Consider the following 57671-nt stretch of genomic DNA (forward strand, 5'->3'; position numbering starts at 1 on the left):
AATTCCTCCACTTCTTTAAGTGGAACAGGGCATAGTGGTGAGTCTAATTCTCCCACTATGCCAGTTACCTTCTGCCTTCTGCCTTCATTCTTCTGCCTTCGATTTAATAAAATATTAATTTCTGCGACGATTACGATGAGAGTTTCTGTTGGATTGCTCGTTGGCTTTATTGACCTTGAGAGTGCGACCCATCCATTCGGCTCCATCTAGGGCAGCGATCGCTGCCTCTTCTTGAGTTAGTGTCTCCAATCGCACAAAACCAAAACCTCGCATTCGTCCGGTATCACGGTCAGTAATCAGCTTGACTTCTTGTACTGAACCATATTCAGCAAAAACTACTATGAGGTCTTGTTCGCTAGCCTCATAAGATAAATTACCTATAAAAATCGACATCTTTCTCATTATCTCCTCAATCAAAAGTATGTAGAGATCGGATTGTGGAGAAAAGCTTCTTAATATCAGCTATAGAAGTTATTGGTACTGAATCATTAACTTAAATCTACATTCTTCATTCCTGATCATCAGCGTAACGTAGTTTAGGTAAATTGGAGCCAAAACTTTGCCGGATTCTCTGCAAATTAGGACTTTTAACTTCCCTGTCAAGAGCTTTTGACTCTAATACCTATACAAAATTAATTATGAATTTTTGAGTACCGAAGCGTCATTAACAAATACAAACAAGGAACAAAATAAAGTGCCAAAAGTGTTGCTCCACCGACTCCTCCGGCAACACAAATAGCTAAAGGACTCCAAAATTTACTTCCCAAGATTAATAAAGGAATAAAACCTACTATTGTAGTAATTGTCGTTGTCAAAACATGACGAGTAGCGCGAAAGATCACTTCTACTATTGCTTGGCGGTTTCCCGAAGAAGCTTGAGGATGATTGCTTAAAGAGGCTAAAACTACAATAGAATCATTGATTGCAACCCCAATCAAGCCTACAATGCCTAAAATTGCCATAAATCCTAAAGGATAGTTAAACCACCATAAAGAGAATAATCCCAAACCAATAGAGCCAATGCCGACTAAGATAATGATCCCGGCAGCGCGAAAAGAATTAAAAGAAAGAACCAGAATTGCCATCATCAAAACCAACAAGACACTCACGAGAGACATTAGATTGCCGACTGTCTGATCTCTTTCTTGGGCTTCACCGCCAATTTCGAGGGAATAGCCCGCAGGAAATTGGATATTACTCGCTTCCATTTTTTCCTTAAACTCAGCCAAAACCGTTGAAGGTAATAACCCCGCAGTGACAAAACCATGAATAGTATTCACCCTTTTCCCATTACGTCTGCTTATGCTGGCGAGTTCTGGCACTAGTTCAATTTTGCTGACCGTGGATAAAGGAATCGGCGCTAAATTACCTGTAGAATTTAAGTTATTAGGTAATAATTCTAAGGTAGTAATCTGATCTAAATCAGCGCGATCGCGATTAGTAAGACGAACTCGAACCGGTATTTCTTCTGTATCCTCGATCATAGAGCCGCCTAGGGTGCCTTCAAGATGAGCATTAAGTTGTTGGGCAATCATCGTATTATCCAGCCCAGTAAGCTTAGCCTCTTCCTCATCTAAATTGAAAGCTAATTTGGGTAAAGCATCAGATATGCTAGCACGGGTAGAGGTAATACCTTTAACTTGAGCTAAAACTAAACGAACTTTTTTCCCCAGTTCTCTGAGAATATTTAAATCAGAACCATAAAGCCGTAGCTCAATAGGCGCTGGCAGATAAGGCCCCTGTTCCAATTGTCTGACCAATACTTGAACAGAGGGAAATTTGTGGTTAAGTTCTATTTGCAAACGAGAAATTAAGGCTGCTACTTTCTGTTGTGAATTAAGCTGGACAATACCATGAGCAAAATTAGGACGATTTGAGGTTCTTCTGGGCAAATTATAGTAAAAAGATGGGGCCTCGGTGCCTAAAAACCAATGTACATCAGTAATTTCTGGATGCCTAAGTATAATAGTACGAGCTTTTTCTGCCAAAAACTGAGTTTTTTCTAGAGAAGCCGAAGCAGGTAATTCAAACTCAATATGAAACTGATCTCTCTCCGTGGGGGGGAAAAATTGTTCGGCAAGAGTCGCAGCCTTCAGAAATCCTGTTACTGGCAAAATAAGAGCTAATACAATTCCCAAAATAGGTTTCCTCAAGATAAAATTGAGGGAAAAGCGATAAATTTTGCTCAGATAGGCATTAGAAAAACCTTGATTCCAAAATTGAGAGTAATTTTTTCTAGCTTTTTTATTATTTAACTTAGCGAAAAAGCTTGTTTTCTCAAGTTGATTGATTCTTCCTGCCAGAGCTGGAATAATAGTTAGAGAAAGAAATAAAGAACTCAGCAGAGAAATAATTACCCCCAAACCAATAGTGCTGACAAATTCGCCTGTACTTCCTGGTAATAAGGCAATGGGAAGAAAGGTTAAAATAGTGGTGAAATTAGAAGCAAGTAAGGGAATTGCTAAATAAGTGACAGTTTGAGAAATAGCCTTTTGGGGTTTAAGTCCTTGTTTGAGTAAATGTTCTACTTCATCAACAACCACGATCGCATTATCAATTAATAAACCTAAAGCAATTACTAATCCTGTTACCGATACCTGATGTAGAGGAATAGAACATGCACTCATCGCGCCAAAAACCATCAGTAATGATAAAGGTAAAGCAGAGCTTACTACTAGCGCCGATTGCCATCCCATCATGAAGAAAGTGCTAGCAAAAACGAGTAATGCTCCTAACGCCAGATTTTGAAATAAGGTATTGAGGCGATTGGTGACATAAATATTTTGATCGGAAATAATATCTAAACTAATTCCTTGGGGAAGCTGTTGTCGAAATTGTTCTAAGTTTTGATGAGCTCTAATTGCCCATTGATCTATGCGTTGCGTGGTATCAATGCGAGCTGCTAGGCTAACCCCCATTTTTCCATTGATAATCGCGAGTTCTGGTGGTGGTTCTCTAATGCCTTTGGTTACTAGGGCAATATCACCTAAGCGAGCTATTTGCCCTGAATTACCGAAGCTGATGGGAATATTTCTAATCCTGTCTAAAGAATCTAATTCGGTTTCAACTTCAATGAGTAAGTCATTATTTTTGTTATAAAGTTGACCAGTGGTAATTTTGGCATCACTAAGACGAATTTGTTGTGATAATTCTTGGGGTTTGATGTTGAGAGCGGCAAGATTTTCGGGATTAATTGCTACGATAATTTCTTCTAGGGGTTCGGCAAATAAATTTACTTCCTCAGTACCAGGTATGCTACGAATTTGTTCTTGAAATTTTAGGGCTAGGCGTCTGAGAATGGCATAGTTAGCTGGGGAATCTAAGTTCCAAGTTATCCCGACAATTAAGCTATAAGCTTTGATATCTATTTCTTTATATTCTGATTCTAAAGCATCTGAGGGTAATTGGGATGTGACATCTGCTAAAAGATCTCTCACTTCACTCCAAACCTGGTCAAAATTGCTTACAGTGTCTTTTAATTCAATGCTAATAAAAGAGCTACCAAGTTTGGAGATAGAATCAAGGGTTTTGATTTCTTCAATTTCTAATAATTCTTGTTCTATTTTTTCTGTCACTAAAGATTCAACTCTTTGAGCGCTAGCCCCAGGGAAAGGAATGACAATATAGGAGCTGAGACCACTCAACTCGGGGTCTTCCATGCGCGGCAGCAATTGAAATGAAGAAATGCCCCAGACTAAGATCAGAAAAATTGTGAGGATTAGTAGTCTAAAATTACGATAAAAAAGATGACCCATAAGTACCTAGGCAAAATTCATTGTATATTTTGGGGTTTTGGGGGATTAGGGGATTTGGGAATTGCGGTGCGGCCCCGGTGCCCTAAAGGATACACCTTCGGATAATTTTTAATCACCTAGGGAACGCGCATCGTTGGGGAAAAGAAGATAGCTAATTTCAAATTTACACAAATAATTTTGCTCACCTACATAATTTAATTTTCAAATGTTACCAATTGTCCCGGGACTAGACGATGAATGCCATCGGTGATTACTTGATCCTGGGGTTGGAGAGTGCCCCGAACTAAAATGCGATCGCTTTGGATCTGGAGAATTTCTACTGCTTTTTGCTCAACTTTAAACACAGATTGTTGTTCGGTGCGAATATCCTCTTGCTTCCCTAAAACGTAACAAGTCCACAAACCTCTTTCTCCTTCTACTAAGGCAGTTATCGGTAACCAATAGCCGGTCGTCTGAATCTTTTCGGTTAATTGGAGGGTGGCAATTTGTCCGGAGAAAAGCTCGATTTCTGCTCCTGGTTGGATTTTTAGAATAATGGTTAAGGTCCGAGTGCTAGGATCAAGTTCTGGCAAAATTGAGCTGACTTGAGCTTGATAGGTTCGATTGTCAATTTTTAAGGGAAAAATGTCACCTAGATCTATCTGAGCCGCATTTTGGGCAGGAACCCCGATATGGGCTTCTAATTGGCTATCTTCTACTAGTTTTAAAATAGTTTGACCCGTTTGTACGATAGTTCCTTCGTCAACTAAACGAGCTGAGATTATTCCAGTGAAAGGAGCTTTTAAAACTGCTTTTTGAATCTCTAGTTCTAAATTAGCAATTTTTAAATCTTGCAGTTCAATTAAGGCTTTTTGCCCCTCTATTTGTTCAAAACGTGTTCCTGCTAATAATTCATCTAATTGACTTCGGTATTGATCTAAACGAGCTTGGATGGTAGCTACTTCATTGCTCGCCTCGTCTAGTTGCTCTTGAGCAATTGCTCCTTGGGCATGTAAATTTTTGCGGCGATCGCTCTTCTCTTGGGCTAGTTTTAATTCTGTTTTTAATTGTCTGACCTGGGCTTGAGCCGTGGCAATAGTTTCTACTCTGGAGCCATTTTCCATTTCCTGGAGCTGCGAAACCATTTGTTTGCGTTGAGCTAATAATTCCTGTTGCGTAATTTTTAGACTACGAGTATCCAATAAAGCCAGAGGCATTCCTTTGGTCACTCTATTGCCTTGATCAACATTAATTACTGTCAATTTTCCCGGAATTTCAAAACCAAGTTCACTATTTCTTTGAGGTACGATTGTCCCTGTATAATTACGAAATACCCTGGCATAATTTACAGGAGTAATGGTTTTTGCTACAACAGGAATCAGACTAATAGATGGTGATGATTCTCTTGCTGATTTCTCGTTATTTTGCGATTGAGCAGCTAGATCAGATAAAAAAAATCTTCTTATCGGAGTAATGAGAAAAAAACAAAAAATGAAGGAACAAATAATGATAATACTCCACAATAATCTATTTTGCCTTAACTTTCCTTGGCTCATATTTCGCCCTATTCATACTTTGAATCTTACCCACTATAGCAATAGTATTTGAAATGAGATAACAAGTTCAGAAACTCACAATTAAAATTTCTTCCTCATCTTCCTTAAATCCCGATACCCTTAAGTGAGTTAACTAGCTTAAATCTAGTCTGTGACGCATAAGTTAGGTGGAATTAAGGAAGACAATAGTAGTTTTATAAAGTTATTATATTTTGTAGCACAACCACTTAAGTATATTACGAGAGTTTCTAGTTGTTTCTCTTAGTAAAATTTTATTAGGCTAATGAAATTTGAGTGAATTTTTGTCAAGATAATAGCGAGCTATTTATTGCAATTTTAAGATATGAATCCTGTACCTGACTTAAAGAAAGATTCTGGGGTTTCTCTGGGACAAACGGAACAAGAGCAATTAAAATTTCTGGAGCTTTTAAAATTTCTGGAGCTTTATCAAATCATGTTTACTGCCAGAGAAATTGACCTGCTGGAGGAGCAATATACAACTAGAGGAGAGGCTTTTTTTCACGTATCAGGAGCAGGACATGAAGCTGTTGCAACTATTAATCCTTATCTAATTCCCGAAGACTATTTGCATTGTCATTATCGAGATAAGGCTTTGATGCTGGCTCGGGGGATCTCGGTGGAAATGTTTTTCCATAGTCTTTTTTGCAAAGATGCGTCTCATTCTCGGGGGCGGCAGATGAGCGCACATATGAGCGATCCTACGACCAATATTTTGAGTTTAGTTGGGCCTGTGGGCAATAATGCCTTACAAGCTGTGGGCGTTGCTGCTGAAATTAAAGATCAACCGCAAAACCCTCTGGTGTTTTGTTCCTTGGGTGATGGTACTAGTCAACAGGGAGAAGTTTTAGAGGCGATCGCAGAGGCCGTACGTTGGCAATTACCTGTTTTATTTCTCATTGAGGATAATCGTTTTTCGATTTCTACTCGCACAGAGAAAAAGACTTTCTATAATTTGCTAGATGGCATAGTAGATAATTTCTATGGTTTGCCGATTCACCATTTAGAGGGTAAAAATCCCCTTCTTTGTGACCAAGTTTTCCAAAAAATTGTTTCTGAGATCAGGGAAACTCGCAAACCAGCCTTAGCCTTAATGAAGCTGGAGCGACTAACTAGTCATACCAATACGGATGATCAATCGATCTATCGTGATCGTCAAGAGATCGAACAAGTTAGACAAGAATATGATCCGATTAAAATTCTAAGATTTGAGCTAGAAAAATTGGGCTGTGACGCTCAAGAATTAGTGTCTATTGAGGGAAATATTCGCTCAATAGTTAAACAAGCAGCAAAAGATGCTCAATTCAGTAATGAACCCCAGGCTTATTTTGCGGCTAAAGCTCCTCTCCCTCAGCATTTGTCGAAAACCGCAACAGAATATGTAGGAAACTCCGATTCTAGGCGTGTAACCATGCTGAATGCCATGAATAAAGTTTTAGGCGATCGCCTAGAGCAAGATTCTCGGGTTTTTTTGTATGGGGAGGATATTGAAGATCCCAAAGGCGATGTCTTCGGCGTTACCAAAGGATTAAGCCGTAAATTTCCTGGTCGAGTTGTTAATTCTCCCTTAAGTGAATCTACTATTGTAGGGACTGCTGTCGGCAGAGCCTTGGCTGGCGGTCGCCCTGTCGCCTTTCTCCAATTTGCTGATTTTTTACCTTTGGCTTTTAATCAGATTGTCTCCGAATTAGGCAGTATGTATTGGCGAAGCGATGGTGGTTGGCAATGTCCTGTCATTATTCTGATTACTTGTGGTGGCTATCGTCCTGGTTTAGGGCCTTTTCATGCTCAATCCTTAGAAGCGATCGCAGTTCATACTCCTGGTCTTGATGTGGCAATGCCTTCGACCGCTGGAGATGCAGCAGGAATGCTAAACGCTGCCTTTGATTCGGGAAGACCAACCCTATTTTTCTATCCCAAAAGTTGCTTAAATCTAGTCGATTTAGCTGCTACGACTTCCGATGATCCCCAGCGCCATTGCGTTCCGGTGGGTAAAGCCAAAATAGTTCGTGCTGGCAGTGATATTACCTTCGTCGGTTATGGCAACGCGATCGCTAGATGTTTACAAGCAGCAGATGCTCTGGATATCGAGGGCATTAAATCAGAAGTTATAGATCTGCGCTGGCTGGCTCCTTGGGACGAAGAAACAGTTCTCAAATCTGTTAATAAAACTGGAAAATTAATTGTTGTTCATGAAGATAATCAAAGTTGCGGCATGGGTGCCGAAATATTAGCGGTAGTAGCCGAAAAATCCTCAACTCCCGTGACAGCAAGACGAGTAACCAGAGCAGATACCTATGTTCCTTGTAATTTTGGTAATCAACTAGAGATCTTGCCTTCCTATAAACGCATTTTAGAAACAGCGGCAGACTTATTAGATTTAGATCTAGATTGGATAACTCCCCCAGCTACAGAAGAAGGAATCTTTATGGTGGATGCGATCGGCGTTGGACCTTCCGATGAGACGGTAATTGTTCTGGAATTGGATATCTCAGAGGGAGCAGAAGTTGCCGAAGGTCAATGTTTAGGGGTTTTAGAAGCTTCCAAGGCCGCTTTTGATTTAGAAGCCCCAGTTCAAGGTGTCGTTGAGAAAATTTATGTCACAGAGGATCAAGAAGTTGCTGTAGGTCAGCCTTTATTTAAAATTCGGATTGACAAGGATCATATTCCTGCTCCGAAACCCATTACCCGAGAAGATCCTGGTCAACCAGTTATCAAAAGAAGACAAGCTGTTACTACTGCGACCCAATTGATGAGCCGGGCAACTAAATTAAAGATTGGGATTCAAGGGATTGCCTGTGTCTTAGGCTCCAAAAATATTACTAATGAAGAAGTTGTGCAATCAATTGCCGGGAAAGAAGCGAATGATGTTTTAAAACTCACCGGAATTGCCAGCCGTCATTGGATTGAGCCAGGAGAAACGGTGTTAACTCTGGCAAAAGACGCAGCTCAAAAAGTTTTAGCGGCGCAACAAGTTCAGATTCATGATATTGACCTCATTATTTGCACTACTGGGACACCTTCTCAGATAACGCCATCCCTAGCTTGTCAATTATTGTATGAGTTGGCAGGAAGTGATTATGAATGCCCAGCTTATGATCTCAATGCTGCTTGTAGTGGCTATTTATATGCTCTGCAAAATGCCTATTTATATTTACGAAAGCATCCTTCTTCCAAGGTTTTACTAGTTACTTCAGAAATATTATCACCTCTTTTAGATCCGCAAAATTTCGATACCCAGATTATTTTTTCCGATGGTGCAACCGCAACTATATTATGCGGGGAAGCTCATTTGGATTCTTGTTCTTTTGTGGTTAACGAACCTATCTTGAGTGGCAGTGGGGAACCGTTGGATTCTTTATATGTTCCTACGGTTAATAGCAGTCAGAACATTTCGATGAAAGGCAGAAAAGTTTTTACTAAAGCTGTCAAGAAAATGACAAGTGTTTTAAATCAAGCTTGTACGAAAGAAAATATCAAAGTTACTGAGCTTGATTTAGTGATACCCCACCAAGCTAATCAACGAATTATTGACGCGATCGCCAAAAAAATTGGTTTTCCAGAGAAAGTTGCCTCCAACATCAAACATCACGGCAATACATCTTCAAGTTCTATTCCTATTTATCTGGCGGAAAACTGGAGCACTCTCCAAAGCAAAAAGACCCTGGCCTTAACCGCATTTGGGGGTGGATTTACCTATGCTGCTGCTATTTTAAATAGCTTAAGAAGATAAGTCATCCCAATGAGGCAAAAGATGAATTAGTAATACTAAAGGTTAATCAAGCTGTAAATCAAAAATTATCAACAAAATCAAAAAACAAATGACAAAAACACAAATTAACAAAAAAACTCTGTTAGAAATTCAGGCATGGTTAGTTAATTATTTAGCTAAATCTTTGGAAGTAGAAACAACAGAAATTGATATTAAGGCATCTTTTGATGAATATTCTTTAAATTCCCATGATGCTATTTACTTAACTGGGGAATTGGAAGAATGGTTGGGATTTGAATTAGAAGCTACTTTGCTCTATGAATATACTAACATCAAAGAACTTTCTGAACATTTAGATTCGCAAGATTTGTAATGATTACTCTTCAGTTTTAGTCGCTTATATAGCAATTCTTTTTCTCGTGAGGTACAGCAAATCTAAGCTTTCGGGAACAGGGAACAGGGAACGGGGAATAGGGAATAGAAAGTACGTGTACCTCATAAATCTGAGAAACGCCATAGTTAAATTATTATGATAATGAAAAAATCAAGTTTTTTTAAAAACAAGTTGGTTTGGATCACAGGAGCATCTTCTGGAATTGGAGAGCATCTTACTTATCAACTCGCAAATCTTGAAGCTAATTTGGTTATTTCAGCTCGTACAGAAAGTGAATTGCAGCGAGTAAAAGCTAATTGCAATAATAACGCCAATATTATGGTTTTGCCCCTTGATTTATCTGATATTAATTCAATTAAAGATAAGGTTAAAAAAGTAAAAGAAGTATTTGGCAAAATTGATATTTTAATAAATAATGCTGGAATTGGTCAAAATGGATTTGTAGCCGATACCCAAATTAATATTTATCAGAAAGTTCTAGATATTAATTTAATAGGTACAATTACTTTGACTAAAGCTGTAGCTCCTATTCTACAAGCACAAGGACATGGTCAAATAACTATTGTTAGCAGTATTTTAGGACATGTAGTTTTGCCTAAGTATTCAGCTTATAGTATGTCTAAACATGCTTTAAATGCCTTTGCTCACACCATTAGATTAGAACTAAAAAAAGATAATATTCAAGTCCTACTTGTTTGTCCAGGGGCAACTCAAACCAATATGGAAGAGAAAGCAATTAATGGTTCTGGGAAAGTTATGGGAATAAAACCTAAAGAATATGAAACTTGGCTGCTTCCTGAAAAAGTTGCCCAAAAAATTATCATTGGTATCCAATCAGGAAAACGAGAAGTTATAATTGGTCATTGCTATGAAAAATTGGCGGTATTCATCAATCGCTATTTTCCTTCAATCTATTTCAAATTAGCAGTTGACTTTGAATAAAAGATTTTAAGCTTTACATTATTTTTTCTGTTAAAGATACAGCTTTAAAATGACAAAGAATATCATTAAAAATTAATATTAAGCAATAAAATATTTATAAATTTGTTAAACAAAAAAGAGCCTTAAGCAGAAAAATGAGATATGTTTCAGGCATAATGCCACTATTTATGACAATAATTTCCTTGGCTATTGTAGTTATTGAATGGATTACACTGACAATCACTAAGAAAATTGAAAGCCATAAGGAAGGAATTGTCAATATTTCTAGTGCGGCTTTAACTTATATCCCAATTTTTATCACCAATAAATTGATAACTATTTCCTTAATGTTCTGGATTTATCAATATAGATTATTCGATCTAAAATTTGATTGGTATGTCTGGATATTAGCCTATATAGGATATGATTTTATGTCCTATGCCATTCATTATTTATCTCATAAAGTCCGTCTTTTTTGGTGTATTCATACAGTGCATCATTCTCCAAAGGAAATGAAAGCATCTGTTGCTTTTAGAGGTTCTTTTGCCGAATTCATCCTGGCTCCTCATCTAACTCTGTGGCTTCCTATTTTAGGATTTCATCCTCTTTTGATCATAATAATTGATGGAATTGGTCAACTTTATGGTGTCCCGCTTCACCTCAACCAACATATATTCCCAGATTCAAAATATTCCGGAATACAAAAATTCTTGATTACACCATCAGTACATAGACTTCACCATGCCAAGAATGATATTTATCTAGATAGAAATTATGGTCTAACATTTAGGATTTGGGACTATCTATTCCAAACCTCTCAGGTAGAATTACAGCAAGAAAAACCCATTTATGGCATAAGCAAAAACATTAACAGCGAAAACCTATTAGTTTCCCAAACTGATGAGTTTATTGAACTATGGCAAGATATCAAAAATGCTCCTAGTTGGCTTGACAAAATTAAATATTTGGTGATGCCTCCTGGCTGGAATTATATTAATGGAGGATATACAGCTGAAAATATAAGAAACAATGCCTTATTGAAACTATAGTTTCATTTTTTACGAAAAAAAATAGCTCCTAAAAAACAAAAAACATGCCTAAAAATCTTCATGCTCATTGGGTAAAAACTATCGATAAACTTGTTGAAAATGGCATCAAGCAAGGTTTAAATCAACATTTTACTGATAATGAATTTCTGAATGGAAGAATTATAACTCTTCAAGATCGCAATTATGTTAACTTTGGCTCCTGTAGCTATTTGGGCCTAGAACAACATCATAAATTAATTGATGGAGTTACAGACGCAGTAAGAAAATATGGCACACAATTTTCTTCTTCTAGGGCTTATGTCGCCGTCGGACTGTATCAAGAATTAGAAACTTTATTACAAGAGATTTTTGATAAACCTGTTGTCGTTACAGCCAGTACAACTTTAGGGCATTTATCAGCTTTACCAATTTTGATAGGAGATAATGATTGTATTCTTCTCGACTATCAAGTTCATTCCAGTGTGCAAATGGCCGCGCAAGTGCCTAAAGCTCGTGGAGTTGATGTGGAAATTCTGCGTCACAATTCCATGACGCAACTAGAAGAAACCATCAAAAAAATTAAACATAAATACGATAAAATCTGGTACTTGGCTGATGGTATTTACTCTATGTATGGAGATGTAGCACCTTTACCAGAGTTAGTCCGTTTATTGGATACTTATCCACAGCTTTATGCCTATATTGATGATGCTCATGGTATGAGTTGGACGGGGAAAAATGGTAGAGGCTATGTTCGCAGTCAAATCGACCATCATTCTAAAATGGTATTAGCAGTTTCGTTGAATAAATCCTTTGCTAGTGCGGGGGGAGCCTTAGTCTTTCCTAATGAAACTTTCACTAGCCAAGTTAAAAATTGTGGCAATACCATGATTTTTTCTGGGCCAATTCAACCACCAATGCTCGGGGGTGGCGTGGCTTCGGCTAAACTCCATTTATCAGAGGAAATTGTAGATTATCAGAATGAATTAAAGGAGCTCATTAAATATACAAATCAATGTATTACTGAGCTAAATATCCCTCAAGTTGAAATTAATGATAATCCGATCTTTTTTATTCCTGTTGGCCTAGTTAAACCTATTCAATCTTTTGTCTCTCGAATAATTAAAGATGGATTTTTTGTTAACCCTGCGGCCTTTCCGGCAACGCCAATGAAACAAGGTGGGATACGTTTTTCTCTGACTCGTCACATATTGAAACGTGATATAGAACAACTTCTTGAGCGGATTGCTTTTCACTATCCTGTAGTCTTACAAGAACATAATTTTACGGAACAAGATGTAGCCAAGAATTTCCAGATTCCTGAGTTTCAAATTCAATCAAGTCAGGAAAAATTTGGCTTTGTTTCGCTGAAAAATCATTCATCTTCTAAGCTTGATATTCAATTTACTCGTCGCTTAAAGGACATTAATGCTCAAGAATGGGATAATCTATTTGCGACCAAAGGTAACTTTACTTACTCTAGTATTGAATTACTGGAAAAGGTTTTTACATCACAAGATAATGAGCCAGAAAATCAGTGGGATTTTTTCTATTTTATAGTCAAAGATGAAGCTGATAAAATTGTTTTAGCGACATTTTATACCTGTGCCAAAATAAAAGAAGATATGTTCTCTTCTCAAGAAGTATCAAAAAAAGTAGAAGCGATGCGTCTTGATGATCCAGATTATCTTACTGGCAAAGCAGTGATGTTAGGATGTCTGATGTCTAAAGGAGAACATCTTTATCTTAATCGTCAGCATTCTCGATGGAAACAGGCACTTCGTTTATTGGTTGAGCAAATTTCTCTTACGGTACAAGAATATCAAGCATCTCAGGTGTTATTAAGAGATTTTCCCTTGAATGACGATGAAGAATTAAAAAATACAATGTTTGACCTTGGTTTTGTGCAATTACCTTTACTAGATATATGTATTATGCAGGATTTGTCTTGGTCAACTCACCAAGAATATATGACTAGGTTAGGACGTAAGTATCGTTACAATGTCAAAAAAGAAATATTGGCCTATGAATCTCAATTTGAAGTAATTATTGATTCTGAGATGTCACCAAGGGAAATTCGCCACAGTTATGAACTATATCGTCAAGTTCAACAAAGAGCTTATGAGTTGAATGTTTATCCGCTTCCCTATGCCTTTTTTGAAGCAATTTGTCATCATCCTGACTATGATATTATGCGGCTTTATCTCAAGGATGATCCAGCATCTAGAGCTGAGGAGAAACCAGTGGCAGTTATGTTTAGCTTTGTGAATGCCGGTGTTTATTCGGCTTTAATTGTTGGTTTGGACTATCAATATTTAAGAACTCACAATATCTATAAACAAATTCTTTATCAAACTGTACAAAGATCTAGGGAGTTAGAATGTCAAACTTTAGACTTGGCTTACACCGCAGTTTTAGAAAAGAAAAAAGTTGGAGCTAGACCTCATCCGATGTGTGCCTATGTTCAATCTTTGGATCGTTATAGCCAGGCAGTACTTGATGCGATGGTAGTTTGATTTTTTCGAAAAAAGTAATAAATTTTTATCTCTATTTATCAATATGATCAATCAAAAATTTAAGTTTTTGCCTCAACATCAATTAAATTCTATGGCTGATATTCTTAGTTATCAGGCGGCAACTAAACCCAATGCAACAGCATATATTTTTCTGCAAAATGGGGAGAGAGAAACGGCTAGAATAACTTATCAAGAATTGGAGAAAAAAGCCAAAGAAATAGCTGTTTATCTTCAGGCATGGCAAGGAGAAAGAGCCTTATTACTTTATCCGCCTGGATTGGAATTTGTTACCGCATTTTTTGGTTGTTTATATGCAGGAGTTATTGCCATTCCTGTTTATCCCCCACGGCGTAATCAAAAGTTATCTCGCTTACTGATGATTGTTAATGATGCTGAAGCAAACTTAGCATTCACAACTACGGCAATTTATGATGATATTCAAAAAAGATGGACTGAAGAAACCAAGTTAGCCAATCTAAAATTGATTGCTACAGATACGATTGAAGCTAATAGTCAAGATTTTATTGTTAAATCCATTGCTCCTGAAAGTTTAGCTTTTTTACAATATACTTCTGGGACAACAGGAAAGCCCAAAGGGGTCATGGTTAGTCATGGCAATATTGTTCACAATCAACAGGTAATTCATCGTGCTAGTCTGCTAAACGAGGAGAGTATTATTGTCAGTTGGTTGCCGATGTTTCATGATTTAGGATTAATTGGCAACGTTTTATATTCAGTTTATTTGGGATCTTCTATTATTTTGATGCCTCCGGTGGCCTTTCTCCAAAAACCGATACGTTGGTTAAGAGCGATCGCGAAATATCAAGGGAATGCTAGTGGTGGGCCTAATTTTGCTTACAATGCTTGCATTGAAAAAATTAAGCCAGAACAGTTAGAAGATCTCGATCTTAGTAGTTGGCAGATCGCTTTTAATTGTGGGGAAAATGTTTTAGCGAAAACTATAGAACAATTTAGTACCAAATTTGCTCTCTATGGTTTTAGTAAAAATTCTTTTTATCCTTATTATGGATTAGCAGAAGGAACTTTATTTGTTACGGGAAGACAAAAAAATACGGAGCTGATTATTAAAGATTTTGAGGCTACGGCTTTGGAGCAAAATCAGGTGCTTGAAAGTGCAGCAAATAAATTATCTTCTCGTCGGTTAGTTAGTTGTGGTCATTGTTGTTTGGATGATCAAGTAGTAATTGCTAATCCTCAAACTTTAACTTCTTGCCCTGAGGGGGAAGTAGGGGAAATTTGGGTTTCAGGAAAAACTGTTGCTCTAGGATATTGGCAACAAAATGACAATGCTACATTTAAAGCTTTTCTTAAAGATAGAGTGGAAGGTCCATTTTTACGTACTGGGGATTTAGGTTTTGTATGGCAAGGTGAGCTGTATATTACGGGTCGTCTCAAAGAAGTTATTATTATCAGAGGGCAAAATCATTATCCTCAAGATCTAGAATTTACAGTACAACAAACTCATCAAGCTTTAAGAAAGAATCACGGAGCAGCTTTTACTGTAGATATTGATGGTCAAGAGAAATTAATTATCGTTCAAGAAATAGAACGTCAGTACCGAAAAACCTTCAATAAACAGGAGCTCACTCGTCTGATCAATAAAAATGTTACAGCTCAACATGGATTGGATATTCATACTATTCTCTTTGTCAAACCTGGTGCGATCGCTAAAACTTCTAGTGGCAAAATTCAACGTCTGATTTGTCGAGAAATATTTCTTCGAGGAGAATTTATTAGTTTAGGTGAGACCAAACAATTAGCAAAGCTCTCTATGTAAAACAAATAATACTGCTACATTAAAAGGCGATTACCCATAAAAAAATAATCGCCGAGACCTCTTGCTAGGTTTCAGCGATCGCATTGGACTATGAATTATTGGACTATGAATTAATGATTGGTCGATTAGGCTTACTAGGTCGTTCTCTCGAACCTCTTCTGCGGTCGGAATCTCGCGACCCTTTGCGTCCTTCCCGACCACGAGGTGCATCACCGTTAAATGACTTTTCTTTAGAGGAAAGATCTTCGTTGCCGTAGATATCTAAATGTATGTGCTGATTGACATTAGCCGCAGCAGTCTTCAAAACAGTTCTAATTGCTTTAATATTACGACCACCACGCCCGAACACCTTACCCTTATCATTGGTGTCGAAAGCAACTCTTAGCCAAAGTTTCTTGGTACTGGCCACCTGTTCGCAATGAATAGACAGGGTTTGGGGATCTTCCAAAAAAGGCTCTAAAAGAAATGACACCAGCCCCGCGTAATCAGGACTGGCATTGTTCTGACTAGCAGATAATGCTGGGTCGTTAGGCATGAACTTGCTCAAAAACTTTAGCTCTAGTTAAAATGTTTTTTACGGTATCAGAAGGTTGTGCTCCTTGTTGCAGACGTTTCACGATCGCAGGAACATTTAGTCTAGTCTCATCAGTTCTAGGATTATAAAAACCCAATTCTTCAATGGGGCGACCATTCCGGCGTCTTTTACTTTCGATCGCGACTATCCGATAGCTAGCCTCTCTCTTTTTTCCAAATTTCTTTAAACGGATTTTTACCATATTACCTCAAAAGTCTTGTTTGCTGATTGTAAGCGATTGACTGTAGATTCCCAATATTGAGCCTCAGAACTAATTATTATATCATTGGAAATCTACAATCTAACTAGATATTTCAATAATGACCTCAAACCAGTCTTTGAGAATAAATAGATCACCGAGTCATGAAAGCATTGGTCGCTCGACAAGAATCAACATTTAACAATACTTCTGCGGGCAATTGAGAAAACCATTGATTGCTAAATTGCTCTAGGTTTTTGCTTTTTAAAAAACCGTTGATCATATCTTGCCATTGACGATCATTATCGGGAAGTAAAATCCCATAATAATCACAAGTTAGAGGTTGCTGAGGGAAGAGTAGATAATCACCACTGGTTAAGCCTTGGCGTTCGATTTCCTGGCTAGACAAAATGCTGCTACTGGCAAAGGCATCAATGGACTTATTTTGTAGAGCTCCTACTGCTCTGGCGATCGCATTTTCCCCTTCAAAATACATTTTTTCCGCTGTGGGATATTTTGCTTCAATGAACTTTTCTGTCGTGGTATTTCTAACTACACCAATAGTGAAATCTGCCAAATCTGCAATTTTCCCGACCTGCTCAGCCCAGTCACTAGAGACCAGAAACTTAGTTCCCGTGGCAAAGAAGGGTTGAGAGAAAGTGAGATCCTCAATATCATTCCTAATGGAATTGGGACCGCATTCGAGATGGACTTGGTCCTGTTGTACTAGTTGATAGCGATTTGAGACATTAGAAGGCAATTTGACGACTTGAATCCCGCCAGGCCGGTTCAACGCTATTTCGAGATGCTGTTCTAGCGAATTGATAAAACTAGCACAGTAACCAGACCAATTTGCATTTTCCTCTAGAAACCCGAAGGGTTTGGCATCGCTTCTTACCGCCACTTTTAGGACTCCAGTGCGCTCAATTTCCTCTAAAATTGACTCCTCTCGTGGGGCTTTAGCTACCGTCACAGGATTGGGCAGCAAGGGAAAAGGTGGCTTTTTGCCGTAGGCAGTTTCTAGTTGTTCTGGTTGCAAAGATTGAGTCAGATAAAGACGAATATCCGCTTCTTGGGACATCTTCTTAGTATGAGCCGCCGTGAGATAGGGTTTATATTCTGCTAATTCTCGTAGATGATAATTAAAGAAAGCAACCGACATTGTCTTGAGATAATCATAGGCGATCGCGCTTTGGCCATTTAGTTGGTTGGAACTATCCAGCGCAGGCATGCCCTCTAGTCCCACTTGCTCTACAGTAGAAAAATGAGTTCCTGGATCTAGTAAAGTAAAATACCGCTCGGGGGTTTCTAACCAGAAAAAAGGATGAATTTGATTTTGAACAGGGGGAACCGTGGTGTCTTTGCTGCTAGACCAAATCATCGTGGGGATCTCAAGAGTGGCCATTCCCTCAGGGCCGAAAATTGGATTAGTTAGGGGATATACGGCAAAGACAGCCTTGATGCGAGGATCTCTTAACTGAAAACTAATCGGTGGGAGATGTTGCGCTTGGCACTGAAAGTAAAAACTAAAAACAGGGTTCAAATCGTCTTGACTGCATTCTGCTGCTAGTCTAGGTTGATTAATTTCTGCTCCTGCGATCGCAAGTGCACTATAACCCCCGAAAGAATAACCAAAAACGCCTACCTGCTCCAGATTGAGTTTAGCTGCCCATTGCGGGTCTTGGGCTGTCAAATTCTCTAATTCATCTAACAAGTAAGTCACATCCAAGGGACGACTAATAAATTCAGCAGGATTAATCCAACCGCTTAGTTCTCTATTGGGCGAGGCCATACGCTGAGCTAAATTAGTTCCATGATGCTCGATAGAGGCCACCGCATAACCAAAGGAGGCCAATTGTTGAGCTACATAGCCATAGGTATCTGGGGTCGCGCCAAAGCCTTGGGTGATAATGATTAAAGGAGCTGGGTCAGGATTGTCCTGGGGAAGATATAAGTCAAAATCTAAAGTATAGGAAGAAGCTAGTCCAATATTAATTGAGCGCAAACTATCAACTTCAAAAGACATTGTTTGCTTGCTTACTTGCCAAGGACCAGGTTGGCTCAAATCTTCAAGTTGCGAGACATCGAGGCGCGAGTTTTGCGCTTCCGCTTCCGACTGCTGAATAATTTCTGTGACGACTGCTTTTTGATAGCTAGATAACTTGGCTAAATCTCGTCCAATCTGAATTAAATAATCAGAGTCGAGATAAATATCTTTGGTGGGAAAATGACGTAAAAAATTAATTACCGTGAGACCTTCTTCCTCATCTGCTGCGGACAAAATTGCCGCGGCTCTCATGCCATAAAAGCCATTAACCCCAGGACTTATCTTGACAGCTTTACCTATCTTGTTAAGTATTTCTTCAGCTATGGGAAGACGGGCGTAACGGGCAAGAAAAGCAGGCTCAATGTCAAAGCGCTGTTGAAGAAGTTCTCGTAGTTGAACTTTGGTGGCCTCATCAAGACGATTGGTAATTAGAGCGAGATCAGAATTAGCTTGTCCTTGTTCGGCAAAAGTTTCCAGATCATCAACTGAAATAGCTAGTTGTAGCGGCCCGACAAAAGTCACAATTCTCTCCGCAGACAAAATCGGTTTGGGTCTGAGCAAAACTGCTATGGTACTTATGCCCATAAATAAACAAGCAGTTGTTACTAGATTAAGTAATCTCTGGTGATTGGCTTTCGTTGGAGACATATTGACTAGTAACTACTAATGTAAAAAATCTATTGTAACGACAACTACTAGTCCGACAATTTGGGATTGGTGGATAGAAGTAAGCAATGGTCAGACTGAAATTCATTGTCAGCAAATTGAGAATTTCAGAATTTTAATATGCACCCTGTGAATAAGTAAGCTCATAACTGTGAGAGTAGACCTCGAATATAAGACCAAACGGATCTTCTACATAAACCATCTTGTATGGTTTCTCTCCAGGATAATACTCTCGAATTGGCATTCTCTGTTTGCCCCCATGAGCCACTATTTTCTCAGTGAGCCCCTCTATATCAGGGTCCTGAACGCAAAAATGGAATGTGCTTGTTTTCCAATATTCGAAATCCTTGGGTTTTTCGTTGTTTTTAAACTCAAACATTTCCACCCCGATTTTATCCCCTGTAGACATATGAGCGATTTTAAAAGAACCCCAACCAGTACCAAATACATCAATACACATTTGTCCTATCGGTGTTGCAGATTCTTCTGTGATTACGGTCGGTTTCATGATTAGATACCAACCCATAACCTTGCTATAAAATTCGACGGCTTTCTCCACATCAGGAACGGAAATTCCAATATGTGAAAATGTTCTTGGATAATTACTCACGACATTTCTCTTTTGTTAAAGTTAATCACTTGTCATATTAAAAGCTTCTAGAATATCTAGACTGTATCAATACCTACCCAGAATTTGGAGTCCTACATAGCTAGATGGCTCCAGCAGGAAGTAATGACAAAGCCGTAATATAATACGCCAATGAGTTCATTTAATCACCGAGATTTTCTATGGTTAAAGATTTTGGTTCATCTTCTATTTATACAAAGAACAGTAGTACATCCTCGTCACTACTATCAGCGACCAAAGGAACAACCATCAATAAATTACAGCAAGCATCCGTCAAACTATTCTGTGTTCTTGGTTTGCTCACGGTCAATGTTTTTGGCCAATCGTTAGTGGCCAGAGCTGCTGAAGTTAAAAATAATAATGAGACTGCTTCTTTAGATCAGATTATTTGTCTTGCTACTTCGGGCAATGGTTACAATTGGGCTGCTACTTTTACTTGGGCCTCAGAAATGATTAGAGATGCGATCGCTCAAGCTCCTCCAGAAGCGAGGTTTAATGCGGCTTGTGTTTCGGGGGCAAGCTCGGGAAGTGCGTTTGTTTCTGTTTATGGTTCACTTTTAAACAATAAAAAATTATTTGCTCGTGGGGATTATAGTCCCCAAGATATGACGAGAGCAGAAGCCCAGATTCTCTCTAAGTCTTTACTCTACATGGCCCTGGCTGCTGACTTTCGACCCGAAGTTACTAGGTTTTACGTTTCTAAAGATGGTGATTCTCAGCCTGTTCCCCCTTGGTGGAAATCCCAATTTACCCTCGAAAGAGTGATGCTAGATTTTGGCACTAGGGTCATGCTTGCCCAGAATATTTCTCTTACAGATATCAATCAAGTTGAGCAACTAGAGCAATTTGTTCAGTATCAGACTGTGGCTGAATTAGAAGCAGTAGCCAAAAATAAAGAAATTCGCAATCAATATCGTCAGGTCACCTTTGATATTTGGGAGCAATCTCAGGAGATTATTAACCAGCTTTATCAAAATGCTAATTATCCTAGAACAGCAAGAAAAGAAGATCGGGATGATTTTCGTGATAATCCTGACCATCCTGTCCGCCAAGCTTTAGCCCAGCAACCTCCTGAGGGTATCTTAGCTATGACCTATGGAGAATTGGCCTATACTGAGTCCCAAGTTGATTATCAAAATATGCGCTCCCAGGCTCCTCCGGTAGATGTATTGGTGCCCTTTGTCTTTACGAGTGAAGCCACAGCCAAGAAAATTATTCGATCGCCTTTTTATCGCGCTCAGGTAACGGGACAAGATCCCTATGTAGATCAATATGTGATCTCTGTTGTGCCAGATTATTTCACCATGATTCGCCATGGAGTGAGAGAGCCTAATCTGCTTCCTGTGGGACTCTATCGTGTTTCCCCTGCCATAGAAGGTACGGATCGCGAGTTTACAGCAGAGATCAGTAAGTTTTATCAACCCTTAGCGGAAGCACAATGGCAAAGTGAACCCAGCTTTAAACTATTTCCTAGTACTCGTAGTTTGTTGCAAGATGGCAAGTTACTCAATGCTCAGATGGGGATTGCTGGGGGCTGGATCGACAGCTATGTTGGCGGACAAGCAACTCTTTATTTGGGGTCTGGTTACGCCAATGAAAAATCTAACTCTAATTTATATTATTCGACCTTTTCTGGCCAGGATGGGATGAGTAACTTTGCCCAGCAGGTAGTGAAAAAATATTTTGCGCCACAGGATTCTAAGCAGGCAATTGCTGAGATTGAAGCCCACAGAGAGCATTTACCAGTATTGATAAATCGTTATCAGGAGTTTCATGCTAACCATGAAATTAGTTGGCAACCCATATTTGTTGATTGGTCGGTTCGCTTCTTTTCCGAAAACAAAAAACTGATAGGGAAAATCATTGGCAAGGTTGATAATGTTCTAAAGCTGGGATTTAACTATCTACCAGTGGCCAATACTAAGCAATCTAATTATCTTTTGGCGAGAACCATGAATGTTGTTCGTCAAACCCTTGGTCTTGATGAAGGGCAAGGTTATATTTTTGATCGAGCATATGCAGATCGTCATTATCGGCAAAAGGTGCAACAGGAAGCAGAGTCTGACTGAAAAATACTAAATACTTAGAGAAGAGGCTCGCGACTTCGATCGCTCATAAAACTAATTGCTGTTGCTGAGGTAAATGCCGCCAAGGACAAATAAAGGGCTGGAGCATAAGAATTGCCGCTAACTTCAATCAGCCAGGTGGCAATCAAAGGGGAAGTTCCCCCGACAATGCCAGCCCCTAAGTTCAAAGCAAGAGAATATGCCGTAAGACGGGTTTGGGAGGGAAATAGTTCCACCATCATCGCAGGAGAAGTACCTAGCAACATTCCAATCAGAAGTGCCAGCCAAATCTGAGCGATCCAAACCAAGAGAATATTTGCTTGGTGTAACAAGACAAAGGCGGGATAACTAGAGAGGGCAATTGTACTCATGGCAATCAACAACCAAGATTTACGTCGTAGAGTCCGATCCGACAACCATCCCATGAGGGGAATTATTCCTATTAATAATGCGATCGCGACAGTGTTAATTAACAGAGCTTGGCCAAAAGCAATATCAGTAAAATTTGTTAAGTAAGTTGGCAAATAAACCAGTGCCAGATAGAAAATCACACTGTAACCACTAGAAAAAATCGTTGCTTGAATGATTGGAGTGACATCTTTCTTGAGAGCGCTCAGAAATGGTGTTTTGCTATCTAAATGATGTTCCTGAAAAATCTCAGAAGCAGGCATATCTCTGCGCAGATAAAAGCCCACTAATCCCAATAACCCGCCGATCAAGAAAGGCAGGCGCCAACCCCAATTCTGAAGGCTAGATTCTGGCAAAAAATTTGCCATCAAGGTGACTATCCCCAATCCCAACAACATTCCCAACATTGAGCCCACATTAGCAAAACTAGCAGTAAAACCACGACGATCTTGGGGCGCAGTCTCCGCCACATAGGTTACTGACCCTGTAAATTCGCCTCCCACAGACAATCCCTGAATCAATCTTAAAAAAATCAAGGCAATCGGTGCTGCAATGCCAATTTGCTCATAGGTTGGCAATGTTCCCAATAAAAAAGTCGGAATTGCCATCAAGATCACTGAGAGAAATAGTTCTATACGACGATCAATGCGATCGCCTATATATCCAAAAACAACAGCCCCAATTGGTCGCAGAATAAATCCGGCAGCAAACACACCATAGGTTTCTAGTAGAGAAATCACCTCATTTTCGTTGGGAAAAAATAGAGTTGAGAGAATCGGTGCAAAATAGCCAAAAAGGGCGAAATCATACCATTCAATAATGTTGCCAATAACACCAGCTAGGACAACTATTTTAGTATTTTTAGGCTGATTTTCTGACTTATTATTTACAATTTGAGTTGTAGGTATTTGTGCCACTGACTGTTGCTGCTAAATCTTAGGATATATTCACCTTAGCAGGTCTTAATAGAGCTATTACAACATTAGTTTGTATTATTAAGTGGTACTTGTTAATCATTATTCTATTTTTTCAATAAACTGTCTATTGCGTGCTGGTAATCAAAATGACAATTTTCGGCTCAAAGGTAGAAGAAATATTTGCTTTTCTCTATAGAACAATCTATCAATCAAGTTTACCTAATATTATTATTTTTCTCATCTTTGTCCTTCTCGCAATTACCATCGGACAAGTCGTCCCTATTTTGCTGAAGTTCATTCTGTATTTAGGAGATCTTCAAAAAGAGAAAAATCTCTATGTTCTCATTTTTAAGCCGGTTCGAGCCTCAATTAAGCTCTGTAGTACTTTAATCCTTATTTATTGGTCTATCTTGTTATGGCTTGAGGGATATCGAGAACTATATAAGGTTCTAGAACCGTTAGTTTCTTTTTTAGCTTTGATTGCTATTGCTTGGATGACTTCTCGGATCTTGGCGCAATTGATCCGCGTTTACGGCATCAAGTTTATGCGTCAGTCTGGATTCGTAGTTAATGAAATGTTGTTGGCATTTGAAACCTTAGCTAATATCATGATTGGATTTATTGCTATTGTTGTCTATGCTGAAACCCGTAATTTTTCTTGGGTTAGTTTGTTGGCGGGTATCTCTCTTGGGGGAGCAGCCCTTGGGTTAGCATTGTCTAACACTGTTGATGATTTTTTCGGTACGATTCTATTATTTTTAGACCGTCGTTTTTTACCTGGAGAATATATTCGCTTACCAGCATCGACTAGTGGGAGAGCCGAAGAAGTATTTGGAAGGGTCGAATCTATTGGTTGGCGCTCAACGACTATTCGCGTAGCTGGTAAAAACACTCTGTATATCCTGTCAAATCCTTTGTTGGCACGCGATGAAGTAGAAAATGTCAGTCGCGGCAAAAAAATCATGGTTTTAATTTATCTCGATTTTATGAAACAGCTGCAAGAACGAGAACAAGCATTGATCGAACAAGTGATTATCGAAAGTACCGAAAAATTATTTGGCATTGCTCCCGATAGCACTAATGTTAATTTTACCCAGCAGTTGGATCATGATTTGACCAGGGCGATGGTTAATTTCTCCATTTTAGGTTCAACGAAGAACTCAATTGAATTTAGAAAAAAAATTTTAGAATCTACCTATGAGGAAATATCAGAAAAATTGAGAAATTTTGGGATTAAATTTGTAGCGCAAGAACCTAATATCTATGTCGAAGCCCCAATCACCATTTAAGTATCATAATTATATAGAGCGTTTTGCTGCTTCTCCAATAGCTATCGCGTATAAACAAATAGTTGAACCTTATTTCTCTTTAATTCAGATATTTTGGGGATTGGCGATCGCTGAGTTCATTCTGTTGCTAGTAAAACCCATAGTTAATCTATCTTTTCTCGAAATCATTCTTAGTTTGAGTATTGGAATCACAACCTGTTATCTTGGCTATCAAATTATTGGCGATTATTTTCGTCTCTATATTGGAAATTCTCTGGATAAAGGACGCAAGCTTGATGCCGAGTTTCTACTGGTTGCCAAATTCTCAATTAACTCAGCTCTAGTCTTCATCGTCATTACTATCTTTGCTGTAACTCATGAGATCGATATTTTTGGTTTATTAGCGAGTATTGGGATTGGCGGGGTTGCGATTGCGTTTGCCGCTCAAAAAATCTTAGAGCAAATTATTGGTGGGATTGTCCTCTTTTTTGATAGTCCCTTTGCGATCGATGACTACATCAAACTTCCAGATGGAACTTTTGGCCGCGTAGAATCTATCGGTCTACGCCTAACGAAAATTCGCACTTCAGGTAAAGGAACTCTTGTCAGCGTTCCCAATAATTCTTTGACTCAAGAAAATGTGGAAAACTTTACGAATGCTGGCAAAATTATGGCAATGGTACATTTAACTTTTCCTCAAGGGATTAGTATTGATCAGAAAGCTCTGCTACATCAGCTTATTATCACTGCGAGCAAAGATATTTGGGGCATCGATCCCCGCAGCACTGCGATTAATTTTAGTGACTTAAATGCTGCTGATAAAATGCAAGCCCAGGTGAGTTTTTGCATTCTTAGTTCTGGTAATGAATTGTCAACGGAGCTCCGTAGTCAAATACTGCAAATCGCAGGAAGCAAAATTAGTAAGAAGTTAGACGAATTTGGTATTGCCCATGAAATAAAACAACCCTCAGAGGCTATTAATTTACCTATAAATATCTGATAGTATATATGCAATATTAATATTACAATACTTTTTTATTATTTTAACCAACAGCAAACTCGGTAAATTTGCGAACATCTGGGGGATGAAATGCTAGCACAATATCACTTTTAGGAATACCTGCTCTCAGTAAATCACTAGCAATCCCATCCTCTAACCCATCTCGATGAATCCAAATTTTATTGTCAATAATTTCTAAATGAACCACACAGCCATGAATTTTTACGTCATCTTCCCAACCAATAGCCATTAATAAATAATCTTTTCTATCATTACTAACAACTAATTTATGTTTGCGATCTTGATAGCGATAGGGAATATCTGCATATCCTTTCATAATAGGATAAATAATATTATAAAAATTTGTCAACTGATCCATTGTAATATTACCTCCTTTTTCTGAATAACCTATTCCCTAATTGACTCTAGGTAATTTATTTTGCACAACTAATTTACCTATATTTAAAATTACGCAAACGCAGAGCATTCGTGACAACCGAAACCGAACTAAAAGCCATGGCTCCTCCAGCAATCATTGGATTGAGTAACCAGCCAAACACAGGAAATAGTATTCCTGCGGCGATAGGAATACCTAAAACATTGTAGATAAACGCAAAAAAGAGATTTTGCCGAATATTCGCCATCGTTGCCTTACTCAAAGCGATCGCGGTGACAATGCCCTGCAATTCTCCTGAAATTAAAGTAATATCACTAGCAGCGATCGCGATATCCGTTCCTGTCCCAATGGCAATTCCCACATCGGCTTGGGCTAATGCTGGCGCGTCGTTAATGCCATCTCCCACCATGGCAACTATTTTTCCTTCTTGCTGCAATTCTTTAATTTTGGCTGCCTTTTGCTCGGGTCGTACTTCCGCTTCTACTCTGACTATCCCTACCTGTCGTGCGATCGCTTCTGCGGTTTTTCGATTGTCTCCTGTGAGCATCACCACTTCCAAATCCAACTTGCGTAAGGCTCGAACTGCTTCGGGTGAAGAGAGTTTAATCGCATCGGCGATCGCCATAACTCCTTCTAGTTCGCCATCGACAGCTATTAAAACCACAGTTTTACCCTCAGCTTCCCAAAGATCTTTTTTGGCTTGAAAAGTACTAGATTCAATCCCCAGCTCACTCATCCAGCGTTGAGTGCCAATTTGCACCAAAAGATCGCTCACCATAGCTTGCACGCCACTCCCTGCGATCGCCTTAAACTGAATCGCTTCTGGTAAATCAAGATTCTGAGACTGAGCATATTGCACAACGGCATCGGCTAAAGGATGTTCGGAGTTTCTTTCAACTGCGGCAACTAAACGCAGTAATTTTACTTCTAGCCCATGCTTCAATCCTCGTACTGTGGTGAAATTAGTAACAGTCGGTTTTCCTTGGGTAATCGTGCCAGTTTTATCTAAAACAATAGTTTGAATTTTATGGGCTAATTCCAAACTGGCAGCATCTTTGATTAAAATTCCCTTTTCTGCGGCTTTACCTGTCCCCACCATCACAGAAGTGGGCGTTGCTAACCCTAATGCACAGGGGCAAGCAATGATTAAGACCCCAACGGTAGGGATTAGAGATCTAGAAATATTACCTGTCAAAATAAACCAAAGCGTAAAAGTTGCGATCGCGATCGCGATTACTAAAGGTACAAACCAACCTGTAACCTGATCCGCTAGCCTTTGAATTGGAGCTTTCGAGCCTTGGGCGTCCTGTACTAGTTTAACTATCTGTGCTAACAGGGTGTCTTTACCAATTCTGGTAGCTTTAAATTGAAAACTTCCCATCTTATTGATGGTTGCGCCGATAACTTCATCCCCTGGATGTTTGGCAACGGGAAGACTTTCCCCTGTCACCATTGCCTCATCAACAGTAGAACTGCCGCGAATTATTTCCCCATCCACAGGAATTTTTTCCCCAGGACGCACTAGAATTGTATCGCCGATTTGAACTTCGCTAATGGGAATATCTACTTCTCTGCCGTTACGAATCACTCGGGCATCTCTAGGCTGTAAACCGATTAATTTGCGAATTGCCGCTGAAGTTTGTCCCTTGGCTCGATTTTCAAACCATTGTCCCAAAAGGATTAAGGTAATAACCACCGCCGCAGTCTCGTAGTAGACCTCTGGCATTAGGCCCTGCTCGGTAAAAAAGTCGGGAAAAACAGTGGCAAATAGAGAATAAAAATAAGCAGCACTAGTTCCCAAGGTGATTAGAGTATCCATTGTGGCGGCACGACGCCTCAAGGCTTTGATTGCGCCGACATAAAATCTGTAACCGCACCAAAACTGAACAGGGGTCGTGAGCAGTAATTGTGTCCAGGGATTATGCAACCATTCAGGAATCCCAGGAATTGTTAATCCCGTCATCATTGGGAATGAAGCAATGATCAGAATGAGGCTAATGATGCCACCAAAAATTATCTTGCGCTGAAAATCACGAGATTCTGCCTGGCGCTCAGCTTGCTCCCTATCGTTTTCTTCTGCTAATATTGACTGTTCTTGCAGGGCATAGGCTGAGTAGCCGGCATTTGCTACCGCGTCTTGAAGTTCTTTGATATTGGTTTGCTGAGGATCATAGGCAATGGCAGCCTGCTCAGCGCCGAAATTGACATGACATTCTGCGACTCCAGGGACAGCTACAATTGCTTTTTCCACGCTACTGGCACAGGCTGCGCAGCTCATGCCCTTTAATTTAAGATTTATTTTTTCTAGATCACTTGTTGTAATCATAATTTAGGTTTAAATCCTCGTCATATCGTCATAATAAGAGAACTCCTGTTTTCTACCATCTGCCATCTGCCCTCTGCCCTCTGCCCTCTGCCTTCATTTAAACAGGATTATAACCAGCTTCTGCGATCGCATCTCTAACAGATGATTCCGAAGCTAAAGTTTCTACCGTTACTTGTTTGGTTTGGGTATCAGCTTTGACGATCGCACCAGAATCTAGAGTTTGCACAGCTTGAGTAATACTTTTGGCACAGGCATCGCAAGCCATATCGGGGACTTTAAATTGAATAGCCATAATTTTTATTGGTTGATTGATTTTTGATAAGCTTTGGAAGTTGGTACTACAATTTTAAAGAAATTTTGATTGTTAACTAGTATTATTTGTTTCGCTGAACTGACTATATATGGAATTAATAAAAGAGCGCACCTCCAAAAACTTTAAGAAATTGCAAGCGCGTCTGCGAGGTTCAGTGGGCAAGGCTATTCGTGATTATAATATGATCGAAGAAGGCGATCGCGTGATGGTATGTCTTTCGGGGGGCAAAGACTCCTACACCATGCTCGATTTGCTCCTTAGTTTGCAGCGCAAAGCCCCCGTAAACTTTGAAATAATAGCTGTTAATCTCGATCAAAAACAACCAGGGTTTCCGCAGCATATTCTTCCTGAATATCTCGAATCTCTGGGTGTAACCTACCGCATTGTCGAAGAAGATACCTACAGCACTGTCACCAGAGTTATTCCCGAAGGCAAAACCATGTGCGGTTTATGTTCGCGATTGCGTCGAGGGATTCTCTATCGAGTGGCAGGGGAAGAAAATGCCACTAAAATTGCTTTAGGTCATCATCGAGACGATATTGTCGAGACCTTATTTCTTAATATGTTCCATGGCGGTAGAATCAAAGCTATGCCGCCAAAATTGCTCAGTGACGATCAAAAAAATATTATTATTCGTCCTTTAGCCTATTGCCCAGAGAGAGAGATTGTTCGCTATGCCAATGCACGACAATTTCCCATTATTCCCTGCAATCTTTGCGGTTCTCAAGAAAATTTACAACGGGCAAAGATTAAAGAAATGTTGCAGTCTTGGGAAAGTGAATCCCCAGGAAGAATTGATAGTATTTTTCGGAGCACTCAAAATATTTCCCCTTCCCAATTAGCAGATACGAAATTATTTGATTTTGCCAGTTTAGGCACTAGGAAACTAGTAGACGCGGGAGCAAATACACCCCCCCAGTAAAAAAGATTGAAATCCAGTGGTGCTAAACAACATCCCCAAGAAAATGCTTCTAGTGTTGTCCAAGTTGCTCTAAAGGAAAAATTACGTCCTCGTAACGGAGAAAGATTATTAGAATTGGCAGGGATAGTGGAATCTGCACCTGTTGATGCTTCTACCGATAAAAAACATCGCTAATGAAAAGATTAGTGTTAGATTCTGGTTCATTAATCGGCTTGATATCTAAAAAAGACCATTACCATCAAGAAGCAAAACTCGGCTTTAGTCAAATTCCTAGTATTTTCGGCGAAGTATTAACTCCTTTACCGATTTTGTTTGAAGTCTATAAGTTCGTATCTCGCTATCAATCTGTAGACGCAGCTCGTACTTTATTAACTATTATTCAATCAGAAACAGTTATTGTCACTCTTTCTTCCTCGGATTTTACTACCATTTCAGATTTAGTTTTCACTACTCCTCATTAGCAAGGTAGCTTAGAGGATGCCTCTGTTATTTGCACCGCCCAACAATATCAGGCTCCAGTTTGGACGATTGATTATCAAGACTTTAGCTTTTTTAATAGCCTTGAATTTTGGAATCCTAGTGATTGATCATTTCTGTTTATAGCTATTTTTAGCTCTTGATTAATAAATGCGATCTCATATGTAGCAAAATCAAAAAAGCGACCGCCTTTCTCTAAATGAAGACGTGCGATCGCATGATGGAGAAATTCAATATTTAATCGGCGATCGCAAGATGGAAAAACATTAAAAAAGCGCTCTCTCTTTCAACTTCTGTCAAATACTACTGTCGTCTTGATTTCCAGTAATTTGGTTTTTGCTTACAATGCATCACTGCCAGAATAAGTATGAAATCGGATTCGATCGTGTATAGGATTGCGTAAGGAAATTTGTGGGTTAAGCAACGTCTAATATCCCCATCAATAGTTGGATAAAGCTTAGGTGAATCTCTTAAACGATAAACCGCACTCTCAACTTCATCAATAAATTTTTGTCCTAAATTAATATTCTGTTGTGCATAATATTGGACTGCTTCTGAATACTCAGTTAGTGCTTCTGGATGAAAAACATACTTCATTAGCCTAAAATTTGTCTAATTTGAGCTAAAGCTTCTTCTCCAGGAATAGGTTGAACTAATCTATTACGAATCTCATTGCGTCGTTTCTTAGCCTCTACTAGCCATTCGGACTGAATAACTTCATCTACTTCAAGACTTTTTAATAAACTTTCTACAAGCTGAAGTCTGAGGTCTTTAGGTAAAGATAAAGCTTCTTGGGTTAAGTGATCGATTGACATAACAATAAATAAGCTGGAAGTAATTGATGCAAAGGCTACATTAGCTTCATTATATTAGGTTTGAGATAAGTAGTTTGATAAAATTCTGTAATGCTTTATGCGATCACCTTATACTCAACAAGAAGTGCGATCGCATGATGGAGAAATTCAATATTTAATTGGCGATCGCGCTAAGTAATACCAATTTAAAATAGAAATAGAAATAGAACACATAATTCTGTAGGGGCGAATGGCCATTCGCCCCTCCCACCATGATCTGTCGTGAACATTATTTAATTTGGTATAACATCAAATTTTAGAAAGAAAAAACAACAAAAAATCCCTGGAAGCCATAACAGGCAGCTTAACCAGGAATCTAGAGGACATAAAAACACTACAGATGGGCCTTGAGGTTCATCTTAAGGAAATCCTACTTATAAACTTAAAAATATTCATTCCAGACACGCCTACTGTCCACAGTCGCTCTGTCAGAGAGTTTAGTCTCTTGAGAACAGGAGTAAGGGGAGGACGCGATAAAAACTCCGTCTACGTTCCAGCCTGAATAATATTATAAAGATCAAACACACTGTCTACACATCTGACATCGCTCTCCTACGATATGTAGTTCAAGAACACAGCGACAAAACTTCTTTTACAGTGTCTTTGTTCTTAACGATTCATTGTATCAATCTTTTTTGTCAATTTTCCCAGACAAATGTTAAAAAAACCTAAAAAAATAACTTTAAATATCTATACATTTTGTAACATTATGGGGAATCTTTGCGCAATTGCTGTAATTCTTCCTTCAAAGACTGTACTTGATCCCTTAGTTCATCAACATTAGGAGAGCCATCTTGAGCAGATGCGTCAACAGTTTCTGACTCTTCTTCTGTAACAATCTCGATAATGCGGGGTTCTTTTGATTCTGAGCCATTGCTTGAATCCTCAAAAATATCTTGTTGTGCTTGTTGCACCATTTCATCGACAAATTTGCGAGCTTCCTCGACATTCATTTCGCCTCTGGCAATCATCTCATCTGCCAACTGCTGAGCTTGAGCCGTAATTTCGGTAAGCGCTGTTCCTGCTTTTTCTTGAGCATAGTCAGCAAAGCCTACCCCCATATAAAAAGCCTTTTTAACAATATCTTCAAAACCAGCCATTATATAATTTCCTCTTTGCTCATGTTTTTTCTATTTAAATTATAGATAGTTCCGTCTTTCTTGTTTCTCGTTCCTTTTTTCCGTATTGTTTTAATTAGATTTATTTATCTTCGATTATCAATGAAATACCTTTTTCGACTAGGCGCAATCTTACTGCTATTTGTTATCTTGCTTTTACCTCTACCCGCGATCGCAGGGAGCTCCACTGCCGTTACTCCCTCATCCTTTAGCGACCTTAGTTCTGATGATTTAAAAAACAAAGATTTTTCTGGGAAAACCCTCCAAAGACTAGATTTTGCCAAGGTCGATCTCAGTGAGGCAAATTTTAGTAATTCCGATCTTAGAGGAGCTGTCTTTAATGCTTCTGATTTATCCAATGCTAATTTACATGGGGCAGATTTCACCTATGGTTTTGCTTATCTGACCGACTTTCAAGGAGCAGATTTAAGCGATGCGATTTTTAGAGAAACTATTTTATCTTTTTCCTCTTTTGAAGATGCCATGATTGACGGCGCAGATTTCACCTTAGCAATCCTTGAAAAATGGCAAGTCAATCAGCTTTGTGAAAATGCCACCGGAGTGAATTCCCAGACTGGGGTTGACACTCGCAGATCCCTCGGTTGCGATTATTGATTTTGCTTAATTTTTCCTGTCTATTGCCCAAATACTGATTTTCCTCATGCCTGCTGTAACTACAAAACCAGTCAATCTTAACTTTCCTTTAACTGCTGTCGTTGGACAGGAATCCATCAAACTCGCTCTGTTGCTGGCGGCCATAGATCCTCAATTGGGAGGTGTTGCGATCGCGGGTCGTCGAGGAACGGCTAAATCGGTTATGGCGCGGGGGATTGACGATATCTTGCCGCCGATCGAAATAATTAAAAATTCCCTCTACAATTGCGACCCTGACCAACCAGGATTTTGGGATGATGAGACATTGGTCAAGTATGGTAATACTAAGTTAGAGGATATCCCCACACAAATTATTCCTTCTCCCTTTGTCCAAATTCCCTTGGGAGTCACTGAAGATAGGTTACTGGGGTCGGTAGATGTCGAAGAATCGGTAAAAAGAGGCGAGCCAGTATTTCAACCAGGGTTATTAGCGGCAGCCCATCGAGGAGTTTTATATATAGACGAAATTAATCTCTTAGATGATCAAATTGCCAACCAATTGTTGACGGTACTTACAGAAGGGCGCAATGTGATTGAGCGAGAAGGCATAAGTTTCCAGCATCCTTGTCAACCAATCTTGATTGCGACCTATAACCCCGAAGAAGGGAACTTAAGAGAGCATCTTTTAGACCGAATTGCGATCGCGCTATCAGCAGATGCCATCCTATCCTCAGAGCAAAGAATTGAAGCGGTAAAGCAGGCGATCGACTATAGCAACGCACCCCAAGACTTCTTGCATAATTATCAAGATGAGATTGAGAGCGTCAAAACCGATATTATCTTGGCCAGGGAATGGTTAAAGGAAGTAACAATAACTCATGATCAAATTCTCTATCTAGTACAAGAAGCAGTCAGGGGCGGAGTAGAAGGCCATCGTGCAGAATTATTTGCTGTTAGAGTTGCCAAGGCTGCCGCTGCCTTAGAAGGGCGTAATAATGTCACCGCAGACGATCTGCGCAAGGCTGTGGAATTAGTGATTATCCCTCGGGCAACCACTATTGAAACTCCACCAGAAGACGCCCCGCAGCCGCCCCCACCACCTCCACAGCCCCAAGATAATTCTGAACCAGATTCTGAGGAGGAACCCGAAGATCAAGAAGAAGAAGAACAGGAAGAAGATCAAGAACAGGAGCCGCCAGCAATTCCCGATGAGTTTATTTTTGATATCGAAGGAGTAGTGCTCGATCCTGAGGTGCTCACTTTCGCCCAAACTATGCAGCGTCAAGGTAAATCGGGGGCGCGGAATCTGATTTACTCTGAGGATCGCGGGCGCTATATTAAACCGATGATACCTAAAGGGAAAGTTAAACGAATTGCTGTAGATGCCACCCTGCGAAGTGCTGCTCCCTATCAAAAAACCCGGAGAGAACTTAACCCAGATCGTAAGGTGATTGTGGAACAAAGTGATTTGCGCTCTAAACGGATGGCCCGAAAAGCAGGCTCCCTGATAGTTTTTGTTGTGGATGCTTCTGGTTCAATGGCCTTAAACAGAATGCAGTCGGCTAAAGGTGCTGTAATGCGACTGTTAACTGAAGCTTACGAAAACCGTGATCAAATTGCTTTGATTCCCTTTCGTGGCGAAAGAGCCGATGTTTTATTGCCGCCAACTCGTTCTATCACGATGGCGCGGGGAAGATTAGAAACTTTGCCCTGCGGTGGGGGTTCTCCCCTCTCCCACGGTTTAACTCAAGCCGTAAACGTTGGGGTTAATGCCCAAATGTCTGGAGATATTGGTCAAGTTGTCATCGTTGCGATTACTGATGGCAGGGGAAATATTCCCCTATCCCGTTCTCTTGGTGAACCACCAGAAGAGGGAGTTAAGCCAAATATCAAGGAAGAATTGTTAGATATTGCGGCAAAAATCCGTGCTTTGGGCATGAAGCTATTGTTGATTGATACCGAAAGCCGTTTTGTTTCTACTGGTTTTGGCAAAGAATTGGCGAAAAATGCGGGAGGAACTTATTATCATTTACCCAAAGCTAATGATAGGGCGATCGCAGATATGGCAAGAGGGGCAATTTCTAATTTATAAGGGCTTCGCCTTAGAAGGCAGAAGGCAGAAGGCAGAGGTTTTAATAACTCATTTCACTCTCAGACTTCTGCCTTCGATTTAAAAAGAGATTTTCGTTTTGGTTTCTGGAACTTCAGAAAATTCCTGAACTAATTTGCGAAAATCTTCCCCTTCAATGGTTTCCTTGTCGACCAAAATATCAGTGATGCGGTCAATTGCGTAACGATTATCCCGAATAATATTTTTGGCATTTTCATAACATTCAAGAATAATAGTTTTAACCTGAGCATCAATCCGTGCCGCAATTTCTTCTGAATATTCCGAGCGCGGCATGGGCTCATTGCGCAAAAATACTGGTTGGTCTGCCTTCTCTAAAGCTAAAGGCCCCAGTTCAGACATGCCAAACTTGGTAACCATGTTTCGCGCCATTGAAGTTAATTGTTCAATATCGTTACTTGCTCCCGTCGTGATTTCCGCATCCCCAAAGATTACTTCCTCGGCAGCTCGACCCCCCAATGTAGAGGCAATTTTGCCCAAAATTTGATTTCTCGTAATCAAACCTCGCTCTTCATCAGGAGTGAACCAAGTTAAGCCTTTAGCTTGTCCCCGAGGAATTAGAGTTACTTTTTCTACGGGATCGTGGTTAGGGGTGAGAGTCGCCACGATCGCATGGCCAATTTCATGATAAGCAATTAAACGCTTGGCTTTACTATCCACCAGGGGAACTCCTTCCATCCCTGCGACAATGCGATCCACCGCGTCGTTGATTTCCTGCATCGTAATCGCTTCTTTACGCCTTCTGGCAGTAAAAATAGCTGCTTCATTAAGCAAGTTTGCTAAATCAGCACCACTAAATCCGGGTGTGCGGCGGGCGATCGCTTCTAGGTCAACCTCCGTTGCTACCTTCTTATCACGGGCATGAACCTCCAAAATGCCCAATCTTCCTTGATAATCGGGATAATCAACAAATACTTGGCGATCAAAACGACCTGGACGCAATAATGCTTTGTCCAAAACATCAGGACGGTTGGTCGCAGCAATTACAATAATTCCCGCATTGCCTTCAAACCCATCCATTTCTGTCAGCAACTGGTTCAGAGTTTGCTCTCTCTCATCATTGCCGCCACCAATGCCCGCACCTCTTTGACGACCTACCGCATCTATTTCATCAATAAATATCAAACAGGGAGCATTTTCCTTGGCTTTCTTAAATAAATCCCGCACCCGAGAAGCTCCGACCCCCACAAACATTTCGACAAATTCTGAACCGGAAATACTGAAAAAGGGTACTGAAGCCTCACCTGCGATCGCTCTTGCCAAAAGAGTTTTCCCCGTTCCAGGAGGCCCAATTAAAAGCATCCCTCGGGGAATTTTGGCCCCTAAAGCCGTAAATTTCTCTGGTTCTTTGAGGAAAGTAACCACTTCCTGTAGTTCTTCTTTCGCTTCTTCAATTCCTGCCACATCATCAAATTGAATCCCTGTTTTGGCTTCCATTTGGAATCTTGCCCTGGATTTGGCAAAATTAAACGCTTGCCCTGAGGCGCTGGCAGAACGTTTAATAATCATCACCAATGCCGTCAGCAGCAGAAAAATAATTAATAAATTGACCAAAATACTAGTAACGGCTGAGCGATCCACCGAGGGGTTGGCCTCTAATTTGGCTCCTGAGCTGATAATTCGTGAACTCAGATCGGGATTGCGATCAAATAGTTTTACTGTTTTAGGTGTTTGCTCTGTGCCTTCCCCTTTAAGCGTAACTTTGGCTCTTTTATTAGTTTCGTCTAGTTCTACGGTTTTAACTTGCTTATCTGCCAATTTTTCCAAGAATTCGCCGTAAGTTAGAGTATTCTTAGGTTTTTCTTGGGACAAGGCTGGGGTTGTCAAGAAACAAGTTTGTAAAATCAACCACCCAGTAGCCAATTTACGCAAATAACTAGATGATTTATTTAGTTTGCTTATTTTTTGGCCCTGAGAATTAGTTTTAGTGATAGAAGAGTTAGAAAAATTTTTTAAATACTTTTGTTTCATTTGACAACTTCAATATAAGCCCTAACTCTATGATATCGTTTGCCAACTAGGACAGCTAGTGGGAACTCAAGGAATGAATACTAATTTTTAAGTAAAAAGTCTTGATTCTATTTACTCTTTACAGAAAAAGCTGTTTACTATTTACATGAAAAGCTGATAACTGATCACTGATCACTGATAACTGTTTCCTATGCCATCTCCTATTGTCAAACTCCAAGATCAAGATAATCAATCTCAAGATTTAATTATTACTCCTTCCAGTTCAGGAATTGCCCTAACTGGGACTATTGGGATACCTGGGGATAAATCGATCTCTCACCGTGCTTTGATGTTAGGGGCGATCGCAGAAGGAGAAACCACGATTGAAGGTTTGCTATTGGGAGAAGACCCGATGAGTACTGCAAAATGTTTTCGGGCCATGGGGGCAAAAATTTCTAAATTAAATTCGGAAAAGGTCATAGTTCAAGGTGTCGGCTTAGGTAACCTCACAGAGCCGATTCATGTTCTCAATGCGGGAAATTCTGGCACTACTATCAGATTAATGTTGGGTTTGCTAGCATCCCATCCCGGCAAGTTTTTTACGATTACTGGAGATAAATCTTTGCGATCGCGTCCTATGTCGCGGGTTGTCAATCCCCTAAGCCAAATGGGGGCAAATATTTGGGGCAGAGAAGACAATTCGCTGGCTCCGCTGGCCGTCCGAGGACAACAGCTCAAGGCTATTCATTACTTATCTCCTGTAGCTTCTGCTCAAGTCAAATCCTGTGTTTTATTAGCAGGTTTAATGGTGGACGGCAAAACAACTGTTACCGAGCCTGCCTTGTCGCGTGATCATAGCGAGAGAATGTTGCGAGCTTTTGGTGCCGAATTAGAAGTAAATCCCAAAACCAATAGCGTTACGATTACTGGCCAACCAACTCTTACAGGTCAAAAGGTCATCGTTCCTGGGGATATTAGTTCCGCTGCTTTTTGGTTAGTTGCTGCGGCGATCATTCCAGGTTCAGAGTTACTCATTACGAATGTGGGAGTGAATCCTACTCGGACAGGAATTTTGGAAGCCTTGGAGATGATGGAGGCAGATATTGTCAAGGAAAATGAACGGACGGTTGCTGGGGAACCAGTAGCAGATCTACGAGTTAAATATAGTCAATTAAAAGCCTGTATTATTGGCGGTAAGATTATTCCCCGTCTCATTGATGAAATTCCCATTCTCGCTGTAGCAGCGGCCTTTGCCTCGGGAACTACAGTAATCAAGGATGCAGCAGAATTGCGGGTCAAAGAAAGCGATCGCCTGGCCGTGATGGCAACTGAATTAGGGAAAATGGGCGCTCGGATTAAAGAACTAGGTGACGGCTTAGAAATCACTGGCGGGGCTAGTTTAACTGGGGCTGATGTCGATAGTTTTACAGATCATCGGATTGCCATGAGTCTTGCGATCGCATCTTTAAACGCCAAGGAAACAACGACTATTCATCGCGCCGAAGCTGCTTCGATTTCCTACCCCAATTTTGTGGCTACTTTAAGACAAGCAATTAGTAATTAAGACCTTCAAGATTTTCTTTTCCACTCTTGAAAGTCTCTCTCTACTGCATATTGCCAAGTTTTGGCAACGAGAACAATCTTATTATTGATTGGAGTATCGGAAAAAACTTGAGCATAGATCAAAGAGTCATCAATTGTCGGTTGCCCCAGAGCTATTTTGGAAGTTTGGCCCTCCGTTGTCACAAAAGAGATTGTGGCGATCGGCTTATCTAGACCATATTCAGCTAAGGTAGTTCCCTCAGGAGCAATAATGCGATCGCTTGTCCCTCCAACCAACAAATCTGCCAGAAAAGCAATCGCTGCATCATCAGCTAAGGCTTGTTCCGGCTGCACCATTGACCAAGAATCTTCTTGATCTGCGTTCTGAATAAACTCCAAAGTTAAATCTTTTTGGTCAATAATAATTTTTTGGATTTGACTCTGTTCGACATTAAAAATCTTTTGTTCCGCAATCTTATTCTCTTCCTGTCTTGGTCTGGTGAGTTCAGAGATCCCAACCCACCCCACCATCAAAAAAGCTGTTGTCACCAAGATCCAGGTCGTTTTTTTGAGTTTCATACAATCTCTTGATCAACCTCCACATTGATTGTATTTGGGGAGCTGATTTGTGCGGGCACTTGGCGTCTATAGCTTAAAGCCAGAAAAAAGATCGCGAAATCTAAAACAGCAGTCCCTAGAAGACCAACCAGCGATTGAAGAGCTAAATATTTTTCAGTGAACAAATACAAGCCGATATTAGCGACTCCAAAAAGAAACCAGGTGATTAGACTAACTCCAGCGGCATTTCTTTCCTGAACTATTTTTACCAGTTGAGTAATAGTAGCAATGGGCAAAATAATAGCAGGAACCCATCCTGCTAAATTGACTAAGAGGTCATTCATCGAAATTGTCATCAAGAACAATTATTCATCATACGCCTGATCATATGATTAATTGGCATGCATCTAATATATTTTTGTTAGTTCGTATAATTATGAGTTTCAGGCGTAATTTGTTAATCTTTGGAATGGTTACCTTAACCAAGATTTAATTTCTTTAGACCTGCGGCAAAATAATTAGTTATGTCCTGGAATCGTATTCTAAGTGCTATTATAGCGATCTTCCTTGCCTTGGGGATGATTGTTTTAGGGGGATGGTATTTTTCCGTCGCCATTGGGATTCTAATTTTTCTCGCACAGATTGAGTATTTTCGTTTAGTTCGCGCAACAGGAATTGAACCTGCGGCAAAAACTACTTTTGTCGTCTCTCAACTTCTCTTGATTAGTTCGACTATTACTCCCAACATCACCGATGCTATGTTTTGTCTGGGGGGCACGATTATTTGCTTTTATTTATTATTTCAACCCAAAATGGCCACGATCGCCGATATTTCTAGTTCTATTCTAGGATTATTCTATTGCGGCTATCTTCCGACCTATTGGGTGCGCTTACGAGTTAGTCTGCCCCATAACAATTCGATGACTAATTTACCTTTAGATGGTTATTGGCCAACTTCTTGGTCCGATTTTCAGCAGTGGCCCAACGCTTTGATTCTTACTTTTCTGGTCATGGCTTGTATTTGGGCTGCCGATATTGGAGCTTATTTTATGGGAAAAATCTTTGGGCGCACTAAATTATCCGCCATTAGCCCAAAAAAGACCGTTGAAGGAGCAGCCTTTGGGATCTTAGGTAGCTTAATTGTCGCTGAGTTGGGAGCTTGGTATTTTGATTTTCCTGGTTGGAGATTTAGCGGAATTATATTAGGGAGTCTGATCGGAGTTACCAGCTTACTTGGCGATTTAACCGAATCAATGATGAAAAGAGATGCGGGGGTGAAAGATTCGGGGCAATTAATTCCGGGTCATGGGGGTATCTTAGACCGTACTGATAGTTATGTTTTTACTGCTCCCTTGGTTTATTATTTTGTGACTCTTTTGTTACCTTTGATACGCTAAAGGAAAGAGCTTGTTAATTAACAAGACTTTTTGGGAATCCTAATTGGGTGGGGTATTTTTTACCCATAAATAAAATAATCACTGTAATATATTAGGAACTTGGTGATGACGACTACCAAAGATGGAATTAGTCATACTCGTACCCGAATTCAACAATTTAATGCCACCAAACAGTTGGAGTTTTTTGAGTCTCTTAAATTAGCTAAATTTAGTGGTCAATTAGCGATTCATGATGTGCAAGATACTTCTTGGACTCTTTATTTATATTTGGGCAGAATTGTCTATGCTACTGGCGGAATTCATCCTGTAAGACGTTGGCGCAGAAATTTAGTAGCTTATTGTCCCCAAAGATTAGCTCACTTTAACGAAATCCAATTAGAATTAGCCACTATTCCCGAAGAGGAGTGCCGCATTTCCTGGGAGTATAAGCTATTATCCCTCTGGATCGATCAGAAAAAAATTACGAGAGAACAGGCGACTCGTATGATCAAAGCTACTATTATTGAGGTGCTATTTGATCTTGCTCATCCCATAGAAGTGTTTTGCCAAACAATTAAAGATAATTTAATTTCTACTCGATTAGTCTTAATTGAAGCAGAACAAGTAATTGCTGAGGCCAATAAGCTTTGGCAGGCTTGGCAAGAAGCCAAAATTGCTGATCGTTCCCCAGATATGGCTCCAGTTATTCGCCAGCCAGAAGCTCTCAAAAAGAGAACATCTTCCCAAGTTTATCAAAATCTCAGTCAATTACTAGATGGGCAGCAAACCCTGAGGGATCTTAGTATTCGGATGAGGCGAGATGTTGTCACCGTAACACGTTCCTTGATTCCCTATATCCAATTGGGCTTAGTGCAATTAATCACGATCGACGATATCCCGCCGCCAGTATCTCCGCCGATTGCTCACAAGCTGTCGAAAGGAATTTCTCCCCATCGAATTCTTATTGCCTGCATTGACGACAGTCCTCAGATCTGTCAATCCATGGAGCATATTATGAGGAGTGCTGGATATCAATTTGTCAGTGAGATGGACGGGTTAAGGGCGATCGCGGTGTTGCTTAACCGCAAGCCAGACCTAATCTTTCTCGATCTCATTATGCCCAATACCAACGGGTATGAAATCTGTACTCAACTACGGAAGCTGTCATATTTCAAGCAGACTCCTATTGTGATTGTCACAGGGAATGATGGCCTGATAGATCGGGTACGAGCCAAAATGGTAGGATCAACGGATTTCATTAGTAAACCCGTTGACGAAAAGCTAGTTTTAGGTACTATTGAAAAATATCTAAGCAAGAAAGTTTAATTGGTAGCTATGAAAATTAGAGTAATTATTAATTAATAAAAATAAAATGTTTTCTTTCCCAAAACTGTTAACTTCACTGTAATTAAAGGGAACTATAAAAATGATCGATAGACCATGATTAGCTGGCAACTTAATGCCAGTAGCTTATTTGAAATAGTCTAATTTTTTTATTAAGGTAATCGTAATGGGACAAGCCCTAATTGTCGATGATTCAGCAACCGAAAGAGCAATACTGGTTAATTATTTACAAGAGATTGGTATTGACATCTTAATTGCGACTAGTGGAGAAGAAGCTCTAGAAAAAATTGCGAATACTCATCCCGATCTAATTTTGCTAGATGTAGTGTTACCTGGGCGTAGCGGCTTCGAAATTTGTCGTGAACTTAAAGGATCACAGATCACCAATAAAATTCCAATTATTCTTTGCTCCAATAAAGGAACTGATATGGATAAATTTTGGGGAAAAAAACAAGGCGCAGACGCCTATATCCCTAAACCTATCAATCAGGAAGAATTGCTACAGGCTGTTCAAAGCTTGATTTAATAATTCAGTTTATTAAGGAAGAACCAAACTGTGTCTGACTCTACTGCCTACAAAAAATTAGTTCATTCGCCCACAGAGTTATTACAAGAGCGCCAAGAAGAACAGTTTTTGCGGTTTCACCTCGAACCTGAAACTAAAATCATGTTACCTATTGAACAAGTAACAGAAGTTCTAAAAATTGGTGTTGGCAAAATCGTTCCCATTCCTCAAATGCCTACTTGGGTAATGGGAGTTTACAATTGGCGAGGTGAAATTCTTTGGATAGTAGATTTAGGGCATTTAATTGGTCTTAGTCCTTGGGATCAGCAGGAAATGAAAACAACTGCGCACACTGCCGTTGTCTTATCCTATAGTGGTCAATCTGATAAGGGTAAAAAATCTCAAACCAGTCTGGGATTAATTATGACAAGAGTAGAAGATATTGAATTATGTAATTCTAATTTAATTCAGTCTCCTCCTGCTTCGGCAATTACTTCAGATTTAGCTCCTTTTCTCCGGGGTTATTGGGCGAAGCCCGATGGTCAAATTATTTTAGTTTTGGATGGTGATGCCATCGTCGCAGCGATACCACAAAATTAAACTAAACCACAAAATATTTTTAACAGATATTTAAAAGTAAGTATTAAGGCGTAAAAAGTTAAAATTTCTAGTAATTAATAATTCAATTTAGTTCATTAATTTCAGTAACCAGTATAATCCAAAGCAATATGGGTACTCAACAAGCTCTTTCTTTATTAGGTAAACTTTATTACCTCCCGATTACGAGTAAAACAAGATTAATCTCTTGGTTTGGTTTGGGAGCTTTAGTCGTCGTGGTTGGTTCAGGAGGAATCATTCTCAGACAGAGTTTAGAAGAACAAAGATTTAAAGAAGTTGAATCTCAAATGGCTATTATTAGCACATTAGTTTCTGAGTCTCCTACCGATGATAAATTACCCAATGCTCAGCGATTATTAGGGGCTTTTACTGATAACAATCAGCAGGATTATGGTGCGGTTTATTTGCCTAAAAATACTGGGGATTTTAAGTTAGCAACTTCTTCATCAGAAGATACAGAAAATAGTAAAGTCTCCTTACTAACTTTAAAAAATATTTTACTTTTAGCGAATAACAATTCAGGTCGAGTTGTTACGGAGCAAGCCAAGATTAATAATGAGACCTACAGTCTAGCAGCTCAAGCTATAACTGATGATGCACAAGAGCCTATCGCGGTTATTGTTTATGGCAGTAGAATAAATTCGGCTATATTTTGGAATAGTATCGGGCTACAAATGACGTTGGCTGGGTTAGTCACTGCGGCTACTCTTTGGTTGACAGATTTCTTGGGAAGAGCAATCACCGAACCGATTCAAGAATTGCAACAAATAACCCAAGATTTCTCTGAAGGGGATCTCAGTGCTAGAGCGCCCATGCGAACTAATGATGAAATTGCCCTCCTCGCCAGTAGTTTCAATCAGCTAGCAGACTCGATTGAAACTAGTGAAAATAAATTGCGTGAAGATGCCAAGAAATCGCAAGCACTCCGAGAAATTGCTTTGAGTCTTGGAGAGGCTTTAGAAACAGAGGCTATTTTTAAAATTGTGGTGGCGGATAGTCGTCAAGTATTGCATGGCGATCGCTCAATTTATTATGCTTTTGCTCAACAATGGCAGGGATCTATTATGGCCGAGTCTGTTCAGGATGGATATCCTACAGTTTTGGGCACTAGCTTTGACGATCCTTATTTTTCCGAAGAATATCTAGAAAAATACCGCGCAGGAGAAGTTATCGCTATTGCTGATATATCTCAAACAGGTTTGTCAGAATCCCATCTACAACAATTAGAAGATCTTAATATAAAAGCTAGCCTGATAGCACCAGTCTTAAAGGGAGAAACCCTGACAGGGTTACTGGTTGTTCATCAATGTAATCAACCCAGAGCATGGCAATCTGGAGAAATCGAGTTGTTAGCTCAAATAGCGATTCAAACTGGGAATGCTTTAGAGAAAGCAGAACTGTTACAAAGACAAAAGCAATCTCAAGAAAAAGAACGCCAAGCTAAAGAAAACCTGCAAAGACGAGCTTTGGAATTATTAATGGAAGTAGATCCTGTTAGTCAAGGAGATTTAACTATTCGAGCTCAAATTAAAGAAGATGAAATTGGCACGATTGCCGATTCCTACAATGCGACTATTGAGAGCTTGCGTAAATTAGTCACTCAAGTCCAATCCGCAGCTGCCTTGGTATCAACAACTACTAGTGCCAAGGAAACTTCGATTCAAGAACTATCCCAAGGCGCATCGGAGCAAACCCAGGAAATCACTAAGGCACTGGGACGAATTCAAGCCATGACTAATTCAATTCAAATTGTGGCCAGCAATGCAGAAGCCGCCGAAAAAGCCGTGCGTTTAGCCTCAGATACAGTGCAAGCTGGAGATGAAGTCATGAATAGAACAGTCGACGGCTTTAGCTCTATTCGAGAAACGGTGGCCGAGACAGCCAAAAAAGTTAAGCGCCTAGGAGAATCATCTCAAAAAATTTCCAAGGTTGTTAATCTAATTAGTAGCTTTGCTGATCAAACAAACCTTTTAGCTTTGAATGCTTCTATTGAAGCTGCCCATGCAGGGGAAGAAGGTCGAGGTTTTGCCGTGGTAGCCGATGAGGTGAGGTCTTTGGCTCGCCAATCAGCAGAAGCCACAGCAGAAATTGAATCCCTCGTTGCAGAAATTCAGGCTGAAACCAATGAAGTAGTTGCTGCTATGGAGTCAGGTACGGAACAGGTAGTGGCAGGAACGAGATTAGTCGACGAGACGCGTTCTTCTCTTAATCAAATATCCCAAGTAAGTAGTCAACTTGATGAATTAGTTGTTGCGATCGCTCAGGCAACTGTGGAACAATCCCAAGATTCGGAGATAGTGAGTCAGACTATGGAGCAAGTAGCTGCTGTTTCAGAAAAAACTGCCACCGAGGCTTTACAGGTGTCTGATTCTTTTAAGGAGCTACTGACTGTAGCCCAAGATCTGCAAGAAAGTGTTAGTAAATTTAAAGTTAATTAGCCCCTACCGTCGTCAATCCTCTGTTTTAGTCAGAACTTGTTATTTATCCTCGTCAAGATATGCCCCAATCTACTTCCTTCGGCTTCGGCCGAGTAAACTTAAGAAATCGGCTCTTGTCTGTAATCTTACCTACAGTCTTAGGTACACTAACCCTGTCAAGTTTACTGGGATATCGGTTTCTCGTCAGAGAAAAAGCTCAGCAGGAAATCAAACAGAAACTGGCGAGTCAGGTGACTCTGCAAATTATCACCCCAAAGGATAATCGAGCGCTTCGATCTAATAGTTCTCAGGGAATAAATAATGATTTGGATCTGAGCGGTGAAGGTGATTGGGCAACAATCGCGAACTTGCTCTTAAAATCGGAGAATAACCTAGAAAGTTTAACTGAGCAACTACAAACAAGCTATGGGCTGCAAGATCTAACAGTCGAACCTTATGGGTCTGACAATGAATCATTGATAGTGAGCTTTTCCGCTAAGAACAAATACTACCGTTTACTGCCCATTAAAGAGCAAAATCAGGTTGCCATTGCTTTTGTTGATCAACGACAACGACAAGCTGCGGGTAGCGAGTTGATTCCCCTCCTATTGCCGAGCGCTCTTTTTATGGGTATCACAGTGACGATCATCATTATTTTGTTGGCGAATAAACTTTCTCAACCTTTGGTGGATTTAGCGACCACTGCCGAAAGAGCTGCGGCTGGAGACCTGGACATCGTAGCTCAACCAAAAGGAACATTAGAGACTCAAACTTTAGCAAGTAGTTTCAATAATTTAATTTTTCAAGTTAAAAAGCTTCTAGAACAACAAAAAGAAGAGACTTTACAGGCTAAAACTCTTAGGGATATTATTCTCGAGATTAATAACTTACAAGATGTCCAACTGATTAGCGAAACTATCGTTGAGAAACTACATTCAGCCTTGCATGCCGATCGGGTTTTATTTTATAACTTGGCAGAGTCTGAGACTGGAATTGTCATGGCTGAGAGTCTCAGTTCGGGATATTCATCAACTCTTGGAGAAGTAATTTATGCTTCCGAGGTTATGCAAGAATTGCTCACCCAAGCTCAGGAAAATCAGGTACAAGAATTCTCAAATATTCAAGAAACGGAGTTTTCCCCATCCTATTTACAACTTCTAGAAGCTCTTGAAGTTAAGGCAAGCTTAACTTCTGCGATTAGATGTCAAGGGCAAGTTTTGGGTTTTTTGGTAGTTTATCAATGTCGTGAGGCTCGTACTTGGCAAGAACGAGAAATTGACCTTGTCGAGCAGGTAAGCAATCAAATGGTTTTGGCCTTAGATCGTTTAGACTTTCTGAAACAACAAAAAGATTCTGAAATAAAAGCTCAACAGGCCAGGGGACAACTGGAAAAAAGAGCCTGGCAATTACTCCAAGAAGTCGATGGCTTGACCAGTGGTGATTTAACTATTCGCGCAAAAATCACCGCAGATGAAATTGGTACGATTGCCGATTCTTATAATGCCACTATTGAAAGTTTACATGAACTTGTTACTCAGGTGAAAAATGTGGCGGCAGAAGTGGAAAATACCGCTGAAACTAACGAGAATTTGGTTCAGAAACTAGCAGTCAAAGCAGTAACCCAGGCAACTGCGATCGCTGAGACAGTAGAGCAAATTCAAACTATGACAGAATCGATTCACAATGTATCGGTCAATGCAGCACGAGCGGAAAAAATTGTCCAACAGGCCAGCAGTACTATTAATGATGGTGATCAGGCAATGAACCAAGCTGTTGTGAAAATTAATAGTCTGCAAGCGACGGTCATCGAGACCGAGAAGAAAGTTAAGCGTCTAGGAGAATCTTCTCAAGAGATTTCTCAAGTAGTTAATTCCATTGGTCGCTTCGCTGCTCAAACCCATCTTTTGGCCTTAAAAGCTTCCATTGAAGCCGCTCGGGCAGGAGAGCAGGGTAAAGGCTTTGCGGTGATTGCGGAGGAAGTTCGTTCTTTGGCCGCTCAATCGGCGACAGCCACAGCAAATATTGATAATTTGGTAGCTAGGATTCAACTGGAAACCAATGAAGTGATCCGCGCTATGGCTTATGGCACGGAACAGGTGGTTACGGGAACGGAACTGGTTCAAAATACCCGTCAGAACCTGGGCAGCATTACCCATGCCAGCCAGGAAATTAGTCAATTAGTCAAGGAGATTGCCCAAGCTGCTAGTCAACAATCAACAACCTCAAATTTAGTGAATGAAAATATTACCCATGTTGCTATTACTGCCCAAGAAAACTCCCAATCTGCAACTGAAGTTTCCCAAGAAATTGCTAAGCTACTTGCCGTAGCGACGAAATTGCAAGTAGGAATCGCCAAATTTAAAACTTAACGCTCCCAACTCTACCATGTCTCTCAATCCCGAAATTCGCGATCAAGCCTATCAATTTTTTATTGAAGAAGCACAAGAACTTTTACAAGTACTAGAAGATGGTCTACTTCATCTCCAAGAAGATCATAGTACGCCAAAAGTTCACGAATTGATGCGGGCAGCTCATTCGATCAAAGGAGGTGCTGCTAGTGTGGAATTGGATGGCATTAAAAAGTTAGCTCATCGTTTAGAAGATTTTTTTAAGGCTCTTTATAGTGACAAAGTTGAATTTGATGAACATCTAGAAAGTCTATTCCTCCAGGGATATGACTGTTTACGCAATCCGCTAAATGAACAAATTGACACGGGAGCTTTTGATGAGGAAGCAGCCCTGGCTGCTGCTGAACCCATATTTGAGCAATTAGCAGAAATTTTGGCAGAAGCGCTACAAGAAGGGGAAAGCTATATTCCCAGTGCCACAGATCTTGGGGTTGACATTGTAGCCTCAATTTTTGAAATTGATGTGGCTCAATCTTTAGATCATCTTGAGCAGGTGTTGGCTAACCCCCAAGATTTTAATATTGCTCAGGAATTGCAGACTCAGATCGATGTTTTAGCAGGTTTTGCTGAGCTTTTTAATCTCTCTGGTTTTAATGAAATTATTGAGCTGGTAAATCAGGCGTTAGCTCAAAATTCAGAACAGGCTCTTGAGATCACACAAATCTTAGTTAGGGATTGCCAATCTGCGAGGACTGCCATTTTAGAGGGCGATCGCGATCGCGGAGGTGAACCTTCTCCTGAACTGTTGACTCTGGCCTCCAATGACTCTTTGCCAGTTAATGATCAAGGAATAATTGAAGCAGGGGTATTGCCCCTTGATGATGTTTTTGGTGACGATAGTTATTCTTTTGATGCGATCGCGACATCTGAAGAAGAGGCAACTCTTAGTGACATATTTGGGGTCTCCAAAAATTTTACCGAATCTGCCCCTCAAGATTTAACCTCTGAGGGCGCTGAACCATTGCCAGCGCCATCTCTAGACGATGTCTTTGGAGATCCCGAAGGTATTTTGGCCTCCACAGAATCAGAAATTTCTGGATCATTTGACGATGCTGATCCTGAAGCTTGGGACAGCATGATATTTCAACATAAGCCTTTGCTAGGGAAACTTACAGAAGCCTCTCTAGCTGCAACTTCCGATTTGGACAATGTTTTTGGTTCGATAAATTCCCAGAAAGAGACTTCTTTGCCTGATATTCCCTCAGAAATAGCAGAATTTGCTCCCCCAGAAAACCTCGAAGCAGCAGTCCAATCAGTTGGAGAAATTTTTGACCGTTTACCGGAAATAGAAGCAGTCCCCATTAATACTCCCGAATTATATCCTCCCAGCAGCCTATCCCCAGCTAAATCAACTCCGCACAAACAAGCATCCTTAGGTAGTAATCTGACTGTCAGAGTTGATCTAGATCGTCTAGAGAGAATGAATAATCTGATTGGAGAGCTGGTAATCAATCGTAATAGTCTCTCACTACAAAATGAACAATTACAAAGTAATGTTCAAGACTTAATGGCCAAATTCACCTCTTTTCGTGCTCTGACTAGTAATTTACGGGAATTTTCCGATCAATTGCTAGTAGAAACGGAAAAATCTCCACAAAATTCCTTTCACCTTAGCCAAAATGGCTTGGCAGAATTTGATTCTCTGGAGATGGATAGTTATAGTAAATTACATCTTTTACTTCAAGAGATTCTCGAAGAGATTTTACAGCTTGAAGAAGGGGTAGATGATATTGCTCTATTTGCTCAACAATCTGATCGCACCATTAATTCACAACGCCAAATGTTGGGGCAGATGAGAGATGAAATGATGTGGGCGAGAATGTTACCTTTAGAACAAATTCTCAAACGCTTTCCTCGTACTTTACGAGATTTGTCTAATAAATATAGAAAGCCAGTGGATCTCAAAATGATAGGCACTGGAGTTTTAGTAGACAAGGCGGTGCTCGAAAAACTCTATGATCCGTTGCTCCATTTACTAAGAAATGCTTTTGATCATGGAATTGAACGTGCAGATCTGCGCCAACAACGGCGGAAACCAGAAACAGGACAAATTGAGATTCATGCCTATTATCAAGGTAATCAAACAGTTATTGAGATTAGAGATGATGGTGAGGGGTTAAACGTCCAAAAAATTGCCAAAAAGGCGATCCAGAACGGCATGATTTCTCCTGCTGAAGTTGGCTCAATCAATAATGAAAGTCTCTTTAATTTAATATTCGAGCCAGGATTTTCCACTGCCGAGAAGGTTAGTGAAGTGTCTGGGCGTGGTGTCGGGATGAACGTTGTGCGATCTCAAATAGAATCTCTGAAAGGAAACATTACTGTTCATTCCATTTCAGGTCAAGGGACTGCTTTTACTCTGCGTCTTCCTCTAACTTTAACCATTGCCAAACTATTAGTATTTTCGTTATCAGAAACTGCCTTTGCCATTCCTTCTGACAGCATCTCAGAAATTATTATTCCTCTACCCGAACAACTTAAATTATCAGGAAATCAAAGATTTCTCTTTTGGGAAGAAAATTTGGTGCCGATCTATTCTCTAGACGAAATACTGCAATATAATTGTTCAATCGCTACCAATCAGACTAGTAGTAAAGCTTTTGAATCTGTTGCTGCCCCAGAAGATTGGGCTTTGCCATTATTAGTATTACGACGAGGACAGAAATCTTTTGCCTTAGAAATCAAACGATTAATAAGTGAACAAGAACTGGTAATCAAGCCATTTAGTCAGGTGATGAAGGCTCCGCCCTATACCTATGGTTGTACTATTCTCGGAGATGGAACCTTAATTCCTGTTCTCAATGGAATGATATTAATTGACGAATTTTTAGGAGTTGCTGATAATGTAGGCGTAATTAGGAAAGAGCAAGCTCCAAATCTGGATTTGGAGCAACAAGACTGGGACTCTAATGAGGCGACTACTCAATCCTCTATGGTAAAACTCAAAACAATTATGGTTGTGGATGATTCTACGGCATTGCGAAGAACTATGGCTTTGAGTTTGGAAAAACAGGGATATAAAGTATTTCAGGCTAAAGATGGACGAGATGCTGTAGAACAATTTCGCAAGATTGTCGAACTCGATCTAATTGTTTGTGATATAGAAATGCCTAATATGAATGGATTTGAGTTTTTAGGGGTTCGACGTCGTGATTCCTCGATGAAAGAGGTTCCAGTGATCATGTTGACCTCTCGCAGTGGCAATAAACATCGAAACTTAGCAACCCAACTAGGCGCAGATGGCTATTTTACAAAGCCCTATGTAGAGCAAGAATTTCTGAAAGAGCTGAAGAATATTTTGAGTACTCAAAAAAATAAGTCCAGCAAGCTAACTTCGACTACTTCAAAAATTTTAAACAAAGTAACTATTCTAATCATAGATGATTCTTCTTCTTTACGTCGCACTATGACTTTGAGTTTAGAAAATCAAGGTTATCGAGTATTGCAAGCAAGAGATGGTCAAGAAGGATTAGCTCAAATGCGAAACAACCCTGACGTTGCCTTGGCAATTTGTGATATTGAAATGCCAAATATTAATGGGTTTGAGTTGTTAACAGCCCGTCTTCGAGAGTCGAACTTAAGGGAAATTCCGGTGGCGATACTTTCTTCTCGTAGTGGGGAAAAAAATCGCAATTTGGCAAATCAATTGGGGGCAAATGCCTACTTTAGTAAACCCTATGTGGAAAAAGAATTTTTATCGAGGATTAAAAATTTAATTAAAACAAAACAATAAACATTCAAATTATTTAAATACAATGGGAAATAAACTCTTTAATGTTTCTAAATCTGCCACAATTCTCCCCCAGGTAATTAATTCTTCATTAAAACTCGTAGTTTTTGATGTTGGCATACTAACCTTGTCATTCCCAGTTGAACAAGTAACCAAAGTCACTAAATATACTCAAACTCATGGGAGTGGATTGAGCTACGTTAATTTGACTCATTTGGAAGAACAAGAAGTTACTGTTATTGACTTGCACCAAAAGCTGTTTAAAGTCAGCCAAAACGAACTTTCTTCCGACAAGGGCTATTTTATTATTACTAGTAATACTACTGGTGATTCTTTAGGCATTAGGGTTTTGCAAACTCCTACTTTGCTGGATGTTTCATTTTCTAGAATCCGCATTTTACCTATCTCCTATCGCCATGCTGACACTTTAGAAATAGCTAGTCATGTTGCGGTTATTCCTCAAGGAGAGGAAAGATCAAAAACTATCTTTATTCTTGACGTAGATCGTTTGTGTTCATAGCCTAGACTGGCAAGCAATAGATCTAAGGCTTACCATTTTTGGGTTTTGCTACCCAAGTTGTGATATTAGTAGGTTGTGATATTAGTAGCTAGTCAACCCTTTAAAAGAATAACCAATAAAAAGTCCGATTAACAAAGCCCAAACTTGACCAGAATCAATAAAATTGTACCAAGCATCTGTCATCTGTCCTATGATATCGGCATCTTCAAAAGTTTGAGCCAATATGGTTGTGTTGGAGCTGGAATTATCAAAAGTCAGGTTTATTGTCCCATCGATTAGATGTAAATCGAAAGTTTCCATTGATTTTCCTTAATTATGAATTGCACAACCAAACTAACAAATCTAAGAAAGAACGTCTTGATAGTTTTTTAACTATTTAGATATTGGGGCAGTTAATCACGCACGGCTTCTAAAATGTCTGAATAATAGAAGCTAGTACTAGTTGCTCCTTTTCTTTCAATATGAAATCCATTATCGAGCAGAATTCGAATAATCTCTGATTCTTTATGTTGATAGGCACGAGTAGTTTTGGATGGTCCAGGAAAGAATTCACCAATTTTTTTGAGAACTACGAGAAAAAGAGTTTTGGGTGCGAAACTTAAAATCAATCGAGAATCGGCCAATGATGCTAAGTGAGAAATCATTTTGGCGGCATCTTCTGTGGGATAGTGAATCAGCACGTCTAGGCAAATGACAGTATGATACTTTCCGCTTAAAGATTCGAGATCTTGAACGGCAAAGGATATATTATCAGTGTTTCCTAATGCCAATTTAGCTTTCTGCTCCGCTTCTGTGACCATTTTTTCTGAAATATCACTAGCAGAAACTGTTGCCCCAGCTTTTGCCAGAGGAATACTGAGACTACCAACGCCACAACCTGCATCACAGACAGATATCTGAGGTAAATTACCGTCGGCTTTTAACCATTGCGTAACTGTATCGATAGTTTGTTGATGACCAAAGCGAATATCTTTTTGAACTTTATTTACTTCTTCGGTATCGCCATAGATTCTCCGCCAGCGATCGAACCCAACAGCATTAAAATAGTTTTTAACAATCGCTTTATCGTTTGCAGTGGTCATAATATGTTTTCTTTTGTTAAATTGCCCGCAAGTATTCTATCTTGTAACCTGTCTGTTAACTGCGGCAATTAATTCTTTAAATCTTTTTCTGCTTCGAGGACAGCTTTTCTTGCCCAGAGATCGCATTCGATAATGTCTTCTAAGCTAGGATTGAGATTGTTTTGACTGGACGCGCGATCGCAGACTTTCTCGATCACTTGGGGAATACCCAGAAAATCAATCTTTTCGGCCAGAAATAAAGCTACAGCCTGTTCATTCGCCGCATTCAAAATTGCCGGCATTAATCCTCCTGCTTTTCCTGCAGTATAAGCTAGCTCCATGCAGGGATATTTTTCCCGATCTGGCTCCCGAAAAGTGAGATTGCCCGCCTTAACCAAATCCAAAGGTTCCCAATCTGTATAAATTCTTTCTGGCCAGGATAGGGCATAAAGTAAAGGCAAACGCATGTCTGGCCATCCTAATTGAGCTAGCATTGAGGTGTCTTGCACTTCAATCAGAGAATGAATAATACTCTGAGGATGAATCACAATATCTATATTGTCGTAATCCATGCCAAAAAGATAATGCGCTTCGATTACTTCTAAACCTTTATTCATTAAAGTTGCAGAATCGATCGTAATCTTTTGTCCCATCGACCAATTTGGATGCTTCAACGCATCTTGCACCGTAACTGTAGCTAACTTCTCAGCAGGTAAATCACGGAAAGAACCACCAGAGGCCGTCAAAACGATTCTCCTTAAACCGCCTTCTGGGACACCTTGTAAACATTGGAAAATTGCAGAATGTTCTGAGTCAGCTGGTAATAACTTAACCCCATGTTTAGCAACTAAAGGTAAGATGACCGGCCCGCCTGCAATCAAAGTTTCTTTATTTGCTAGGGCGATATCTTTGCCTGCTTCGATCGCAGCAATAGTTGGTAATAAACCTGCACAACCAACAATCCCTGTCACGACTGTTTCCGCATCTCCATAGCGAGCAACTTCGGCAATCCCTGTGGCACCGACTAATATTTTAGGGGGATTAATCAGATCTGCGATCGCGTCCCGTAATTCTGACAATTTTTCCTCATCGGAAATAGCGACAATTTCGGGTTGAAATTTTCGAATTTGTTTAACTAATAATGTAATGTTTCGCCCTGCGGCTAATCCAACTACTCGAAATTTATCCGGGTTATGGGTAACTATATCTAAGGTCTGTGTGCCAATGGAACCAGTTGATCCCAAAATGGTAATTGCTTTTTGTTTAATAGATAATTTCACGTTAGTTATTGATATAGATTCTTTTATAGCTACTGCAAGCAGTATCTTAGATTTTGGATCTCTTTTCAAGAATTAAAAAATAAAGTTGGGGGTAGCATAAAATTCAGACAAAAAAATAACCTCGGGACGCTTATACCGAGGTTAATTCAGGAGAAATCGATTTAAATGGAAAACTTAGAAACTAAAATCAACTAGCTAACAATAACAGAAGTAAAAAGTAAAGTTGTAACCGTTAATGCAGAAGATGCGCTTTTCTGTAGCTATACTGCGCCATTAACACATGCATTTGACCGTACAGCCATTACTAATGCGTTTGTTTCACGTTCGTGATTTATTTCTTAAACAAATGTAACAAATATATTTATTTTTGTAAAGTAAATATTGACAAGCAATACCATGAAAGAAGAGGAGAGCTGGAAGAGTATTGTAAAGTCGTCTACCATAGAGGGTAAATAGCTTTCTTTTTCGATTAAGCGAGGAGATCAATAAAAATTTGCTCTTACGTTATTAGGATAAAAATGCTATGCTCGGGGCTGAGAATCAATAGATTAAAGATTAGGTTTTTTCAGTATCCGAGGTTTTTCCGTAAAGTATTGAGCTATTTCTTTTCCCATAATCTTGTCTCTCTAAACACAACATTCTAGTGAGAAGACAATTAAAATATGTCAATTTACATAGGTAATTTATCCTACGAAGTTAACCAAGAAGACTTAAATGAAGTCTTTACCGAGTATGGAACTGTTAAACGAGTTCATGTTCCAACTGATCGTGAGACAGGTCGCGTTCGTGGTTTTGCTTTTGTCGAAATGGAGTCGGAAGCCGACGAAGACAAAGCAATTGCCGCTCTAGACGGAGCGGAATGGATGGACCGTGAGCTAAAAGTTAATAAAGCTAAGCCTCGTGAGGACAGAAGCTCATTTGGTGGTGGGCGCAGAAAAAACCGCTTCTAAGCTAAGTTTTAAAGTCCCATAGAAACATAAAAGCTTCTGGGAATCAAGTAGATTAATTCTGCACATTCTCCTGGGAGTTTTTTTTGCTTGATTAGCGCGTGCTATCCTATCTTTCTAGTGACTTTGAGCATATCTTCCCAATGCCATTAAGGGAAAATATTGCTGGTAAAGATGATATTTCAAATAAAAATGACAAGGGAAACCCGTACCTGTAAATTCATCTTCATTCCATGTTCCATCATCACGCTGGGTTTTAATTAAATAATCTATCCCCTTTGCGATCGCATTTTCTCCATTAAAATCAGGAGCAGCTAATAAGCCAATTAAGGCCCAAGCAGTTTGCGAAGCTGTACTGACCCCCTGACCTTTCAAACTGGAATCATTATAACTACGACAGGTTTCTCCCCAACCGCCATCAGGATTTTGACAAGTTGTTAACCAGGCCGCACCGCGATTAATATTTTCTTGATATTTTTGAGGATCAAGAGCTTCTAGGGCGCATAATGCAATACTTGTCCCATAGATATAGTTGACTCCCCAACGACCAAACCAGCTACCATCAGCTTCTTGTTCATTTAGTAAAAACGCGATCGCTTTTTCGGCTTGCTCTTCAGGTATTGGCAGTTGGCAAAGACCAATCATTTCTAATACTCTAGCTGTTACATCAGCTGTATTGGGGTCGATAGTTGCTTTTAAATCACTATAGGGCAGCAAGTTCAACCAGTCTTGATCATTATTGATATCAAAAGCAGCCCAGCCTCCTGCTTGACATTGCATCGATAACATCCAGTCTAAACAACGAGCGATCGCTTTTTGCTTGAGCATCTCATCAGGAAGTTTAACTAGATCTAATCCCATGACCACCACCGCAGAATCGTCTAGGTCAGGATAGAAACGATTGTCAAATTCAAAAGCCCAACCTCCAGGGGTTGCTTGGCTATTTTTTACGATCCAATCCCCATAATCGAGGATTTGTTTATCGAGTAACCATTCTCCAGCCTTGACCAATGCAGGATGGTCAGAGGGAAAACCTGATTCGGCAAAAGCTCGTAAACACCAGGCGGTATCCCAAACGGGAGAAATACAGGGTTGAATTCGATAACTATCTTCCGTTTCGATCGCGAAATTATCAACCGCGACTAAACCTCTTTGAATAATAGGATCATCGACATCATATTCTAAGCATCGTAAACCTAGCAAGGAATTCAACATTGCGGGGATAATGCCACCCCAATCTCCTGTAGCTTCTTGTCTTTCGAGAATCCATTTTTCCGCAGCTTTTAATCCTTCTTTGCGGAAGGGTACTAAATTGAGAGTTTCTCCCAACTTGAAAAGATGATCGAGACCAATAAAAATATCTGTCCAGTCATTATTTTGCGGCAACTCGTAGCGAACATTGTCTATGCTCTCGGTATATAGTTCGTCTAAGCTAATCTTGGGATTGATATCGAAAACGGGTTTTTTATCAAAGACGATTAATAACGGAACAGTGCTACCTCGCGCCCAACTCGACATTTCATAAATAGTAAAGGGCGATTCTTTGGGCAGCAACATCACCCAAGCAGGCAGCGAAGGTATTCCTTCCCAACCATAACAACCAATTAAGGCTAAATGGAGTTTAGTAAAAATCCGAGATTTGCTAATGCCTCCGCGTTGTAAAATAAATTTTTTTGCTTTGACTAAGGCTGGATCTTCCTTGGGCACTCCTAATAGTCGCAATGCCATGTAGGCTTCCACTGAAACACTTAGCTCACCACCATCACCGTAAAATAGCTCCCAACCACCATGATCTCGTTGCTGCGATCGCAAATAGCTGGCAGACTTCTCTAAAGGACGGGTGGCATCGGTTCCCCAGATCTTATGCAAAAGAACCATTTCTGAGGTGATACTGGCATTCGATTCTAGTTCTGCCCACCAATAACCATCGGGATATTGAATTGAGAGTAGATATTCTTGACTAAGAGCGATCGCTTTTTGGACTGGGACTTGATAAACTTCTGTTGGAAGAGGCATACATTAATAAGGAAAGGGTAATGTGTCAATAATTCTCGTTTAGGGCAATAGGGAGGTAGGGAATTAGGGAAATTAGCTATTATTATTACCCAACGGTGCGCGTTCTCTAAAACCCCAAGTCCCAACTTGTTCAGTGATATTATAATCGTCCAGGATCTGTAGATTGCGCGATGTTGTTCAAAAATTATTTAATTCTCTCAAGGCCTTGTGTAATTGAGCCGCATGTAACCAACCGACATAACCACCATAAAGAATTTTCTCTTCGCGATCGCAGACAAAAACATGATCGACTCTAGCAGGGCTTGTCCACGTACGAATCTGAATTCCTTCAGATAAGACTAACTGAATTTGCGATCGCGAAAAATTTCGATAATGAGCGTCAGTCATTCCCGGTACTTGTTGTAAATATTGAATAATTCTCGTTGCCAAATTATTGGCTGGAGCTTTAGCTATTTGGGGATTGCGCCAAAATTCTTGGATAATGGGGATTAATTTCTGATTACTTTTCAGTCCTACATGAGCAGCACCCCGAAGACAGATAAACTGGGAATGAGCAAATTTGGTGTTCTCAACTGTTACCATGCCATCAGTTCCGAAGCCCAGATCTCCTGCGATCGCTAAAGTGGGAATCTGTTGAGCAATCCTAGTCGCAGTTTCTCGGCGGTTTCTCCCCAAATCCCGAGCCATACCAATTCCAATTCCGAGAGGATCAATCATTCTGGCAAGATGAGAACCACCGATCGGCGAGCCGATGACAACTAAAGAATGGACGCGATGCCATAGTTCGGGATGACGATGGAGCAATTCAATGCAGATTAGT

The 57671-nt window shown here is 39.9% G+C and carries 46 protein-coding genes (1 of these 46 running past the window's edge); 24 read left to right on the forward strand and 22 right to left on the reverse strand.

Features of this window, described 5'->3' with window-relative positions:
- Nucleotides 1-114: 114 nt before the first annotated feature.
- The 3 genes from XEN7305_RS22260 to XEN7305_RS22270 all read right to left on the reverse strand — a co-directional run bounded on the left by XEN7305_RS22260 (nt 115) and on the right by XEN7305_RS22270 (nt 5290).
- A complete protein-coding gene (locus XEN7305_RS22260) occupies nt 115-393 on the reverse strand; it encodes an RNA-binding protein (RefSeq protein WP_006511787.1) in 279 nt (92 codons plus the stop codon).
- A gap of 239 nt (nt 394-632) precedes the next feature.
- Nucleotides 633-3755 (reverse strand): efflux RND transporter permease subunit, encoded by a 3123-nt coding sequence (locus XEN7305_RS22265; protein ID WP_006511788.1) that lies wholly within the window; start codon nt 3753-3755, stop codon nt 633-635.
- Between the two features lie 194 nt (nt 3756-3949).
- Complete coding sequence (locus tag XEN7305_RS22270) at nt 3950-5290, reverse strand: efflux RND transporter periplasmic adaptor subunit (RefSeq protein ID WP_006511789.1); 1341 nt, start codon at nt 5288-5290, stop codon at nt 3950-3952.
- Between the two features lie 343 nt (nt 5291-5633).
- Here XEN7305_RS22270 and XEN7305_RS22275 point away from each other — a divergent pair, with 343 nt between their 5' ends.
- The 6 genes from XEN7305_RS22275 to XEN7305_RS22300 all read left to right on the forward strand — a co-directional run bounded on the left by XEN7305_RS22275 (nt 5634) and on the right by XEN7305_RS22300 (nt 15677).
- Nucleotides 5634-9041, forward strand: a complete 3408-nt coding sequence (locus XEN7305_RS22275; protein WP_006511790.1) for a beta-ketoacyl-ACP synthase 3 — start codon at nt 5634-5636, stop codon at nt 9039-9041.
- 88 nt (nt 9042-9129) lie between these two features.
- Nucleotides 9130-9393, forward strand: coding sequence for an acyl carrier protein (locus XEN7305_RS22280; RefSeq protein ID WP_006511791.1), 264 nt, complete (start codon nt 9130-9132; stop codon nt 9391-9393).
- A 162-nt stretch (nt 9394-9555) separates the two neighbouring features.
- On the forward strand, nt 9556-10356 hold the full coding sequence (locus tag XEN7305_RS22285; RefSeq protein WP_006511792.1) for an SDR family oxidoreductase: 801 nt from the start codon (nt 9556-9558) through the stop codon (nt 10354-10356).
- Nucleotides 10357-10523: 167 nt separating this feature from the next.
- A complete protein-coding gene (locus tag XEN7305_RS22290) occupies nt 10524-11384 on the forward strand; it encodes a sterol desaturase family protein (RefSeq protein ID WP_202951318.1) in 861 nt (286 codons plus the stop codon).
- A 44-nt stretch (nt 11385-11428) separates the two neighbouring features.
- Entirely contained in the window at nt 11429-13879 is a 2451-nt protein-coding gene (locus tag XEN7305_RS27045; RefSeq protein ID WP_006511794.1) for a bifunctional aminotransferase class I/II-fold pyridoxal phosphate-dependent enzyme/GNAT family N-acetyltransferase, read from the forward strand.
- 43 nt (nt 13880-13922) lie between these two features.
- Entirely contained in the window at nt 13923-15677 is a 1755-nt protein-coding gene (locus XEN7305_RS22300) for a fatty acyl-AMP ligase (RefSeq protein WP_006511795.1), read from the forward strand.
- Between the two features lie 103 nt (nt 15678-15780).
- Here XEN7305_RS22300 and XEN7305_RS22305 read toward each other — a convergent pair whose 3' ends face one another.
- The 4 genes from XEN7305_RS22305 to XEN7305_RS22320 form a co-directional block, all read right to left on the reverse strand.
- Nucleotides 15781-16212 carry a KH domain-containing protein gene (locus tag XEN7305_RS22305; protein ID WP_006511796.1) on the reverse strand — a complete coding sequence of 144 codons (432 nt, stop codon included), beginning with the start codon at nt 16210-16212 and terminating at the stop codon, nt 15781-15783.
- Entirely contained in the window at nt 16205-16453 is a 249-nt protein-coding gene (rpsP, locus tag XEN7305_RS22310; RefSeq protein ID WP_006511797.1) for a 30S ribosomal protein S16, read from the reverse strand. Before rpsP ends, XEN7305_RS22305 begins: the two co-directional genes overlap by 8 nt.
- A gap of 151 nt (nt 16454-16604) precedes the next feature.
- The gene (locus XEN7305_RS22315) at nt 16605-19145 is read right to left on the reverse strand and encodes an alpha/beta hydrolase (protein ID WP_006511798.1); all 2541 of its coding nucleotides are present in this window, start codon (nt 19143-19145) and stop codon (nt 16605-16607) included.
- A gap of 133 nt (nt 19146-19278) precedes the next feature.
- Nucleotides 19279-19773, reverse strand: coding sequence for a lactoylglutathione lyase family protein (locus tag XEN7305_RS22320; protein ID WP_006511799.1), 495 nt, complete (start codon nt 19771-19773; stop codon nt 19279-19281).
- Nucleotides 19774-19952: 179 nt separating this feature from the next.
- On the opposite strand from XEN7305_RS22320, the gene XEN7305_RS22325 reads away from it, so the two are divergent.
- Nucleotides 19953-21860, forward strand: coding sequence for a hypothetical protein (locus tag XEN7305_RS22325; RefSeq protein WP_006511800.1), 1908 nt, complete (start codon nt 19953-19955; stop codon nt 21858-21860).
- A 14-nt stretch (nt 21861-21874) separates the two neighbouring features.
- Here XEN7305_RS22325 and XEN7305_RS22330 read toward each other — a convergent pair whose 3' ends face one another.
- Nucleotides 21875-23182, reverse strand: coding sequence for an MFS transporter (locus XEN7305_RS22330; RefSeq protein WP_006511801.1), 1308 nt, complete (start codon nt 23180-23182; stop codon nt 21875-21877).
- Nucleotides 23183-23328: 146 nt separating this feature from the next.
- Between XEN7305_RS22330 and XEN7305_RS22335 the strand changes: the two genes are divergently transcribed.
- Nucleotides 23329-24471: a mechanosensitive ion channel family protein gene (locus tag XEN7305_RS22335; protein ID WP_006511802.1), complete on the forward strand. Its 1143-nt coding sequence runs from the start codon at nt 23329-23331 to the stop codon at nt 24469-24471.
- Nucleotides 24446-25450: a mechanosensitive ion channel family protein gene (locus tag XEN7305_RS22340; protein ID WP_006511803.1), complete on the forward strand. Its 1005-nt coding sequence runs from the start codon at nt 24446-24448 to the stop codon at nt 25448-25450. The genes XEN7305_RS22335 and XEN7305_RS22340 overlap by 26 nt, the downstream gene beginning before the upstream one ends.
- 43 nt (nt 25451-25493) lie before the next feature.
- On the opposite strand, the gene XEN7305_RS22345 is transcribed toward XEN7305_RS22340, so the two are convergent.
- From XEN7305_RS22345 to XEN7305_RS22355, 3 genes are all read right to left on the reverse strand, one after another.
- A complete protein-coding gene (locus tag XEN7305_RS22345; RefSeq protein ID WP_006511804.1) occupies nt 25494-25829 on the reverse strand; it encodes a XisI protein in 336 nt (111 codons plus the stop codon).
- Nucleotides 25830-25902: 73 nt separating this feature from the next.
- Entirely contained in the window at nt 25903-28173 is a 2271-nt protein-coding gene (locus XEN7305_RS22350) for a heavy metal translocating P-type ATPase (RefSeq protein ID WP_006511805.1), read from the reverse strand.
- Between the two features lie 97 nt (nt 28174-28270).
- A complete protein-coding gene (locus XEN7305_RS22355) occupies nt 28271-28465 on the reverse strand; it encodes a heavy-metal-associated domain-containing protein (protein WP_006511806.1) in 195 nt (64 codons plus the stop codon).
- Between the two features lie 109 nt (nt 28466-28574).
- Here XEN7305_RS22355 and ttcA point away from each other — a divergent pair, with 109 nt between their 5' ends.
- The 3 genes from ttcA to XEN7305_RS22365 are packed head-to-tail and all read left to right on the forward strand — an operon-like array spanning nt 28575 to nt 29869.
- Nucleotides 28575-29408 (forward strand): tRNA 2-thiocytidine(32) synthetase TtcA, encoded by an 834-nt coding sequence (gene ttcA / locus XEN7305_RS22360; RefSeq protein ID WP_006511807.1) that lies wholly within the window; start codon nt 28575-28577, stop codon nt 29406-29408.
- Nucleotides 29409-29414: 6 nt separating this feature from the next.
- Entirely contained in the window at nt 29415-29582 is a 168-nt protein-coding gene (locus XEN7305_RS29400) for a hypothetical protein (RefSeq protein WP_173399712.1), read from the forward strand.
- The gene (locus XEN7305_RS22365) at nt 29582-29869 is read left to right on the forward strand and encodes a hypothetical protein (protein WP_006511808.1); all 288 of its coding nucleotides are present in this window, start codon (nt 29582-29584) and stop codon (nt 29867-29869) included. Before XEN7305_RS29400 ends, XEN7305_RS22365 begins: the two co-directional genes overlap by 1 nt.
- Nucleotides 29870-30188: 319 nt before the next feature.
- On the opposite strand, the gene XEN7305_RS22370 is transcribed toward XEN7305_RS22365, so the two are convergent.
- The 3 genes from XEN7305_RS22370 to XEN7305_RS22380 form a co-directional block, all read right to left on the reverse strand.
- On the reverse strand, nt 30189-30482 hold the full coding sequence (locus tag XEN7305_RS22370) for a type II toxin-antitoxin system RelE/ParE family toxin (protein ID WP_006511809.1): 294 nt from the start codon (nt 30480-30482) through the stop codon (nt 30189-30191).
- On the reverse strand, nt 30482-30700 hold the full coding sequence (locus XEN7305_RS22375) for an addiction module protein (protein ID WP_006511810.1): 219 nt from the start codon (nt 30698-30700) through the stop codon (nt 30482-30484). The genes XEN7305_RS22370 and XEN7305_RS22375 overlap by 1 nt, the downstream gene beginning before the upstream one ends.
- A gap of 746 nt (nt 30701-31446) precedes the next feature.
- On the reverse strand, nt 31447-31839 hold the full coding sequence (locus tag XEN7305_RS22380) for a phasin family protein (protein ID WP_006511811.1): 393 nt from the start codon (nt 31837-31839) through the stop codon (nt 31447-31449).
- A gap of 120 nt (nt 31840-31959) precedes the next feature.
- On the opposite strand from XEN7305_RS22380, the gene XEN7305_RS22385 reads away from it, so the two are divergent.
- Together XEN7305_RS22385 and bchD are read left to right on the forward strand one after the other, a co-directional pair.
- Complete coding sequence (locus XEN7305_RS22385) at nt 31960-32472, forward strand: pentapeptide repeat-containing protein (RefSeq protein ID WP_006511812.1); 513 nt, start codon at nt 31960-31962, stop codon at nt 32470-32472.
- Between the two features lie 46 nt (nt 32473-32518).
- Nucleotides 32519-34543, forward strand: coding sequence for a magnesium chelatase ATPase subunit D (gene bchD / locus XEN7305_RS22390; protein WP_006511813.1), 2025 nt, complete (start codon nt 32519-32521; stop codon nt 34541-34543).
- 78 nt (nt 34544-34621) lie between these two features.
- Here the strand turns inward: bchD and ftsH are convergent, their stop codons facing one another.
- Nucleotides 34622-36550, reverse strand: coding sequence for an ATP-dependent zinc metalloprotease FtsH (gene ftsH, locus XEN7305_RS22395; protein ID WP_006511814.1), 1929 nt, complete (start codon nt 36548-36550; stop codon nt 34622-34624).
- A gap of 190 nt (nt 36551-36740) precedes the next feature.
- On the opposite strand from ftsH, the gene aroA reads away from it, so the two are divergent.
- Nucleotides 36741-38093 carry a 3-phosphoshikimate 1-carboxyvinyltransferase gene (gene aroA, locus XEN7305_RS22400; protein WP_006511815.1) on the forward strand — a complete coding sequence of 451 codons (1353 nt, stop codon included), beginning with the start codon at nt 36741-36743 and terminating at the stop codon, nt 38091-38093.
- Between the two features lie 5 nt (nt 38094-38098).
- Here the strand turns inward: aroA and XEN7305_RS22405 are convergent, their stop codons facing one another.
- Both XEN7305_RS22405 and XEN7305_RS22410 read right to left on the reverse strand, forming a co-directional pair.
- Nucleotides 38099-38650: a DUF4340 domain-containing protein gene (locus XEN7305_RS22405; RefSeq protein ID WP_006511816.1), complete on the reverse strand. Its 552-nt coding sequence runs from the start codon at nt 38648-38650 to the stop codon at nt 38099-38101.
- Complete coding sequence (locus tag XEN7305_RS22410; RefSeq protein ID WP_006511817.1) at nt 38647-38973, reverse strand: hypothetical protein; 327 nt, start codon at nt 38971-38973, stop codon at nt 38647-38649. The genes XEN7305_RS22405 and XEN7305_RS22410 overlap by 4 nt, the downstream gene beginning before the upstream one ends.
- 180 nt (nt 38974-39153) lie before the next feature.
- On the opposite strand from XEN7305_RS22410, the gene XEN7305_RS22415 reads away from it, so the two are divergent.
- From XEN7305_RS22415 to XEN7305_RS22450, 8 genes are all read left to right on the forward strand, one after another.
- Nucleotides 39154-40026 carry a phosphatidate cytidylyltransferase gene (locus XEN7305_RS22415; RefSeq protein WP_006511818.1) on the forward strand — a complete coding sequence of 291 codons (873 nt, stop codon included), beginning with the start codon at nt 39154-39156 and terminating at the stop codon, nt 40024-40026.
- 105 nt (nt 40027-40131) lie between these two features.
- Nucleotides 40132-41331 carry a response regulator gene (locus tag XEN7305_RS22420; protein WP_006511819.1) on the forward strand — a complete coding sequence of 400 codons (1200 nt, stop codon included), beginning with the start codon at nt 40132-40134 and terminating at the stop codon, nt 41329-41331.
- Nucleotides 41332-41515: 184 nt separating this feature from the next.
- Complete coding sequence (locus XEN7305_RS22425) at nt 41516-41875, forward strand: response regulator transcription factor (RefSeq protein WP_006511820.1); 360 nt, start codon at nt 41516-41518, stop codon at nt 41873-41875.
- Nucleotides 41876-41905: 30 nt separating this feature from the next.
- A complete protein-coding gene (locus XEN7305_RS22430) occupies nt 41906-42454 on the forward strand; it encodes a chemotaxis protein CheW (protein WP_006511821.1) in 549 nt (182 codons plus the stop codon).
- A 128-nt stretch (nt 42455-42582) separates the two neighbouring features.
- Nucleotides 42583-44910, forward strand: coding sequence for a methyl-accepting chemotaxis protein (locus XEN7305_RS22435; RefSeq protein ID WP_006511822.1), 2328 nt, complete (start codon nt 42583-42585; stop codon nt 44908-44910).
- Between the two features lie 59 nt (nt 44911-44969).
- Nucleotides 44970-47258 (forward strand): methyl-accepting chemotaxis protein, encoded by a 2289-nt coding sequence (locus XEN7305_RS22440; RefSeq protein WP_006511823.1) that lies wholly within the window; start codon nt 44970-44972, stop codon nt 47256-47258.
- 16 nt (nt 47259-47274) lie between these two features.
- Nucleotides 47275-51030, forward strand: a complete 3756-nt coding sequence (locus XEN7305_RS22445; RefSeq protein WP_006511824.1) for a hybrid sensor histidine kinase/response regulator — start codon at nt 47275-47277, stop codon at nt 51028-51030.
- A 22-nt stretch (nt 51031-51052) separates the two neighbouring features.
- A complete protein-coding gene (locus XEN7305_RS22450) occupies nt 51053-51547 on the forward strand; it encodes a chemotaxis protein CheW (RefSeq protein WP_006511825.1) in 495 nt (164 codons plus the stop codon).
- 81 nt (nt 51548-51628) lie between these two features.
- On the opposite strand, the gene XEN7305_RS22455 is transcribed toward XEN7305_RS22450, so the two are convergent.
- From XEN7305_RS22455 to dxr, 3 genes are all read right to left on the reverse strand, one after another.
- Nucleotides 51629-51847, reverse strand: a complete 219-nt coding sequence (locus XEN7305_RS22455) for a hypothetical protein (protein ID WP_006511826.1) — start codon at nt 51845-51847, stop codon at nt 51629-51631.
- Nucleotides 51848-51939: 92 nt separating this feature from the next.
- Nucleotides 51940-52629 carry a magnesium protoporphyrin IX methyltransferase gene (gene bchM, locus XEN7305_RS22460; RefSeq protein ID WP_006511827.1) on the reverse strand — a complete coding sequence of 230 codons (690 nt, stop codon included), beginning with the start codon at nt 52627-52629 and terminating at the stop codon, nt 51940-51942.
- 68 nt (nt 52630-52697) lie between these two features.
- A complete protein-coding gene (gene dxr / locus XEN7305_RS22465) occupies nt 52698-53888 on the reverse strand; it encodes a 1-deoxy-D-xylulose-5-phosphate reductoisomerase (RefSeq protein WP_006511828.1) in 1191 nt (396 codons plus the stop codon).
- 662 nt (nt 53889-54550) lie between these two features.
- Between dxr and XEN7305_RS22470 the strand changes: the two genes are divergently transcribed.
- Nucleotides 54551-54838 (forward strand): RNA-binding protein, encoded by a 288-nt coding sequence (locus XEN7305_RS22470; RefSeq protein WP_006511829.1) that lies wholly within the window; start codon nt 54551-54553, stop codon nt 54836-54838.
- A 114-nt stretch (nt 54839-54952) separates the two neighbouring features.
- Here the strand turns inward: XEN7305_RS22470 and shc are convergent, their stop codons facing one another.
- Together shc and XEN7305_RS22480 are read right to left on the reverse strand one after the other, a co-directional pair.
- Nucleotides 54953-56851 (reverse strand): squalene--hopene cyclase, encoded by a 1899-nt coding sequence (shc, locus tag XEN7305_RS22475; RefSeq protein ID WP_006511830.1) that lies wholly within the window; start codon nt 56849-56851, stop codon nt 54953-54955.
- Between the two features lie 177 nt (nt 56852-57028).
- Nucleotides 57029-57671 carry the 3' portion of an alpha/beta fold hydrolase gene (locus XEN7305_RS22480; protein ID WP_006511831.1) on the reverse strand. 242 nt of this gene lie beyond the right edge of the window, so only the last 643 of its 885 coding nucleotides appear in the window; its start codon lies beyond the right edge, outside the window; it ends in the stop codon at nt 57029-57031.

It is taken from the genome of Xenococcus sp. PCC 7305, assembly GCF_000332055.1.
Taxonomy (GTDB): Bacteria; Cyanobacteriota; Cyanobacteriia; order Cyanobacteriales; family Xenococcaceae; genus Xenococcus.

Excerpts from the sequence above, each read along its gene's own strand:
- XEN7305_RS22405 (WP_006511816.1), bottom strand. The coding sequence starts at position 38,650 with ATGAAACTCAAAAAAACGACCTGGATCTTGGTGACAACAGCTTTTTTG.
- XEN7305_RS22305 (WP_006511796.1), bottom strand. The coding sequence starts at position 16,212 with ATGCCTAACGACCCAGCATTATCTGCTAGTCAGAACAATGCCAGTCCT.
- XEN7305_RS22350 (WP_006511805.1), bottom strand. The coding sequence starts at position 28,173 with ATGATTACAACAAGTGATCTAGAAAAAATAAATCTTAAATTAAAGGGC.
- XEN7305_RS22470 (WP_006511829.1), top strand. The coding sequence starts at position 54,551 with ATGTCAATTTACATAGGTAATTTATCCTACGAAGTTAACCAAGAAGAC.
- XEN7305_RS22275 (WP_006511790.1), top strand. The coding sequence starts at position 5,634 with ATGAATCCTGTACCTGACTTAAAGAAAGATTCTGGGGTTTCTCTGGGA.
- XEN7305_RS22375 (WP_006511810.1), bottom strand. The coding sequence starts at position 30,700 with ATGTCAATCGATCACTTAACCCAAGAAGCTTTATCTTTACCTAAAGAC.
- aroA (WP_006511815.1), top strand. The coding sequence starts at position 36,741 with ATGCCATCTCCTATTGTCAAACTCCAAGATCAAGATAATCAATCTCAA.
- XEN7305_RS22325 (WP_006511800.1), top strand. The coding sequence starts at position 19,953 with ATGGTTAAAGATTTTGGTTCATCTTCTATTTATACAAAGAACAGTAGT.
- XEN7305_RS22285 (WP_006511792.1), top strand. The coding sequence starts at position 9,556 with ATGAAAAAATCAAGTTTTTTTAAAAACAAGTTGGTTTGGATCACAGGA.
- rpsP (WP_006511797.1), bottom strand. The coding sequence starts at position 16,453 with ATGGTAAAAATCCGTTTAAAGAAATTTGGAAAAAAGAGAGAGGCTAGC.
- XEN7305_RS22335 (WP_006511802.1), top strand. The coding sequence starts at position 23,329 with ATGACAATTTTCGGCTCAAAGGTAGAAGAAATATTTGCTTTTCTCTAT.
- XEN7305_RS22365 (WP_006511808.1), top strand. The coding sequence starts at position 29,582 with ATGAAAAGATTAGTGTTAGATTCTGGTTCATTAATCGGCTTGATATCT.
- bchM (WP_006511827.1), bottom strand. The coding sequence starts at position 52,629 with ATGACCACTGCAAACGATAAAGCGATTGTTAAAAACTATTTTAATGCT.
- XEN7305_RS22420 (WP_006511819.1), top strand. The coding sequence starts at position 40,132 with ATGACGACTACCAAAGATGGAATTAGTCATACTCGTACCCGAATTCAA.
- XEN7305_RS22270 (WP_006511789.1), bottom strand. The coding sequence starts at position 5,290 with ATGAGCCAAGGAAAGTTAAGGCAAAATAGATTATTGTGGAGTATTATC.
- XEN7305_RS22415 (WP_006511818.1), top strand. The coding sequence starts at position 39,154 with ATGTCCTGGAATCGTATTCTAAGTGCTATTATAGCGATCTTCCTTGCC.
- XEN7305_RS22370 (WP_006511809.1), bottom strand. The coding sequence starts at position 30,482 with ATGAAGTATGTTTTTCATCCAGAAGCACTAACTGAGTATTCAGAAGCA.
- XEN7305_RS22315 (WP_006511798.1), bottom strand. The coding sequence starts at position 19,145 with ATGTCTCCAACGAAAGCCAATCACCAGAGATTACTTAATCTAGTAACA.
- XEN7305_RS22380 (WP_006511811.1), bottom strand. The coding sequence starts at position 31,839 with ATGGCTGGTTTTGAAGATATTGTTAAAAAGGCTTTTTATATGGGGGTA.
- XEN7305_RS22355 (WP_006511806.1), bottom strand. The coding sequence starts at position 28,465 with ATGGCTATTCAATTTAAAGTCCCCGATATGGCTTGCGATGCCTGTGCC.
- XEN7305_RS27045 (WP_006511794.1), top strand. The coding sequence starts at position 11,429 with ATGCCTAAAAATCTTCATGCTCATTGGGTAAAAACTATCGATAAACTT.
- XEN7305_RS22340 (WP_006511803.1), top strand. The coding sequence starts at position 24,446 with ATGTCGAAGCCCCAATCACCATTTAAGTATCATAATTATATAGAGCGT.
- ftsH (WP_006511814.1), bottom strand. The coding sequence starts at position 36,550 with ATGAAACAAAAGTATTTAAAAAATTTTTCTAACTCTTCTATCACTAAA.
- XEN7305_RS22290 (WP_202951318.1), top strand. The coding sequence starts at position 10,524 with ATGACAATAATTTCCTTGGCTATTGTAGTTATTGAATGGATTACACTG.
- bchD (WP_006511813.1), top strand. The coding sequence starts at position 32,519 with ATGCCTGCTGTAACTACAAAACCAGTCAATCTTAACTTTCCTTTAACT.
- XEN7305_RS22300 (WP_006511795.1), top strand. The coding sequence starts at position 13,923 with ATGATCAATCAAAAATTTAAGTTTTTGCCTCAACATCAATTAAATTCT.
- XEN7305_RS22260 (WP_006511787.1), bottom strand. The coding sequence starts at position 393 with ATGTCGATTTTTATAGGTAATTTATCTTATGAGGCTAGCGAACAAGAC.
- XEN7305_RS22385 (WP_006511812.1), top strand. The coding sequence starts at position 31,960 with ATGAAATACCTTTTTCGACTAGGCGCAATCTTACTGCTATTTGTTATC.
- XEN7305_RS22280 (WP_006511791.1), top strand. The coding sequence starts at position 9,130 with ATGACAAAAACACAAATTAACAAAAAAACTCTGTTAGAAATTCAGGCA.
- ttcA (WP_006511807.1), top strand. The coding sequence starts at position 28,575 with ATGGAATTAATAAAAGAGCGCACCTCCAAAAACTTTAAGAAATTGCAA.
- XEN7305_RS22450 (WP_006511825.1), top strand. The coding sequence starts at position 51,053 with ATGGGAAATAAACTCTTTAATGTTTCTAAATCTGCCACAATTCTCCCC.
- XEN7305_RS22435 (WP_006511822.1), top strand. The coding sequence starts at position 42,583 with ATGGGTACTCAACAAGCTCTTTCTTTATTAGGTAAACTTTATTACCTC.
- XEN7305_RS22410 (WP_006511817.1), bottom strand. The coding sequence starts at position 38,973 with ATGAATGACCTCTTAGTCAATTTAGCAGGATGGGTTCCTGCTATTATT.
- XEN7305_RS22445 (WP_006511824.1), top strand. The coding sequence starts at position 47,275 with ATGTCTCTCAATCCCGAAATTCGCGATCAAGCCTATCAATTTTTTATT.
- XEN7305_RS22455 (WP_006511826.1), bottom strand. The coding sequence starts at position 51,847 with ATGGAAACTTTCGATTTACATCTAATCGATGGGACAATAAACCTGACT.
- shc (WP_006511830.1), bottom strand. The coding sequence starts at position 56,851 with ATGCCTCTTCCAACAGAAGTTTATCAAGTCCCAGTCCAAAAAGCGATC.
- XEN7305_RS22265 (WP_006511788.1), bottom strand. The coding sequence starts at position 3,755 with ATGGGTCATCTTTTTTATCGTAATTTTAGACTACTAATCCTCACAATT.
- XEN7305_RS22425 (WP_006511820.1), top strand. The coding sequence starts at position 41,516 with ATGGGACAAGCCCTAATTGTCGATGATTCAGCAACCGAAAGAGCAATA.
- XEN7305_RS22440 (WP_006511823.1), top strand. The coding sequence starts at position 44,970 with ATGCCCCAATCTACTTCCTTCGGCTTCGGCCGAGTAAACTTAAGAAAT.
- XEN7305_RS22345 (WP_006511804.1), bottom strand. The coding sequence starts at position 25,829 with ATGGATCAGTTGACAAATTTTTATAATATTATTTATCCTATTATGAAA.